Origin of the sequence: Streptomyces rugosispiralis, from assembly GCF_024505145.1 — a bacterium.
Classification (GTDB): domain Bacteria; phylum Actinomycetota; class Actinomycetes; order Streptomycetales; family Streptomycetaceae; genus Streptomyces; species Streptomyces rugosispiralis.
In genome coordinates this window covers 57,672-115,342 of record NZ_JANIAA010000024.1, presented here as the reverse complement: position 1 = coordinate 115,342, position 57,671 = coordinate 57,672, and the positions used below count along the sequence as shown (strand labels likewise).

Sequence of the window (57,671 nt, the reverse complement as noted above, 5' to 3'; positions counted from 1 at the left end):
CCCCGCGGCCGAACTGCCGGAGCCGGTGCGGCGGCGCCTCGCCGAGGCCGCCGAACGCGCCGACCCGGCGGCCGATGTGACGCTCAACGTCGCCTGCCCCGAATGCGGCGAGGCCACCCGGGCCGAGCTGGATATCGCCTCCTACCTCTGGGCCGAACTCGACCACTGGGCACGGGACCTGCTCCTCGATGTCCACCTGCTCGCCACCGCATACGGCTGGAGCGAGCCTCAGATCCTGGCGCTCAGCCCGCTGCGGCGCCGTTACTACCTGGAGCTGTGCGCCGATGGCTGACTACTTCGACCGGCTGCTCGCGCGGCACGCCCCCGTCCTCGCGCCCGTCCCCGTGTCCGGGTCGGCGGCGGGCGGCGGTGCCGGCGACCGCCCGGTCCGGGTACGGCCGCGGCTGCCGGGCCCGTATGAGCGGATCGAGGCGCTGCGGGGGGACTCGCCGCTGCCGGAGGAGACCACGCCCACCCACGTGGCCCCGCCACCGGCGGCCGAGCGCCACCAGCAGGTCGTTCGGCACGAGCGCGAGGTCAGGACGGACCGGCACACCGTCGTACGCGACGAGCCCACACCGTACGAGGATGTGGAGCGGCAGGCCGAACTCCCCTCCCCGGCACCGCTGTTGCTCCCCGGCACACAGATCACCGCCAGACCGAACCCGGCCGCCCCCGACGCACCGGCCGCCCGGTGGGGCACCACGGCGTCCCCGGCACCCGACGCCACACCGGCTGCCGCGCGGCCCTCGCCCGGCTTGCCGTCCGCGGACGTGTGGTCCGCGGTGGCCGCCGCGCCGCCGCCCCGCGCGTCGGACCCCGCACTGGGACGCGAGGCAGCACGGCTCCCCACCGGGCGGCGCCGCGCCCGGTCCGCCCAGCGCACGGTGCACGTCCAGATCGGGCGGCTGGAGGTCACCGCCGCCGCCCCGCCCGGCGCCGACCGCGCCACGGGCGCCCGCGCCGGAACGACGGGACGGCGTGCGCCCGCGCTGAGCCTGGAGGACTACCTGGCACGCGGCGAGAGGAGGGACTGACCCATGAGCAACGGACTCGCCTTCGCGACCGTGACCCAGGCCCTCGCGCTGCTGATCGCGAACAATCTGCGGCCCGAGATCGACATCGCGGTCACGGTGGACACCCGTCGGCCCCCGGCCGAGCCGCCCGCCGAACCGACCATCAACATCTTCCTCTACCAGGTCACCCCGAACGCCTCGATGCGCGCCACCGACCTGCCCACCCGCGCCTCGGACGGCACCCTGCTCAAGCGACCGGCCGCGGCGATGGATCTGCACTACCTGATCAGCGCGTACGGCGAGGAGTCCGAACTGGTCGGGCAGCGCCTGATCGGCACCGTGGTACGCATCCTGCACGAGATACCGATACTGCCGAAGGACGTGATCGAGGAGGCCGCCCGGCGCTCGTACCTGACGGGCAGCGACCTGCTCGAGGCGGTGCAGCGGGTGCGCTTCACCCCGACGCAGATGGACGTGGACGAGACCTCCAAGCTCTGGGGGATGCTCTACCAGACCCCGTATGTGCTGTCGGTCTGCTACCAGGGCTCTTTGGTCCTGATCGAGGGACGCGAGCGCCCGGTCCCGGCGAAGCCGGTGGGACGGCCCACGGTGCGGGTGCTGCCCTTCGGCGCCCCGGGAGCGCCGGAGCCACCGACCCTGCCGGGGGCGGGCGGGGAACCCGCCGAGGCGGAGGCGGAGACATCGGCGGAGGCCGAGCCCCCGCCACCCACCCAGCCCACCAAGAAGCGCCCCGCCGCCGCGAAGACGGCCGCGGCCAAGACCGCCAAAGCGGCCAAGACCGCCAAAGCGGCCGCCACCAAGTCGGCCGCGACCAAGACCACGAAGTCCGCCGCCGCCAAGTCGGCCGCCTCACCCACCCGTACCCGCAAGTCCACGCCACGGCGCCGCGGCGGCCGCTCCGAGGACACGGAGAGCTGAGGCACACGGTGAGGGAGAAGGGGGCGGACGACGGCATGGGCATGGGAAACGGCCGCGCATCGGCGGCGGCCGGGACCAGCGCAGGCGCTGACTCCATGACGGCCGGGTCCATCGCGGCCGAGGACGGGCAGGCCCTGGCCGCCGCCGTCCAGGCCGTACTCGCCCGCGTCGACGCCCACGCCCGCCGCGCCACCACCAACGGCTCCCGCCCAGGTGCCTCCCGGCCCGGCGACACCCGCCACGATGCCGCTGGGCCCGGCGCCGTTCGCCCCGATGCCACGGGCTCTGGCACCGCCCGCACAGGCGCCGTTGGCCCGAGTGCCGTGCGCCCCGGCCCCTCCGGCGCGGCCGCATCCGGTGCCGCCACCACCCCTGGCGAGCCCATCGCTCCGGCCGACGACGGCCAACGCCACGACGGCCATTCGTCCCAAGGACCCACATCCCCAACGACGACCGCGGCCGCCCCCCAACCGGACCCGTCGGCCGAGCCCGAGCCCGAGCCCGAGCCCGAGCCCGCGCCCGCGGCCTCGGGCGGGGTCTCGGCCAGCCCCACCCCGAAGGCGATCCCCGGCCCCGCCACGCTCGACGCGCTCGTGGCCTGTTTCGGCCTCAGCGCCTTTGAGCGCCAGCTCGTTCTGCTGGTGGCGGGCGCCGAGTTGGACTCCACCGCCGCGGCGCGGTGTGCCGCCGCCAGCGGCGACCCGACCCGTGCGTACCCCACCTTCTCGCTCGCCCTCGCCGCGCTCGACGAGCCGCACTGGAGCGCGCTCACCCCCGTGTCCCCGCTCCGCCGCTGGCGGCTCATAGACCTCGACGACGAGACCCGGCTCACCACTTCACGCCTCCGCATCGACGAGCGCATCCTGCACTTCCTGGCCGGATCGCCCTACCTCGACGCCCGGCTGCACGGGCTGCTGCGCCGTGCGCGGCCGCCGCGAGCCCTGCCCCCCTCGTACGACCGGGCGGCGGACCGGGTGGCCGCGGGCTGGAACGAGTCCCGCCCGGAGGCCCCGCTGCGCGTGGAGCTCGTCGGCGGGGACCTGACCACCCGTACCGACATCGCCGCCGCGGCCGCCCGCCGCACCGGGCTCGCCCTGTACGTCATGGCCTCGGACGACGTCCCCACCGACGCGGCAGAACGCGATCGCCTGGCCCGCCTCTGGCAGCGCGAGGCCGTACTGCTGCCCGCGGCGCTCCTGCTGGAGGTCGGTGAGATGGACCGGGAGCAGACCGCCGCCACCGACGCGTTCATCGACGGCGCCGCCGTGCCCCTCGTCGTCTCCAGCGAGAACCCGCGCCGGACCGGTCGCCCGCGCGGCGAGCGCGTCACCGTGCCCGGGCTGGACGACAGCGAACAACTCGCCCTCTGGGCGGACGCCCTCGCCGGGATCCCGCGGATCGAGGAGGCCCATCTGCGGTCGCTGGTCGCCCAGTTCCAGCTGCCGCCGCACATCATCCGCTCCGCGGCCGCCGCCGTACGCCGTGACCTCCCCGACGCCGATATGGACGTGCTGGACCCCACCGAACTCGCCTGGCGCGCCGGGCTCGTCGAGGCGCGCATCGGCCTGGACGAGCTGGGCCGGCGGATCGAACCCGAGGCCGCCTGGGACGACCTGGTGCTCGCCGACCACCAGGCGCGGATCCTGCGCGAGATCGTCGCCCACGTACGGCAGCGCGCCACCGTCCACCAGGAGTGGGGCTTCGCCGCGACACTCCGCCGCGGCCTGGGCGTCACCGCCCTCTTCGCGGGCGGCTCCGGCACCGGCAAGACCCTCGCCGCCGAGGTGATGGCCAAGGAGCTGGGCCTGGACCTCTTCGTCATCGACCTCTCCCAGGTGGTCAGCAAATACATCGGCGAGACCGAGAAGAACCTGCGCAAGGTCTTCGACGCCGCCGAGCGCGGTGGCGCGCTGCTGCTCTTCGATGAGGCGGACGCGCTGTTCGGCAAGCGCAGCGAGGTCAAGGACAGCCACGACCGGTACGCCAATCTGGAGGTCAGCTATCTGCTGATGCGGATGGAGGCGTACCGGGGCCTGGCCATCCTCACCACCAATATGAAGAAGGCCCTCGACCCGGCCTTCATGCGCCGGATCCGCTTCGTCGTGGACTTCCCCTTCCCCGGCGAGAGCGAGCGCGCCGAGATCTGGCGCCGGGTGCTCCCCGCCCGTGCGCCGATGAAGGACATCGACCCCGGTCGTCTCGCCCAACTCACCGTGGCGGGCGGCTCGATCCGCAACATCGCGCTCTCCGGCGCCTTCCTCGCCGCCGAGGAGGGCGACCGCCTCCAGATGCGCCACATGCTGGCGGCGGCGCGCACCGAATACCAGAAGCTGGACCGTTCGCTCACACCCTCGGAGGTCACCGGATGGGTCTGAACGACCGGATGGGCCTGAACGACCGGATGGGTCCGAACGAACGGACGGGCCCGAACGAGCGGCCGAGCGCGATCCAGGTGGACATCGGCGAGCTGACGCTGACCGGCTTCGGCGCCGGGCTCGACCCGGACCGGGTCTCGGCGGCGTTCCAGGCCGAGCTGTCCCGGCTGGTACGGGAGCGCGGCGTACCGCTGGCGGCGACCGGGGAGGGCGCGGCGATCGAGGCCCTGTCCGGCCTGCCCCCGCTCCCCGCCACCACCTCCCCGGCCCGGCTGGGCGAGGCCCTGGCCCGGGCCGTGCACGCGGGCCTGTCCGGAAGGGGGCGGGAGGTGGCATGAGCAACGCACCGTCCACCACCCAGGACGACCGCGCGTCCCAGTCCGCCAAGCGCCGCAAGCGCAAGGAGCGCACCGCCAAGTCCCGCGCCCCCGAGCCCAAGGACATCGTCAGCGGCGCCGGACAGCCCCTCGACCCGAGCGTACGGCGCGACCTCGAAGAGCGACTCGGCCACGACCTCGGCCAGGTCCGCCTGCACACCGACCGCGACGCGGGCCATCTCACCGAACTGCTGGGCGCGGACGCGGTGGCGGTCGGCCAGGACATCTTCTTCCGCGAGAACACCTACCGCCCCGGCACGACGGAGGGCCAACGCCTCCTCGCCCACGAACTGCTCCACACCGTCCAGAACCCGCACGGCCTCGGCACCCTGCGTGCGGGCCGCGACCTGGGCGCGGTGAGCCTGCCGCAGCAGGCCGTCGAACGCGAGGCGGAGGGCGCGGCCCAGGAACTCGTACGTGGCGGGCAACCGGAGACGCACGTGGAACCGGAGCGGTCCGCGACCCCGGGCTGGCTCCGCTACGCCACGGTCGACGCCGATCGCAACCGCGTGGAGAAGCTCGACCCGGCGACCCTGGTCGACCGCCTCGCCAACAGCGTCGTCCGCTCCCTCCGCGGCGACCCGGAGGACCGCTCGAAGCGCACCCGTATGCAACTGGCGCGGATGCCGGACGAGGTGCGGGACGCCGTCCTCGACCGCCTCGAGACCAGGCTCCTCAGCTCGGAGCACGAGCGGGTGCTGGACTTCGTCGACGAGGTCGAGGCGGACGACAACCTGGAGCGGGAGTCGCTGGCCGCCCCGGACGTCGAGCCGGACCCGGTCGAGGAGCTGCTGCTCGAGCGCGAGACGCGGCGGCGGAGGGCGGAGGAGCGCCACGAGGAGGAGCAGCGGCCGGGGCCCGCACCGGGTCCGGAGAAGGATGGGCCCGCGGGGGAGGGCGTGCCGGGCAGTACGCCGCAGAACCGCGGGGGCACGTCCGAGAAGGAGGGCCAGGGCGGGAGCCAGGAGCAGAAGCGGGGCGCCAACGCGGGACGTGAGGGCGGAAGTTCCGCGTCGGGCGGGAAGTCCGGCGGTTCGGCCTCGGCGGATGCCTCTCAGTCCCGACAACCGTCCGGGGGAGGGCAGCAGGTCGGCGAGAAGAAGGCCGAGAGCTCCGAGAAGGGCAAGGGAGGCAAGGAGGACAGGGAAGGAAAGGACGGGGCGGGGAAGGAAGGGCGGGAGCAGCAGGGCGTCGCGACGCCGAGCAAGGAGGAGTCGGCGGCCAGGAACCGTCCGGGCGCGGTCGATTCGCTCGTGGCGGGTCAGCAGCTGAAGCAGCAGGACAAGCGGGCCACGGACAAGCCCACCGGTTCGCCGATGACGTCCGGCAAGGACACCCCGTCGCCCGGCGCGTTCTCCACGCTCGACGGCGTACGCGCCCAGGATCTCGACGGCCCGGAGGAGCGGGCCGAGGAGGATCCGTTCGGCTCCGGCAGTGAGTCGGAGGTCGAGGTCGGTGGCGAGGAGAAGAGCGCCTGGGACACCAAGCTCCAGCCGGAGGACTTCCTGCCCGCGCGGGACCTCGACGTGTCCGGCGTACCGACCGCGGACCAGCTCGACCCCGCCTCGTCCGCCGACGCCCCCGTCCCGTCCTTCCCCGCCCCTCCGCTGACCAAGGCCGACAAGGTACAGGCAGAACGGGACGCGGAGGACGCCGAGGACGCGGCGGAGGACGCCGAACCCGAGGAGGACGCCGCGGACTCGGCCGCCGACGCCGAGCCGTCGGCGGAGGCGGACGAGGACGTGGCGGCGGCGGGTGCCGGGCTCGGTGGTCTCGCCCTGGAGCAGGCCGCCGAGAGCCGGCCGGGACCGGCCGCGACACGCGACCCGAAGAGCGGCGCCGACCCCAAGGACGGGCCCGTCGTCGCTCAGACGACGGTGCAGGAGGCCGCGGGCAGGTCCGAGCACGGCAGCGAAGCCACGGAACAGGCCGCGAAGGAGGAGAAGGGCACACCCGCGGCGGGTGACGCGGCGGGCGGTGCGCAGGAGAAAGCGCATCAGCAGGCGGTGGGCGGTCAGGCGGCTCAGGAGCCCGCTGCCAAGGCGGAGCAGAAGCAGGCGGACGCGGCGCCGGCGGCCAAGAGCGAACCCGCCGCGGACGCCAAGTCCCCCTCACCCGCGCGGGACACCCAGGTCACGGGCGGGTCCAACGCGGATACGCCCGGCGGGGCGAGCAGTGGGGCGCGGAGCGGGCAGGGCGCACCGGCGGAGCGTACGGAGGCCCCGGCGGCGGAGTCGGCGCCGCCCGCACCGGAACCGAAGAAGTCCGCCGGGCCCGAGCAGCCCTCCGCGCCTGCGCCCTCGCCGCCGAAGGAGACGCCGGCGCCCAAGTCCGCGTCAGGAGCGAAGCCCACAGCGCCCAAGTCGGCACCGGCCCCCAAGGCACCGCGCGGCGGTGGTGGCGGGGCGGGTGGAGGCGGTGGCGGCGGCAAGGCATCCGCCCCCGCCAAGGGCAAGAAGAAGGACTCCGGACCGGCCCCGAACCTCTCCCAGGTGTCCCCGGAAGCGGGCCTGTCCACCGCCTCCAGGCTCAAGCCCCATGTGGCGCTGCAGGCCATGACCGGCGTAGGCGGCTCGGTGAACCGCACCGTGGGCGACGAACACAAGGCGCTCGCCGCCGCCCCGCCCTCGATGCAGCGCCCGGCGGGTGCCCCGCAGACCCTCCAGGGCAAGCCGAGGACCGACGCCCCGGCCCAGTACTCGCAGGATCCGGCGCAGAAGTCCGAGGCACCGGATAAGGAAGACGCCAAGGTCACGGGCGCCAAGGAGCCCGAGGGGCAGATCGAGGCGGAGAAGGCGGAGGAGCCCGGCGGCTGGGACACCTTCAAGATGGCCCTGGGCTTCGGCGTCGGCAAGCTCCTGAGCTGGGCCGGTTTCAAGGTGGACGCACAGGAGCTGGCCGCCAAGTTCGCCGGGCTGCCGACCAAGGACGAGGCGCTCAAACAGGCCCAGGCGGGCAACGCGCCGGGCGTACAGATGCAGGGCGCGGCCGATCAGACGGCCGGTGAGCAGGGCTCGGCCGTCGACGCCAAGGGCCAGGAAACCGTCGCCACGGGTCGAGACGACGCGGGCCGGGGGATGGGTGAGGACCAGGTCTACCCCGACGCTCCCAAGGAGCAGCTGGAGGCCAAGGTCCCCGGCCAGCAGGGTGGCGGGGGCGGCGGTGCGCCCAAGGGCGGTGCGACGACGGGCGCCGTTCCGCCCGAAGCGGCTTCGGAGGTGGCGGAGCACGAACGCGGACCGCAGTTCCAGGCCGCCTTCTCCGACGGCCAGAAGACCATGTCCGAGGGGCGGCAGACCAAGGACCGCGACTTCAGGAACGGTCAGCAGCGGCACAAGCAGCAGGTCGACGCGGAGACCGCGACCAACACCAAGAGTCAGGCGAGCGAGCGTCAGAAGGCGATGACGGAGGTCACCGCCAAGCGTGCGGACTGGCGTACGGAGCAGGACAAGGAGCTCCAGTCGCTCGGCGACAAGAAGACCGAGCGGCACGAGAAGATCCGCAAGGACGTCAAGGACAAGGAAGAGAAGACCGACAAGGACGTCGACAAGGAGAAGGACGACAGCGACAAGAAGATCCAGGACAAGGGCGACCAAGCCGAGCGGGATGCCGAGAAGAAGCGCGACGCGAGTGCCAATGAGTCGGGCAACTGGGTCACCAAGGCTTTCGACTGGATCAAAGACAAAGTCATCGAGATCAAGAACGCCATCGTCCGTGTCATCCGGGAGGCGCGTGACGCGGTCGTCGGTTTCATCAAGAACTTCAAGGAGACCGTCGAGCGCTGGATCAACGACGCCCGTAAGGCCATCGTTGACGCGATCAAGAACTTCGTCAACGACCTGATCGAGTTCGCCAAGGCGATGGTGCGGGCCGTCATCGACCTGGCGAAGCGCATCCGGAACTTCATCACGGGCCTGATCAACGCCGCGATCGCCCTGGTCAACAAGCTCGCCACCATGCTCAAGCGGGCCATCACCGACCTGCTGAACGCCCTCGGCAAGCTACTGAGCAGCATCTTGGACGTCCTGAAGAAGATGCTGCTGGACGTGGTCAAGGCCGTCGTGGACGCGGTCAAGGCGGTCCTGGACTTCGCCGCCAAGCTTTTGGGTGCGCTCGGCGACTTCATGCTCATCGCGGTCGACTTCCTCACCGACCCCGGCGGCTGGCTGAGCGGTGCGAAGAACTCGGCGGTGGACGGTGCGAAGAACCACCTGTTCCGCGAGGTGAAGTCGGCCGTCAAGGAGTGGTTCCAGTCCAAGATCCAGGAGATCATCGGGGTCCCCAAGGCCATCCTGGAGAAGCTGTTCAAGGGCGGCTTCACGCTGGAGCAGATCGTCAAGGAGACGTGGGACGCGATCGTCCCGCAACTCCCCTTCATCATCGGCGAGATCGTCATCACGAAGGTCATCGCCAAGCTGATCCCCGGGGCGGGCTGGGTGATGGCCGTCATCGACGCCATCCGCACGGCCATCGGCTCGCTCGGCGCGATCCTGCGCGCGATGGGCGCGGTCCTCGACTGGCTGAAGCTCGTCCGCATGGGAGGCGCGGGCCTCCTCTTCGCGAAGGCGGTCGCTGCGGGCATCGTGGCGCTCCTCGAACTGGCCTACCAGGCGCTGTTGTCGGGGATCGGCAAGTACGTCGCGAAGGTGGGCCGGCGCTTCAAGGCCATCGCGGCGAAGCTGGGCCGGGGCAAGGGCGGCAAGGGCGGAGCGGGCGGCAAGCGCGGCGGCGGCGCGGACGGGGAGGGCGCGGACGGTCGGGGCGGCAAGCCGGGCACCGAAGAGAAGCCGCAGGCGCCGACCGCACCGAAAACGACGACGCACCCGACGCCAACGGCCACGAAGCCGAAACCGGGTGCCGAACCGACGCCCAAGAAGCCCACAACGCAGCCGCACCCACAAACCAAACCCACCAGCCCCGAAACCCCCGGCAGGCCGAAGCCCACACGCGACGCCAAGACCCCAGCCCCCACGACGAAGGACAAGAACGGCAAGACCAAGCCCGAGGAAGACCGCCCGGACACCCGCCCAACCCCGACGGTAAAGCCCAAGCCCAAACCCGACAAGGACGACCCGAAGAAACCCAAGCCCGACAAGGACGGCGACAAGCCCACCAGGCCGAAGGAAGTCCACGGCAAGAAGCCCAAGCCGGATAGGAAGGACGACAAGCGGGGCAGGCCGAAGGGTCCCAAGGACAAGGAAGAAAGAAAGAATGATGAGGATTCGCAGGACTCAAAGAATGATCGCCTGCGTAAGATTGTTGCTCGAATCCGTCCCCCCGAAGAACGGCTGCTGCGGAACGGCGTAGACCAAGACAATCACCTGGGGGCGCTGGAGGCTATACGTCAGTGGTATCGCCTCACGGAGATCACTCGTAGTCACCCTCCGAACTTCGAGATCATTGCCAGGATCAATCCGACACGGAATGTGATCAGCGGTTGGCAAGGGCCGGAAGAAGGCTACGACGCCGACGGCTTTGATAGAGGTGACAAGACGGTCCCGAAAGATTGGCTTAAGAAGAGTCATCGGGATCCGAAGCTCCCTCCGGTGAATTCGCCGAAGTTCGGGGACGATAAGCTCGCCTCCAGTTTTACTTCCCAGTTCCTGAACCAAAAGTTCGCACTGGCCGAACAGGATCGAAACACCAGGCGCTCACCTGAACCGCTTGGTTTCCGGTATCTCAGTAAACTGACCAACCTGACGGACAGCGAACGCTGGGACCGCACTCACCTTCTGCCTTATGAACTTGGCGGCAACGTAAAGAACCAGAACCTCGTTCCAGCTCGCCACTACCAGAACATGAAGCTGAGGGTGACTGAAGGGCCGGCGGGACGCTGGATCGCCAAAGGCGGTCAGAGAATCGCCTGGTATCAGGTAGGTATCTCGTACCATCCGCGGCAGATAGATGCCAATGGTGATGCTGTGGAGGGTTTTCCCAACAGGCTGAACACAGCCTGGGGCAAGTATAAGCTCAAGCCGGATGCGACTGGCGAGAACCCGCTTCACTGGGACCGTCAACCCGCGTTGTCCCAGGTCTCGATATCCGATATGGAAAGACCTCCCACCGGCTCTGCTGGTCCCGTGTGCAAGGTCAATGACGAGCAGGACACGTACCGTCTCAAGCTAGCCCTCGGGGCGAACGATAGGCATATGCGAGTGATTCTTCTGCTACGAGCGCAGAAGCGATTCCAAAACGAAAACGAGATGATAGACCGCATCAAGGCGTACCAGCCGCGATTCAAATTGGACAAGGTGGAGCGTCACCTCGCGAGACTGAGGGGCCAGCGCCGGCTGAGGTTCAAAAGGTAGTGCGCCACCAGTCCCACCCCAGACCGAAGGTGAGCCAAAGATGAGCCCTCTTACGCGAAGCGAACAATCGCAGGTCGAATCGATCAGGGAGCTGACTCGGAGTGCGCTCTTCGAATCGGAATACGAAGAGGAGGACATGACCTTCCCGCTGGGTAGGTTCGACCCCTTGTCGGACACAAATCCGGAATGGGCGGGCGTCGTGCTCAGTGCCGAACTCAAGGAGTGTGCTCTGCGCTTTGCGTCTCTGTCCTGTGACTGGTCGTTCGCGAGCGCCGAGCGCGAGCTTTACGGGGAATTTTTCCTACGGCATGTGTATCTTGCTTTGATCGAGGATCCGCCACTCCCGAATGACCTGGCCCCCGAGAGCGAGCGGGCACTCCTTGCCAACCTACGGATGATCGACTCTGCTCCCAGGCGGGCGACCGGAGAGGCGGCATTCATTCGGATCGAGCCGCACAAGGAAAACTTGGAGATCTGGTATCAGGACAGGTGTCTGTTCGACGAGGAGCATAACACCCAGGGATTCCTCAAAATGGAGCTCAGCTACTGTGAGTATTTGAACACTTTGCGCCTGACCAAGGGCGCTTTTGGCTGGCAGATGCTCTTCGTGGAGTCGTCCATGCGTGGCAACGAGTTTCGTGCCCACGTGGAAAACCTCAAGAATATGCTCGATGTGTTCCCGTCTTCCTTTCCCGAGTATGACTACGCGCCACTGGTAAGCCGCCTGGAGGCCCGCCTGTGACCCGCTACCCCGACATCCCCAAACCCATCCGCTCCGGCATCGTCCTCGTAGACCCCGAGCGGGGGACACCACAACGCATCATCGTGTTGCAGTTCAACCCCGACACCCTGGAGCGGTCGTTGGCCCCCCAATCCGCCGGCGACCAAGCCGACAGCGGCGGAGGCGGCAGCGGAAGCGGAGACAAGAACGAGGCGCTCCGGCTCAAGGGGCCCGCCCAGGAGACGTGGAAGTTCACCGCGGAGATCGACGCGACCGATCAGTTCGAGGTGGCCGCGCCCGACGGGATACACCCGCAGCTCGCGACGCTCGAAATGCTCGTGCAGCCGACCACCGCCAAGTTGCGGGAGGCCATGCGGCTGTCCAAAAAGGGGACCATCGAGATCACCCCCATCGAGATGCCGCTGACCCTCTTCACCTGGGGGAGCAAGCGGGTCATGCCCGTACGGATAACGGAACTCTCGATCAACGAATCGGCGTTCGACGTCAACCTCAACCCCGTCCGCGCATCCCTCAGCATCGGGCTGAAGGTGCTCACCGTGAGCGATCTGCCCGCCGGTCACCGCGGGGCCGAGCTCTATCTCGCGCATCTCGCGCAGAAGGAGCGGCTCGCCGCGGCGGCGCGCGGTGGGGCGCTGAGCGCGTTGGGGTTGAACAGCGGGGACATCGGGCTGGGGAGGGTGTAGAAGCAGATGGCCGGGTCACAGCCGCAGCCGTACGAGAGCGCGCTCGACGCGATTCCGGGGTCGCACCCCTACCCCCGCTCCAGCCGCTACCACGACGCCGAGATCGGCATCCACACCCAACCCGACGGGACTCCCGTGCGGTATGCCAAGCGGCGGCTGTTGCCGCCACTCAGCGCAGACCCCGACGAAACGGGCACCCACACCGTCAGCAGCGGCGAGCGCCCCGACCACCTCGGCCGGCGCTACTTCGGCGACCCCGCCGCCTGGTGGCGGATCGCCGATGCCAACCCCGTCCTCGACCCCCGCGAGCTCACCGCCGAGCCCGGCGAGGAGATAGCGATACCGGACGGGCTCCGGGGCGGAGGCGGTGGGCGTCATGGCTGATGAGCCCGTCGGGCAGGGGCCCATCCACCTCGAATTACGGATGGGGCCCAAGCTCACCCGTCCCGTGCCACCGGAGGTCACCGAGGCGCTGCTGTCCGCCCAGATCACGGCCACCGCCGGCGAACGCGGCGGTTTCCAGATGGCGTTCGACCTCACCAAAAGGGGCGCGATCATCGATCGGCTGCTCCCCGAGGGGTTCTTCGACCCCCGCACCCGCGTCATCGTCACGGCCGCCGTCAAGGGCACCCCGATCGTCCTCCTCGACGGGCTCATCGTCCGCCACGAGGTGGGGGCCAGCAATCAGCCCGGCCAGACCACCCTCACCGTCACCGGCGAGGACCTCACCCTCCTGATGGACCTCGAGGAGCGGACCGACCGTTACCCCAACCTCTCGCCCTGGCAGCGCGTCACCCGCATCCTCACCAAATACACCGACTACGGCATCGAGGCCGACGTCGTCAAAGAGAAGATCCTCCAACCGCCCAACGCACAGCACCGCGTGGACTATCAGACCGGCACCGACCTCCAGTACGTCACCGATCTCGCGCAGGCCAACGGCTACGTCTTCTACCTCATCCCCGGGCCCTTCCCCGAGGTCTCCACCGCCTACTGGGGGCCCGAGAAGCGCATCGGCACGGCCCAGCACGCCCTCACCGTCAACATGGACGTCAACTCCACGGTCGACCAGTTGACGTTCGCCTACGACGGGACCGCCCGCGAGGAGCCCCAGGCCCGCTGGCAGGACCCCACCACCCGCACGTCCACGCTGCTCGCCCAGCCCGACATCAGCCCCCTCCGGCCGCCCCTCGGGAAGCGGGCCACCCCGGCCCTCAAGCGCAAGACGCTCTCCGGCACCGCCAAGAAGGACCGGGCGCAGGCCGAGGCCGAGGCCCTGGCTCGGGCCGCCACCACCGCCGACGCCATCTCCGGTTCCGGCTCGCTCGACGTCAACCGGCACGGGTACATCCTCCAGCCACGTCAGCTCGTCGGCGTCCGGGGCGCCGGGGTCACGTACGACGGCGAGTACTACGTCAAATCCGTCACCCACAACCTCCGGCCCGGCTCGTTCCAGCAGAACTTCACGCTCACCCGCGAAGGGCTCATCGCCCGGAGCGGCACAGTTCGCCCCTGAGCCGTAGAACAAAAGGGAAAGGATCAGGAGCCCTATGGCGGCCACGCCCAACAACCGCTTCCTCGGCAAGTTCCGGGGCCGGGTGCGGGACAACCAGGACCCGCTCGGAATCGGCCGGATCACCGTCGAGGTGCCCGATGTCCTCGGCGACGAGCCGTCGACCTGGGCCATGCCCTGCTTCCCCTTCACCGGGGAGCAGCAGCGGCCCGCCGGGCAGTACGTCGTGCCGTCCGTGGGGGCCGGGGTGTGGGTGGAGTTCGAGCAGGGGGACCCCAGCTTCCCGATCTGGACGGGGTGCTGGTTCGGGGCCAGGGAGCAGCTCCCGGAGGACGCGCGGACCGATCCGGCGACCGCGCACCCCGTGGTGATCCAGACGCCGGGGAAGCACAAGATCGTGATGTCCGACGTTCCGGCCGAGGGCATTTTGCTGCGAGCGCCCGGCGGCGCGTCCATACGGATCGACGCGACCGGAGTGCACATCGACAACGGCCAAGGGGCCTCCGTTTCCCTGGTCGGTGACCAAGTCGACCTGAATCAGGGCCGGTTGACCGTGCCCAAGAAGCGATAGCCGGCAGCGAACGGGGAGGGACAAGCGACGTGTCCGGGAATTCCGGGAACCTCGTCAGCCAGACCGCCGTGATCAGTTGCCCGCACGGCGGACGCGTACGGGCGGCATCCGTTCCGTCGTCCGGTGTGCGGCTCGACGGGCAGCCCGTGCCGACCTCCGACGACGTCTTCACGGTCGTCGGCTGCCCGCACACCGTCGACCGTGTCCCGCTGCCGTGCACCACCGTCCGGTGGACTCCGGACCGCGACACGGTGCTGATCGACGGCGTGCCCGTCCTGCTCGACACCTCCTCGGCACAGTGCTTCAGCGCGGGGCTCGTGCCGCAGGGGCCACCCGTCGTCTCCGCCGCGCGGCAAGGAGTCATGTGCGGATGAGGAAACGGACCGGCAGGACACACACCGTACGGACCGATATCGCCTTCCCGTTCCGGATCGACCGGCGTGGGCGCACCGCGCACGCCGACCACGACGACCACATACGCGATCTCATCGAGCAGTTGCTCTTCACCAGCCCCGGCGAACGCGTGATGCGGCCCGACTTCGGCTGCGGGCTGCTCGACCTCGTCTTCACGCCCAACAGCCCCGAACTGGCCTCCGCCGTCGAGCTGTCCGTCCAGGCGTCGCTGCAGCGCCGGCTCGGCGAGCTGATCGAGGTGGAGTCCCTGGACGTGGTCAGCGAGGAGAACGTCGTACGCGTCCATCTGCGGTATGTGGTGCGCGCCACCGCCGGCCTGCGCGATGAGTGGTTCGAGGGGAGTGGTGCCGCGTGAGTCACCCGGCCACCGCGTCACGGCGCGATCGCATCAGGGCCGCCCACCTCAACGGGGTGGACGCCGTCGAGGTCGGCGACGACGGCGTCGCCCTCACCGTCACCTTCCTCGGCAAGGCCCCGCACGGCCTGTGCCCGGAGAACGTACGCATCGACGGCGGCCGCCGGATCACCGGCATCGAGGTCATGGAGATCTCCGTCGAGCGCGAGGAGGACCCCGAGCTCGACGACAAGCTGTACGTCACCGTGGACCGGGCCGGGGACACCTCCGGCTACCGGCTCTCCCTCGTGGACACCGATCCCTACGGGCGGCCGGGCACCGAGCCCTTCCCCGGCTTCGACCAGCGGTATTTCTCCGCCGAGTTCACCTTCCGGCCCGACTGTCCCAGCCCGTTCGACTGCAAGGACGAGACCCCGGACCTCCCCGCCACCCTCCGGCCCGCGCACGCGCACGCCCACACGCACGCCCCCGTCATCGACTACACCGCCCGCGACTACGACACGCTCCGCCAGGTCGTCCTGGACCGGCTCCGCCTCACCACCCCCGACTGGGTCGAGCGCAACGCCGCCGACCTCGGCACCACCCTGGTCGAACTGCTCGCCTACACCGCCGACCAGATCAGCTACCAGCAGGACGCGGTGGCCACCGAGGCGTATCTCGACACCGCCCGCCGCCGGGTGTCCGTCCGCCGCCACGTACGGCTCATCGACTATCCGATGCACGACGGGTGCAACGCCCGCGCCTTCGTCACCGTCGAGACGGCCGAGCCGCTGACGCTGGCCCCGGGGGAGTTCCGCTTCGCCGCCGTCGACATCCGTACGCTCGGCCCGCTGGACCGGCCGGACATCGGGGCCGTGCTGGACGACCGGGAGCTGGCCGTGCTCGATGAGCGCGGATCGGTGGAGGTGTTCGAGCCCGTCGTCGCCGATCAACCCCTCCACCTGCGGCCGGAGCACCACCGCATCCGCCTGTGGACCTGGGGCGGCGAGGTGTGCTCGCTGCCCGTGGGCGCCACCTCCGCGACCCTGCGCGACGCGTGGGCCGACGAGGGGTGCCGGGCCCGTGTGATCGATCTGCGCCCCGGCGATCTGCTGCTCTTCGAGGAGGTGCGGGGGCCGCGCTCCGGGACGCCCGGCGACGCCGACCCGTCGCACCGGCAGGCCGTGCGCCTCACCTCCGTCACCCCCGCCGTCGACCGGCTCGCCGAGCAGCCGGTGCTGGAGGTCACCTGGGCGCGGGAGGACGCGCTGGCCTTCCCGCTGTGCCTGGCCACCCGGGGCGGTCCGGACTGCGCGCCCGTCGAGGACGTCAGCGTGGCGCGCGGCAATGTGGTGCTGGTCGACCACGGCCGCTCGCTGACCTTCCGCTGCGGCACACCGGAGACCCTCACCGTGCCGCCCGTACCCGCCGTCGCCGGGTCCTGTGAACCGCCCGCCTTCGGCTGCTTCGACAAGGACGCGGGGAACGCGCCCGCGCGGCTCATCGACTCCCTGCTGGACCGGGCCCGCCACGGGCGGCAACTGACCCCCGGCGACGTACGGGAACTGTTCACCACCGTCGGGCCGGAGGCCACCGGCCGGGCCGGGATCGGTCTGGAGTCGGCCGGGCAGCGGCGCGAGAAGGTCGTGCCCGGCACCGCGTACGCCCAGGCCGAGGCCCTGCGGACGCTTCTCGCCCAGTCCGTCTACCCGGGGATCGTGCCGCGCTTCCGGCCCGTACTCCACCAGGCGCCCGTCACCCAGGCCGTGCCCTTCCCCGACCCGCGCCATATCGCGGCCGGGCAGGCCGGGCACCTGGCCGCCGTCCCGGGGCGGGTGCGGCGGCGGCTGACGGAGCTGTGGCGCGGCGCCCGGGACCGCGACGGGCTCTCGGACGAGGAGATCGCCGAGCTGACCGTCCTGTTCGGGCCGCGCCTCCTGGAGCGCCTCGAACTCGCCCGCCACCCCGTCCGCGCGCTGCGCGAGCTGCTGCACCGCTGCGACCGGCTGCTCGACGCCAAGCTGGGGCGCCTGGCCGTACTGACCGCCAGGGCGCGGGCGGGCACCGTCCTGGACGGGCGCATCGCCTGGGAGATCGCCCACAGTTGGGGCCGGGCGTACGCCTCCGGGCTGCGCCCCGAGGATCCGGTGCTGCACGGTCCGGCCGCCGCGCTCGTCCAGGACCCACGGGCCGCGCTCCCCGCCGTGCGCATCGAGGACGGCGACGAGACGTGGACACCGCGCCGCGATCTGCTCAGCTCCCGCCCCCGGGACCGCCACTTCGTCGGCGAGCTGGAGGACGACGGCCGTATCGCGCTGCGCTTCGGCGACGGCCGGTACGGCGCCGTCCCGAAGCCCGGGGCGCGCCTCGCGGTCCACTACCGGACCGGCGGTGGCACGGCGGGCAATGTCGGCCCCGAGGCGATCAACCACCTGGTGCTGTGCCGGGATCCGGAAAGCCCGGGAAAGACTGCCACCGGGCAGCCCCTGCCCGTGGCCAGGGTGCGCAATCCGCTGCCCGCCGTCGGTGGCACCGAGCCCGAACCGGTCGAACAGGTCCGCCAGCTCGCCCCGCTGGACCTGAAGCGCACCCGGCAGCGGGCCATCACCGCCGAGGACTACGCGGCGCTCGCCTCCGAACTGCCCGGGGTGCGACGCGCGGCGGCGGAGATCCGCTGGACCGGCAGTGTGCGGGAGGCGCATATCGCCATCGACGCGTACGGGACCGGGACGCCGTCCCCCGCCCTCCTCGACGCGGTCGCGCACGTCCTGGAGGGCTACCGCCGGATCGGACACGACCTGGTGGTCGGCCCGGCCCGCGCCGTGCCGCTGGACATCGCGATCGAGGTGTGCGCCGCGCCCGGACATCAGCACGGGCGGATCCTCGCCGAGCTCTATCGGGCGCTGGGCGGCCGCCGGTGCTCCGGTGGACGGCTCGGCTTCTTCCACCCCGACGCGCTGACCTTCGGCGAACCGGTGCGGCTCAGCCGCCTGGTGGCCGTGGCGGCCGCGGTGCCGGGGGTGCTGAGCGTCGAGGTCACCCGGCTGCGACGGCTGTGGCACGAGGGGCTGGAGGGACCGAAGGAACCCGATGACGGCACCTCGTACGAGACGTCACACGGCGAGGCGCTGGCGGAGGGCATCCTGCGCATCGGCCCCCTGGAGATCGCCCAGTGCGACAACGACCCCGGCCGGCCCGAGAACGGCCGCCTGGTCATCGAGCTGAAGGGGGCCCGATGAGCGACCACCCCGACCACATCAACTCCGGTGGCTGTGGCTGTGGCTGCGGTTGCGGCGGCCACGACGAGCGCCTGGCCGCCCCCGGCACCCCGCACAACCCGCCCGGCCGCACCGCCCTGGACTATCGCGTCGGCGACCACGGCTCGTTCCTGGCCGCCATGCTCGACCGGCTCGCCTCGCCCGCCTACCCGGCGCTGCGCGGTCTGACCGTACGCACCCCGGACGACCCGGCCATCGGGCTGCTGGACGCCTGGGCGGTCCTGGGCGACCTGCTGACCTTCCACTCCGAGCGGATCGCCGACGAGGGCTATCTGCGCACCGCCCACGACCCCCGTTCGCTCGCCCTCCTGGGGCGGCTGGTGGGGCATGTGCCACGGCCGGGCGTGGCCGCCGACACCCACCTCGCGTACACCCTGGACCGGGATCCGCGCGCCGAGGACGTCGTGGTGACGATTCCGCGCGGGGCCATCAGCCATAGCGTCCCGGCGGCCTCCGACGAGGAGTCGCGGACCTTCGAGACGGGCGAGGACCTGGCGGCCCGCTGGGCGTGGAACGAACTGGCGGTGCGCCGCCGCAGGCCCGCCCTGATCGGCCCCGACGACCTGCGGCGCCGCTCGGAACTGCTGGTGTCCGGCACCTCGCTCGGGCTGACCGTGGGCGACAGGCTGCTCTTCGTCTTCGGCGGGACGGCGGAGTCCGGGGGCGGTGGCCGGCGTTCGCTGCTGCCGGTGGCGCGGTTGACCGTCGACCGCGACGAGGACGTGACGGCGATCGGGCTGCCGCAGTCCGCCCCGCCGTCGCTCAAGGAACTGGTGGACGAGGTACGGCGGTGGATCACCGACCCGGAGGCGGACGAGGACCCGGACGGCCGGGGGGATGCCGAGCCCACGCCGGACCATCCCGATCCGCGTCCCGTCAGCCGTCTGATCGAGGAGTTCGACGCGCAGGTCCTGGCGCCGCTGCGGGGCGACCTCGACGGGATCACCACGCCCGGCCAGCTCGCCCGGCGGCTCGCCGAACCGCATGACCGGCTGGCGGAGGCGCAGGTGCTGGCCGCCCCGTACGAGGAGGTCGCCGCCTGGTTCGAGCGGCTGGCGGCGGTGATCGGTGAACTGCGGGAGCGGGCGGGGGAGTTGGACGCCGCAGGGCCCGGCGAGGTGCGGCTGCGGTCCCAGCTCGCCGAGGACCGTCCCGCGGCCGACAGCGCCACCGAAACCCATGACCCCGCCTCCGAAACCCATGCCCCCGCCACCGGAAGCCATGACCCCGCCTCCGGGACCCGCGGCCCCGCCCAAGGCACCGCCGCCGTGCGCGCTCTCGGCGCCGTCCTGCCCGCCCTGCGCACCCGCGTCGTACGGCCCCCGTCCGGCGCCCGCGCCACGGCGGCGCACGATCCGCGGCGGCTCTTCGGGCCCGGCTCCGACCTGGCCGCCGGGCTGCTCTCCGCCCTCGACCCGAGGGTGGAGAGCGGGATGTACGCGGCGTGGCGCCGCGCCACTCCGGCCGCCACCGCCCCGCCCGGGACCGTACCGCTCCTGCGCGACCTGCTGGCGATGCGGGTGACGGCCGCGCCCTTCGGCGCGATGGCGCCGCTCAAGCCGGTGCAGGACGACCGGGGCCGGGTCATCCGGCAGACCGACTGGCCGCTGACCGGGGGTGAGCTGACCGCCGTACGGATCGTGTACGACACGGCGGCCAAGGCGCCGGTGAAGGCGGAGTTCCAGCACATCGAGACCGGGACGTCCTGGCAGCGCGGCGAGAACCTGCCGCAGACCGCCGAGTTCGAACTCGGCCCCGGACGGGTGCGGCTGTCCACCCGCGTCGGCCAGGACCACGACCTGGGCTGGCTCCGGGGCCGTCCCACCGACTCGCAGGAGCCCGGTGTCACCGCCACCCTGCTGCCCGGACTGCCCGCGCTCACCCTGTTCGTGTCCCGGCCCGCCGAGGACGGGCGGGTGCATGTGGTCGTGGACGACGGAGAGCCCCAGCAGTGGATGCTCAGCCGTGGCGAACCCCCGAAACAGATCACCTACGGCGCCTATGAACTGACGCTGCGCTTCACGCCCGGCAGCGAGCCCCCGGCCGTCGAGATCGGCATCGCCACCGTGCCGGAGCCCACCAACCGCTATGTGCTGCCACTGGATTCGGTGCAGAACTCCGTCACGGTCGGCAGCTGGGTGGCCATCGAGCGCCCTCGCAAGGGGTCCGGCGAGCCGGACGGCATCCCGGGCGACAAGAAGCTCGCCTTCGTCACCACCCGCGTCGTCGCCGTGCGCACCGCCGCGTACACCAACTACGGCATCACCGGCCGCGGCACCCAGCTGACCCTCGCCGACCCGTGGCTCGACGAACACGACGTGCTGCTCTCCGCGATCCGCGACACCACCGTGCACGCGGGCGGTGAGCCGCTGCGCCCGGCGGACGAGCCGCTGGGCGAGGATGTGCACGGCAACGAGATCGAGCTGGCCGAGCTGTACGACGGGCTGCGGCCCGGCCGCCGGATCGTCGTCTCCGGTGAGCGCACCGACATCCCGGGTCCGGCCGGTCCTGGCGCCCCGACCGGGGTCCGGGGCACGGAACTGGCGGTGATCGCCGCCGTGGACCAGCGCGTCGACCCCGACCTGCCCGGCGACCATGTGCACACCACTCTCACCCTCACCGCCGATCTGGCCTACCGCTACCGCCGCGAGACGGTCCGGATCCAGGGCAACGTCGTGCCCGCCACGCACGGCGAGAGCCGTGACGAGCCCATCGGCAGCGGCGACCCGGCCCTCGCCAACCAGACGTTCACCCTGTGGCAGTCGCCGCTCACCTGGCTCCCCGCGGACAATCCCCTGGGCGCCACCCCGGCCCTCGAGATCCGCGTCGACGGGCTGCTGTGGCACCGGGTGGACAGCCTCGCCGGACGCGGACCGCGCGAGCGCGTCTACGTCACCGGGACCACCGCCGACGGACGGACCACGGTGACCTTCGGCGACGGGGCACACGGCGCCCGGCTGCCCGGCGGCCACGAGAACGTGCGGGCCCGCTACCGCTTCGGCACCGGCGAGGCCGCCAACGTGCCCGCGGACCGCGTCACCCAGGCCCTGACCAGGCCCCTCGGTGTCACCGCCGTCACCAATCCGCAGCCCGCCACCGGCGGCGCGGACGGCGACGGCCCGGGTCTGACCCGCCGCACCATCCCGCTCGCGGTCTCCGCGCTCGACCGGCTGGTCTCCCTCCGGGACTACGAGGACTTCGCCCGGTCCCGCGCGGGCATCGGCCGGGCCGCCGCCCGCGAACTCTTCGACGGGCGGCGCAGGGTGCTCCAGGTGACCGTGGCCGGGGTGGACGACGCGCCGATCGGCGAGGACGCGGAGGTGCTGCGCGCCCTGCGCGCCTCGCTGGCCGCCTACGGGGACACCCGGCTGCCGGTCCGGGTGGATGTGCGGGAGCTGGTGCTGCTGGTGCTGGTGGCACGGGTGAAGGTGGCGCCGGACCACTCCTGGGAGCTGGTCGAACCCCGGCTGCGCCAGGCCCTGCTGCGCGAACTGGGCTATCCGGGGCGCGAGTTGGGGCAGCCCGCCGCGCTCTCCGAGGTGCTGGCCACCGCCCAGTCGGTGCCCGGAGTGGACTATGTGGACGTGGATGCCTTCACCGGCGTCCCCGCCGCCGGCACCCCGCGGGACCTGGCCGATCTGGCCGACCTGGCCGCCCGGCCGGCCGAGCCCGGCGCCGTGGTCCCCGCCCGGCTCGCCGAGTACGCCGAGGACACGTACCGGGTCACCGCCGCCGACGGCGAGACGCTCACCGGCATCGCCGGACGCCACGGCATCCCGCTCGCCGAACTGCTGCGCCTCAACCCCGACATCACCGACACCCGCCGCCTCGCCAAGGGTCGCTCGGTGTCCGTCTTCCGCGGCATCCGCCCGGCGCGGCTCGCCATGTTCTCACCCGATGTCCCGGACACGCTGATCCTTACGGAGGTCACCTCATGAGCAGGGAGCCGGACGGGCTCGCCGAGCTGCTTCCGCAGTGGCATCGTCTCAGGGACGCCGAGGCGGGCGAGCCCCTGCGCGCCCTGCTCGCGGTGATCGCCGAGCAGGTCGATCGGGTACGCGACGGGGTGGCGGGCCAGTACGACGACTGGTTCGTGGAGACCGCCACCGCGTGGGTGCTGCCGTACCTGGGCGATCTGGTGGGCTACCGCCCGCTGCCCGGCTACGAGCGGGTGCCGGCCGCCGGACTGCGCGGCGGCGGGCCGCCGGACGCGTCCCTGGCGCGGCTTGCCGAGGCGCTGGCACCGCGCCGGGACGTGGCCGCCACCGTGGCCCACCGGCGGCGCAAGGGCACCCTCGCGCTGCTGGAGGAGCTCTCCGCGTCGGTGGCCGGATGGCCCGCCCGCGCCGTCGAATTCTCCCGGCTCACCGCGCACCAGCAACCGGTCAAGCTCTACGGCGGGACCGGTGGCGCGGCGGCGGACCTGCGCAGGGCCTCCCGGGGCCGGCTCGCCGATCTGCGGGACGGGGCGGCGCTGGACCTGGCGGGCGGCCCGTTCGGCACGCTGGCGCGCTCGGTGGACGTACGGCGCGCGGGCTCCCGCCGCGGACCGGGCGGCCACACCCCGGCCGGGGTCGGGCTGTTCGTATGGCGGCTGAAGCCGTACCACGTGACCAGGGCGCCCGCGTACTGCATCGACCGGGCCCGCAACCTCTACACCTTCTCGATCCTCGGCAATGACACCCCACTGGTGACCCGCCCCGAACCCGAGCCGTCGGCCGCGCGCCCCCTACCTTCGGCGGGGGGACCCCCGGCCGCCGTCGACAATGTGCCCGCGTACATCCGCCGCCGTCGGCTCGCCAGTCATCTCCTCGACTACTACGGGCCCGGCAAGAGCTTCACCATCCGGCGGGACGGCCACGACGAGCCCGTGCCGCCGTCGGACATCGTGGTGGCCGATCTGACGGACTGGCGCTACCGCGCCAAGCGCGGCCAGGTGGTCATCGACCCCGAACTCGGCCGGATCGCCTTCGGCTCGCGCACCGCGCCGCGCCACGGCGTCTGGGTCACCTACCACTACGCGTACCCCGAGGACATGGGCGGCGGGGAGTACGACCGGGACGACCGCGAGACCTCCCCGGCCGCGGAGGTCTACCGGGTCGGGCCGGGGTGCGCGTACCAGCGGATCATGGACGCGTACCGGCGGTGGCAGCACGACCGGCGGGGCGGGCGATGCGGCCCCGAGGGCATCATCGAGATCACCCACAGCGGCGCCTACCAGGAGCAGCTGGACTTCGACCTGGACCCGGGCGACCGGCTCGAACTGCGCGCCGCCGAGGGCACCCGGCCGGTGATCCGGCTGCTCGACTGGTACAGCAACCGCCCCGACGCGCTCAACATCCGGGCGCGGGAGGAGCACGGGAACACCGCTGGCGAGGCGCCGCGCATCGTGCTGGACGGGCTGCTGATCGCCGGGCGCGGCCTCAACGTCACCGGGCCGGTCGGCGCCGTGGTGCTGCGCCACTGCACCCTCGTCCCCGGCTGGTCCCTGGAGCCGGAGTGCGAGCCGCGCTCGCCCGACGAGCCCAGCCTGGTCCTGGAGCGCACCACCGCGTGCGTCCAGATCGAGCGGAGCGTCCTCGGCACCATCGAGGTGATCGGCGAGGAGGTGCGCACCGACCCGCTCGCCCTCCACATCCGCGACTCCATCCTGGACGCCACCGGACACGACCGCCCGGCGCTGTCCGCCCCGGACCGCCGCCATGCCCACGCCGTACTGCACGCCCACCGCACCACCGTCATCGGCGAAGTGCACACCCACGCCGTGCGGATCGGCGAGAACAGCCTGTTCACCGGGCGGATGCACGTGGCCCGGCGGGGTGTCGGATGTCTGCGGTTCAGCTATGTGCCGCCGGGCTCGCGCACCCCGCGCCGCCACCGTTGCCAGCCGGATCTGGTGGGGGCCGAGGAGGCGTGGCGGGTGCGGCCGCTGTTCGGCGGCGAGCGCTACGGCACACCGGTGTACGGGCAGTTGGCGGCCGGATGCGCGGAGGAGATCCGCCGGGGCGCCGAGGATGGCGCCGAGATGGGCGCCTTCCACGACCTGTACCGGCCGCAGCGCGAGGACAGCCTGCGGGCGCGGCTCGCGGAGTACACGCCGGCGGGCACGGACGCGGGAGTCATCGCCGTGACATGAGCCGACGCCCCTGCCGACAGCCACGCCGAAGCCCGCCCGCCGGTCCGGGCCGCGCCCGCCAGACTTCCGAACCTTCCGAGGGGGACCCCTGCCATGCACGCCGATCTCTCCCGACTCACCTTCCGGCCCGACCGGCGCTACTCCGCCGTCGTCGCCCAGCAGGGCCGGGTACAGCTCGACGCCGACGCCAACGAGCAGACCGCGATCCAGCTCCACCACGCCCGTACGCTCGCCGCCGACCTGATAGGACAGCACGGCGGCCCGTCCGGGGACGCCGGTTTCCGCATCCGGTTCAAGGGCGGCAGCCGCGATCTGGACGACCTGATCATCGAGGGCGGCCGCTACTACGTGGACGGCATCCTGTGTGACGCGACCCGGCCGCTGCCCGGTGTGGCGGTCGACGACGAGGCGGCGGACGGGGCCTCCGGCCAGGAGGGCGAGGCCGACGCGCCCGCGTCCGACGAGCCGCCCGCCACCTGGACCTACTGGGACCAGCCGGACGCCTACCGGGACCCGGAGCGGCCGGGCGACCGGCTGCCGGAGCAGCGTCCGTTCCTGGTCGCCCTGAAGGTGTGGGAGCGGTCGGTGACCGCAGCCGAGGACCCGGCGCTGCGCGAGGTGGCCCTCGGCTCGGCGATGCCGGACACGGCGGCGCGGGTCAAGGTGGTCTGGCAGGTGCTGCCGGTGGAGGGCGCGGCCCTGGAACTGGAGAACCCGGGAGGGGCGAGCAAGGAGCAGGTCGGCAAGGCGTTCGAGGCGTGGGCGCGCAGGGCCACGGCGCCGGGATCCCGGCTGGCGGCTCGCGCCGAGCGGCCGGAACACGCGGACCAGGACCCCTGCCTGATCCGCCCGGACGCCCGCTACCGGGGGCCGGAGAACCAGCTGTACCGGGTGGAGATCCACGAGGGTGGCACGGCGAAGGAGGCCACCTTCAAATGGTCCCGGGAGAACGGCTCGGTGGTCTTCCCGGTCGATGAACTCGACGGCACCTGGGTGGAGTTGGCGTCCCTGGGCAGCGACGACAAGCTGGACCTCAACGTCGGGGACCTGGTGGAGTTCGTGGACACCGCCTACACCAGCCGGGGCGAACCGCTGCCGCTGCTGCGGGTGGAGGAGGCCGACCTGCCGGGGCGGCGGGTGCGGCTGTCCGGTGAGCCCGAGCCGGGCGTCGGACGCCGCCCCGAGCTGCGGCCGTTCCTGCGCCGCTGGGACCACCGCGAGACCGCCCGGCGCCCCCGCAAGGGCGCGGCGGCGCGGCTGAAGCGCGGTGCGCTCAAGGTCGAGGAGGGCCGCTGGCTGCCGCTGGAGGACGGTGTCGAGGTGTACTTCGCCCCGGACGGCGCCTACCGCTCCGGCGACCACTGGCTGATCCCGGCCCGCACCGCCACGGGCGGCGTCGAGTGGCCGGTGAACGCGGCCCGCAAACCGCTCCTCCAGGCCCCGGCCGGGATCCAGGCGCACTACGCGCCCCTGGCGTGGGTGACCGCCGAGCAGGCGGAGCTGGATCTGCGGATGGTGTTCGGTCCGCTGGCCGTGCCCGCCCCGGCCGCGGACGCGTCGGCGCTCGCGGCGGAGGCGGAGGCGGCGGCCGGGACCAGGGCCGGGGAGGACGCCGAACCCGAAGCGTAGGCCCGGTCCGGGACCGATTGAGTTCCGTGCCCGTGGCATCCGTACATCACGATGCCTCATCCTTAAGGAGCACATCACCATGGCCACGCCGCTCACCGCCGACCGTCTGCTCAAGGCGCTTCGCGACGAGGGACTGGAAGTCCATGAGTACCGCGACTGGCGGACTCACAACCGCAACAGCAAGGGCCCCTGGGGGCCGGTCAACGGGGTGATGATCCATCACACCGTCACCAAGGGCACCGACTCCTCCGTGGAGCTGTGCTACGAGGGGCACTCCGCACTGCCGGGGCCGCTGTGCCACGGCGTCATCGACAAGTCCGGCGCGGTCCACCTGGTCGGCAACGGCCGGGCCAACCACGCGGGCCTGGGCGACAGCGATGTGCTCAGAGCCGTTGTCGACGAATCCGCGCTGCCGCCCGACAACGAGGCCGACACCGACGGCAACCGCCACTTCTACGGCTTCGAGTGCATCAACCTCGGCGACGGTGAGGACCCTTGGCCGGAGGCGCAGAAGCTGGCGATCGAGAAGGTGTCCGCGGCCATCTGCCGCGCCCACGGCTGGACCCAGCGCTCGGTGATCGGGCATCTGGAGTGGCAGCCGGGCAAGGTCGACCCGCGCGGCTTCACGATGGACTCCATGCGCGCCCGCGTCGCCAAGCGGCTCGGCGCCAAGCCGGACGGCCCGGCCCCCAAACCACCGGCGTCCCACGAGCCGTTTCCCGGCGCCGACTTCTTCCGGAACGGCCGCGAAAGCAAGATCATCACGGCGATGGGGAAGCGGCTGGTGGCCGAGGGCTGCGGGCGCTACGAGGAGGGTCCGGGCCCGGAGTGGACCGAGGCGGACCGCAAGTCCTACGCGGCCTGGCAGCGCAAGCTGGGCTACTCCAGCGATGACGCGGACGGCACCCCCGGCAAGACCAGCTGGGACAAGCTGCGCGTGCCGAACGTCTAGGGGTCGCACCAGTTCCCCCGGGCCGCCCCGGGGGCTTCCCCGCCCGGGGGGCGGGGCGCGGAGAGATCAGCCGCCCTCGCTCCCGCCCCCGGGGCAGCCCGCGTCCAGCAGCGGGTCGATGCCCGCCCGGAGGAACCGCAGCAGGGTGTCGTCCGGCGTGGCGGCCAGCGCGGGTGTGCGGATGGCGAGGCGGAGCAGGGTGATGCCCATCAGCCACGCCGCCAGCAACTCGGCCCGCAGCTCGGCGTCCTCGCCCTCCAGGCGCCGCGCGAACCCCTCCGAGAACACCTCCGTGATCTCCTTGCGGAGCTGCCCGACGGTCTCCTCGCGGCTGGAGGAGCGCAGCTTGGTCAGCAGTGGATGCGGGGCCTCCTCCTCGGTGGGCCCGGTGGAGACCACGTCGCAGATCCACGCCGACACCTCGTCCAGCGGCAGATGGCGCAGCGGCTCGAACATTCCGGTGCTGGTCGAAACCGCGTCGAACAGCGCCTCCTTTGAGCCGAAATAGCGGTAGACCAGGGCGGCGTCCACCCCCGCGTCCTTGGCGATGTCGCGCACGCTGCAGCCGTCGTAGCCGTACCTGGCGAACCGCAGCGCGGCGGCTCCCAGGAGGGCGCTGCGCGTGCCCGCCGCGTCGTATCTGCGGGCACGGCGGGGGTGGTCGTCGCACCCTCGTGAGTCGCTTGCCCGGTTCACCTGTCGTACCTCCGCCTGGACCGTGCCGTACATGCTGCCGGTTCAGCCTCGCATGTCCAGAAGTCATCCACTGTTGTCATCGCTTGTTGACCACGTTGTGGGTCGGCGCGTTATGTTTTGTCAACGCGTGGTGACTTTGGTCGCCGCCTCGCGCGGTCCCGGCCGGACGACGGTGTCCGGCCTGCTCGTATCCCGACCGGGCGGCCCCTGTGCCGCCCTTGCCACGCGCCCGCATCTGACCCCCAGCAGAAGTGGTGATCCCCTGTGCAGATACGACGCGTCGCGGTGGTGGGCACCGGCTACGTCGGACTGACCACCGGCGCCTGTCTGGCCACCCTCGGCCATCGAGTGGTGTGCGCGGACACCGACCACCAGAAGGTCGAACGGCTCCGGCGCGGACAGGTCGACATCCTCGAGCCCCGGCTGCCCGAACTCGTCCGGGAGGGACTGGACTCCGGGCGGCTCGCGTTCATCCGCGACACCCGGGCCGCGGTCGCCGACGCCGATGTGGTGTTCCTGTGTCTGCCGACCCCGATGGGCGTCGGCGGCGCCGCCGACCTGGCCGCCGTCGAGGCCGTGGCGGACCAGATCCGTGACGCGCTGCCGCGCGGCAGCGTGGTGGTCAACAAGTCCACCGTGCCCGTGGGCACCGCCGAGCGCGTGGCCGCGCTGCTGGACCGCCCCGACGTGGCCGTGGTGAGCAACCCGGAGTTCCTCCGCGAGGGTTACGCGGTGCGCGACTTCCTCCATCCCGACCGCATCGTGGTCGGCGCCGCGGACCGGGACGCGGCGCGGCGGGTGGCGGACCTGTACGCCGGGCTGGACGCCCCGCTGGTGCTCACCGACGCCGCGGGCGCCGAACTCGCCAAGTACGCGGCCAACTTCTTCCTGGCCATGAAGCTCTCCTTCGCCAACAACCTCGCCACGCTCTGCGAGCACTTCGGCGCCGATGTGGACGAGGTGCTCACGGGCATCGGCCACGACCCCCGCATCGGCTCGGCCTTCCTCAAGCCGGGCCCCGGCTGGGGCGGCTCCTGCCTGCCCAAGGACACCCACGCCCTGCTGACGATCTGCCAGGAGTCGGGCGTGGACTTCCCGCTGCTGGGCGCCACCATCGAGACCAACGTCGAACACCAGCGGCGGCTCGTCGAGCGCGTGGTGGCCGGCTGCACCCCGGGCGACGGCTCGCTGCGGGGCGTACGGCTGGCCGTGCTGGGCCTGGCCTTCAAGGCGGGCACCTCCGATCTGCGCGACTCACCGGCCCTGGCCATCGCCCGGCTGCTCAAGGAGCGGGGCGCCGAACTCCACGCCTACGACCCCGCGCTCAGCGAGACCCGCCCCGACCTCAGCGATCTGCTCACCCTCGCGGACACCCCCGAGGAGGCCCTCCGGGGCGCACGCGCTTGTCTCGTCCTCACCGAGTGGCCGGAGTTCCGCGCCCTCGACTGGGAGCGCGCCGCCGGACTGCTCGCGGCCCCGGTCGTCTACGACTTCCGCAACCTCCTGGACCCGGACCGGCTGCGCCGCGCCGGACTCACCTGCGAGGGCATCGGCCGCACGCCCGCGATGGCGCGCTGACCGCCCCACCTCGCTCGCCTTATCTCTCCCGTACGAGACCCTTCCCACAGAAAGGCCCCTGCGTTGCGGGTCATGTTCACCACGCTCGGCAGCCCCTCCCACGGCCGGGCCCAGCTTCCGCTGGCCCGGTCCCTCGCGGCCGCCGGCCATGAGGTGCTGGTGGTCACCACCCCGGCCCTCACCCCCGTCTTCGAACGGGAGGAGGTGCGGGTGACCAACGCCATCGGCGACTTCAGCCCGTCCTCCTTCCTCGGCCCCGTACTGGCCGAGGAGAACCCGCAGACCCGTCCGTCGGGCCTGGCGGGCGAGGAACTGACGGCACATATGCTGCGCCTCATGACCAAGGCCGTGTCCGGTCCGATGGCCAGGATGCTGCTGGACACCGTGCTCCCCGTGGCACACGACTTCCGCCCCGACCTCATCCTGCGCGACGGCATGGACCTCGGCTCCTGCGTCATCGCCGAAATCCTCGGCATACCCCAGCTGTCCACCCCCTCCGGGGCCGCCAACATCTTCGACCCGGTCGAGACCCTGCCGGGCCTCAACGCCCTGCGGAAGCAGCACGGGCTGGCCGCCCTCGAGGACCCGCTGTCACTCATCCCGCACGGGCGCATCGACTACGTGCCACCAGCCTTCTCCTTCGCCCGCCATCTGCCGGCCTCCTGGTCCTACCGGCAGACGGTGGACGTGGAGCGGGGCGCGGCGCTGCCCCGCTGGATCGCCGAACTGCCCACCGACCGGCCCCTGATGTTCGCCGCCATCGGCACCGCGATCCCCACGCTCCGCGACAGCGGCGAAGCGGACGCCCACGAGTCGCCCCTGCCGATGCCGGATCCGGTGGACACCCTGCGAGCCATGATCAAGGCCGTGTCGCGGCTGGAGGAGTGCACCGTCGTCCTCTCCACCTCCGGCATCCCCGTGGACACCGACGGGGTGCCACCGCATGTGCACATCACCGATCGGGTGCCACAGCCCCTGTTGCTGGAGTCCGTGGACCTCTTCCTCACCCACGGCGGCTTCAACAGCGTCCGCGAATCGATGCGCACGGCGACACCGATGGCGGTGCTGCCCCAGTTCGGCGACCAGCCCGGCAACGCACAGCGGGTCGAGGAACTCGGCCTCGGCCGCCACATCACCGACCCCACACCGGACGGCATCACCGCCGTCTGCCGTGCGGTGCTGGCCGACGACGGCTGCCGCGCCAGGGCCCGCCGGGCGCGGCTGGAGATGCTGGCGCTGCCGGAGATCGACAGCGCCGTCCCCGACCTGGAGAAGCTCGCCGGATAACACCCCGACGCCGGAGCCCGGGTCCCCGGCGCCGGGCTCCGGACCCCGCTCTTCCCCGCGGGTTTCCAGCCCCCGCTACGTCCCCCACGCGCGGCAGAGAAGGTTCGCAGGTACGTATGTCGTCCTCATCCACCACCACCGAACCCACCGAGCCCACCGAGCCCCAGACCCCCGCCCGGCTGACCCACCGCCAGGTCGTCACCGTGCTGTCCGGGCTGGTGCTCGGCATGTTCCTCGCCGCGCTGGACCAGACCGTGGTCTCCTCGGCGCTGCGCACCATCGCCGACGATCTGCACGGACTCACCGCCCAGGCGTGGGTGACCACCGCCTATCTCGTCACCGGCACCATCGTCACCCCGCTGTACGGAAAGCTCTCCGACATCTACGGCCGCCGGCCGGTCTATCTGTCGGCGATCGTGCTGTTCACCTTCGGGTCGCTGCTGTGCGGATTCGCCACGTCCATCCACCAGCTCGCGGCCTTCCGGGCGGTGCAGGGCCTCGGCGGTGGCGGGCTGATGTCCCTCGCCATGACGATCATCGCCGACATCACCTCGCCACGGGAGCGCGGCCGCTACCAGGGCTACATCACGGCGGTGTTCGCCGGGTCCAGTGTCATCGGCCCCCTGGTGGGCGGGGTGTTCGCCGGGCGCGCCACGCTGCTGGGGATCGACGGATGGCGCTGGATCTTCCTGGTCAACGTGCCGCTGGCGGCCCTCGCCATCGTGGTGATCCTGCGCGTGCTGCACATACCCCACCAGCCCGTACGGCACCGGCTGGACTACGGCGGGGCGCTCACCCTGACGGTCGGCATCGTGCCGCTGCTCGTCGTGGCCGAACAGGGGCGGAGCTGGGGCTGGGCCTCGCCCCGGGCGCTGGCGATGTACGCGGTGGGAGTGGTCGGGCTGATCTCCTTCGTCCTGCTGGAGCGGCGGATGGGGGACGCCGCGCTGCTGCCGGTCAGGCTGTTCCGCATCCGCGCGTTCCGGCTGGGCACCGTGCTGCACTTCACCGTGGGCATCACCATGTTCGGCGCCATGACGACCCTTCCGCTGTATCTGCAGCTGGCGAAGGGCATGAGCCCGATGGGGGCGGGCCTGGCCACGCTGCCCACCATGGCGGCGAATGTCACGGTGACCCTGGTGGTGGGCCGGCTGATGTCACGGACGGGCCGGTTCAAAATCCATCTGGCGGCGGGCGTCGGCTCCCTCACCGTCGCCATGCTGGTGTTCGCCACGCTGCGGGACGACAGCCCGCTGTGGTACGTGGCCATCGGCATGGTGTTCATGGGGGCGGGCCTCGGCGCGGCGATGCAGACCATCACCACGCTCGCCCAGTCCGAGGTGCCGGGGCGGGACATGGGGGCGGCCACCGCGTCGGTGAACTTCTTCCGGTCCAACGGCGGTACGGTGGGCGCCGCCGCCTTCCTGTCCATCCTCTTCTCCCTGGCCGGTACGCGGATCAGCGACCGCCTTGCGGTGGCCTCCGAGGACGCCTCGTTCCGCGGGCTGGCCGGGGAACCGGCGAACGCGGAGGCGCTGAAGGGCGTCGTACGGCCCGACGGCGGGGTGAACCTGGAGGACTCGGCCTTCCTCCACCACCTCGACCCGGCCGTGGCGCAGCCGTTCCTGGAGGGCTATGTCAGCGCCATGCGCGTGGTCTTCCTCACCGGGGCCGCGGTGGGCCTGATCGCCTTCGTGATCGCCGCCTGGCGAGTCCCGAACACCCAGCTCTCCGCCGACTGACACGGTCGGCGGGGAGCGGGCGGGGACACCGGGCCACGGCGCGGAGGACCACCGCACGGCCCGTGTCTACCAGGGGGCCGGAGTGCCGTCCCAGGAGAAGAACCCGCCGGTGGGCCCGGTGTCCGGGAGGAGGGCGAGCCGGCCCGCGCCCGCCGCCCCCTCGGCCGGATCCCCGTCGCTCCCGGCGGCGCGGGCGTTCAGATCGGTCCTGCGCAGCCCCGGGGCCAGGGCGTTGACCTTGAAGCCCTCGGAGGCCAGGGCCTGCGCGGTGTAGAGGGTCAGGGCGTTCAGGGCCGTCTTGGAGGAGCGATAGGCCGCGCCCGACCCGGCGGACACGGCGAACTGGTGCTCCGGGTCCGCGCTCCAGGTCAGCGAGCCGGTGCCGCTGGAGACATTGACGATCCGGGGCGCGTCCGAGCGGCGCAGGGCCGGGAGGAAGGCGTTGGTGACGGCGAGCACACCGAAGACGTTGGTCTCATAGGTCCGGCGGAAGTCCTCGAGATCCGCCTCGGGCGCCGTGGAGCCGCCCACCATGATGCCCGCGTTGTTGACCAGGATGTCCAGCCGGTCCAGCCGGGCCGCGGCCGTGGCGATGCTGTCCGCGTCGGTCACGTCGAGCACCATCGGCCGGGCGTCGCCGCCGATCTCCTCGACGGCCCGCCGCCCCCGCTCGGCGTCGCGCGAGCCCACGTACACGGTGAGCCCCTCGGCGGCGAGCTGGCGTGCGATTTCCTTGCCGATGCCCTTGTTGGCACCGGTGACCAGTGCTGTGCGATCGTTCATGGCACCAATGGTTCCCCGGCCACGTTCACCCTGCCAGGGACAACCTGTCCCAGGCAGTACCGGTCAGCCGAAGGAGGCAGCATGGCGAGGCACGAGCTGGCCCGCTTCCTGCGGGACCGCCGTGAGGGGCTGCGTCCCCAGGACATCGGCCTGCCCGCCGACCCCCACCGCCGTACGCCCGGGCTGCGGCGCGAGGAGGTGGCGGAGCTGGCCCATATGTCGGCCGACTACTACACCCGGCTGGAGCAGGCCCGTGGCCCCCGGCCCTCGGCGCGCATCCTGGACGGGCTGGCGGCGGCGCTGCGGCTCGCGCCCGCCGAGCGCAGCCATCTGTTCCGGCTCGCGGGGACGAGCGCACCCCCGGGCACCCGGGCGGTGCGGCGGGTGCGCCCGCATGTGGCCCAGATGCTGCGGCGGCTGCCCGACACCGCGGCGATCGTCACCGACGCCGCCTACGACGTGGTCGCCTGGAACCCGCTGGCGCAGGCCCTGCTCGGCGACGACCTCGGGGCGCACGGCAACCTCGCCCGCCGCCGTTTCCTCGGCCGGGGCCACGCGTACGAGAGCTCCAGCGCCGAGGAGTTCGGGCACATCGTGGTCGCCCGGCTGCGCCGGGCCGCCGACCGCTACCCCCGCGACCCGGCGCTCACCGCGCTGCTGGGCGAACTGCGCACCGGCAGCGAGGAGTTCCGGCAGATCTGGGAGGAGCGTCCGGTCCACGCCCCCGGTCACCGGACCAAGACCGTCGACCACCCCACGGCCGGGCCACTCCGGCTGAACTGCGACGTCCTGCTCGTCCCCGAGGACGACCAGGAGGTGGTCCTGATCACGGCCGACCCCGGATCCCCCTCCGCCCGTACGATCCGCGGGCTCGCGGGTGCGGTGGCACCGTGATGGCGTGGCGTGCGGTCACCCGTGTTCCCGGTCGCTCCTAGGGCCTGTCCGGGGTTGTGATCCAGATCACAACCCCGGACAGGCCCTAGCTCCAGCTCGGCGAGGGCTCGTTCCGCTCCCCGTACGGCACCGGCCGGCCGGTGAGCTCGTCCAGGAGCACACGGTCGCCGACCGGCCGCTTCAGCTTCACCGTCACGTCCTCGGTCAACAGCTCGGCGGTACAGGGACCGTCCTCGGCCCCCACGACGGAGCCGGACAGCACCACGCTGCCGCCCGTCTCCAGGACGTCCACCGCCGGGCCGTCGTCGCAGGATCCGTGGCCGGCCCGCACGGTGATGGACCGGCCGTCCCCGGCCACCTCGACCAGCTTCAGTGGCGCGGGCCCATGAGGAGACCCAGCGCGGGTGGGCTCGATCGGCGGCTGGGGGAGCCTCGACGGGCCGAGCGCGGCCCGTTTGAGCGGGGTGGCATAGCCCTCCAGGGAGAACAGCCAGGCCGGTACGGTCGCCGGGCCGCGGCTGGTGGCCATGGTCATCTCGCCCATCCTCGCGCCGGTCACGGTGAGGTGCGGGCCGTCGTTGCGGCCGCGGGCCACGTTCTCGTACGCCGTTCGCGCGCCCATCAGCGGGAGCGTCAGCGAGCCCCCGCTCCGCCACCGCACCTGCCCGCCCTCGCGCGGGGTGGCGGGGAGTCCGCCACGCAGAACGAAGTTCTGCGTGGCGTAGGCGCGCCGGTCGGCTCGGGTGCGGAAGCCGTTCGCGGGGAGCTGGACCGCGTCCCCCATCGGGAAGTAGCCCCTGCGCCACGCCTCGGCGGCCCGGGAGCCGTCCCAGGCGTCGGCCACCAGCCGCGCCCGGGATTCCGGCTCCGTGTGCTCGGCCGCCCCGCCCTTCACCGTGCCGCCGCCACAGCCGGTGAGGGCACCGGCCGTGGCGGCGAACAGGATGAGCGTGATGGACGCGTTGAGCGTGCGTGTGCGACGCGTGTGCATGATTCCCCCAGGAACAGACGGCGACGGTGAAGCTGCGAGGTGTGTGTGGGGGGAGTCCGTACCGCCTCTGTGACGCGCCGGCGCCGGACCGGGTTCCGCGCCGTCGGTGTGTATCGCGCCGTCCGTGCCGTCAGTTACGTGAATTGCCGAACAACAGGCGGTACACGACGAGGAGAACGAAGGCGCCACCGATCGCCGCGCCCCAGGTGGCGGGGTCGAAGAAATCCTTCTGGACCGGGCGGTCGAAGAACTTCGCGGAGATCCAGCCGCCCACGAACGCTCCCGCGATGCCGGTGACCGTGGTGCCGACCAGCCCGCCCGGGTCACGCCCGGGGAGGAGGATCTTGGCGATGACTCCGGCCAGCAGGCCGAGGATGATCCAGCTCACGATACCCACGTTGTTCGTCCCCTTCGTCGTGCTGTTGTGCTGTCGTGCCGTGCCGGGGTGAGTGAGCCCGGTCGATGACGTGTTCAGTCGATTGCGCAGGTGTACGGGCGTCAACGAAGACGCCGTCCGCTCGGCGGTGGTTGCGAGCGGCTTGATCTTCCTGATGCCCGGGGAGTGGTGCGCCATGCCTGAACCGGATGTGAGGGCTGTGGGGGGATTCGGTCAGCCGTAGGACAGATTGGAGCAGGGGTCGTCGTCGGCGGAGCGGGCGTCGTCGGCCACGTGGGAGGACGGCGTGGAGGGTGCGGAGGGTGCAGAGGGCGTGGAGGCGTCGGGGGTGGGCTCGGTGAGGTAGGTACGTCCCAGGGTGAGGCTGATGCCCGGGGTGGTGGCGGGGCGCAGTCCGGCGCCGGGGAAGAGCCGGGCCACCGTCTGGGCCCGGTCCCGCTCACCGGGGCCGTAGCCGACCACGGTGGTGGCGTGGTCCTGGCTGTCGGCGTTCGTGGCGCCGGTCACGGTGAAACCATGCGTCCTGAGCGTGTCCGCGGCGCGTGCGGCGAGGCCCGAGGTGGTGGTGCCGTTGTAGACGGCGACGCTGATGCCCGCGCCCGACACGGTGGACGTGGCACTCGGCGTGGCGGGGGCCCGGGGCTCGTCCTTCTTCCCTCCGGCCGCCTTCCCGTCGATGGTGCGGTCGGCCCTGATGTCCGCCCACAGCTCGTCGGCGTCGGGCTGGACGATGGCGACACGTTCGCCCTGGTAGCGCCAGGGGATGGTGACGAACTTGGTGTTGTGCAGATCGATGTTCTTCATAGACATGGCGAAGGACATCAGCTTCTTCGCGGAGCCGAGCCCCGGGTCCACGGTCATGGACTTGGTGGCCGCGTCCGCCAGCGGATAGAGCGTGGTCGGGTCGATTCCCCGGCTCTTCACCTTCTTGAGCAGGGCGGAGATGAACGCCTGCTGCCGCCGGATGCGCCCGATGTCGGAGCCGTCTCCGATCCCGTGGCGGATGCGCACGTAGTCCAGCGCCTTCTGGCCGGAGACCGTCTGGACCCCCTTGCTGAAGATGCGCTTGCCACGGGTGGGCCGGCTGGGGCTCAGATCGCGTTCGTAGACGTCCTGGGGCACGCACACCTGGACCCCGCCGACCGCGGAGGTCATCCGGGAGAAGCCCTCGAAGTCGATGACGACGGTGTGGTCCATGCGCAGCCCGGTCAGCTTCTCGACCGTGTTCTGGGTGCAGGCCGGATTGCCCTGGACGGTCTCGCCCACGGAGAACGCCGAGTTGAACATGGCGTTCCGCTGTGTCCTGGTCCACTTGCCGTCCGGCAGCCGGCACGGCGGGATGTCGACCAGGGTGTCGCGGGGTATCGACACCCCGACCGCGTGCTTGCCATCGGCGTAGACGTGCAGCAGCAGGGCGGTGTCCGAGCGGCCCACGTCTCCGGTGCCGCCGCCCAGCTTGCCGTTGTCGCCCGACCGGGAGTCCGAGCCGATGACCAGCACGTTCTGACCGGCGGCGTTCCCCTCCGGCCGGTTGTCGGAGAGGCCGTCCGCCCCGAAGGTGGTGATGTTCCCGTTCAGCTTGAAGTAGAGCCAGCCCACTCCGCCGCCGAGCAGCACGAGGAACGACGCCACGATCACCAGGGCGATCCGCAGCGGGCGGCGCCCCTTGCGCTGCCGCCCCGCGTCCGTCCCTTCCGCGGTGGCGCTCCCCGTCGTCTCCCCGTCTCTGCCTGTCATGCGCGTCCTTCGTCCGGCGGCTGTTCGGAAGAGAAGACGAACGATGCTGGCCCGAGGTTCTATCGATGCGCAAGGGCATGTTTCATGGCGTGTGGTACGACACGTCCCCGCGGTGCCGGAGGTACGGGGCGGTCAGCGGGCCAGGGAGACGGCGAACGGCCGGAATCCATGGCGGCGCAGCACATGGGGAACCAGCAGCACCAGGGCTTCGGTGGCACGGGCGGTGGTGATGTCGCCGAGGTCCTCGATCCACTCGGGCTTCCAGCCGAGGCCGGCGAGGAGGTCCGCGGTGCCGGCCTTGGCCTCCGCGTCGTCTCCGGAGAGATAGGCGGTGGGCGGGGTGGACAGCTCGGCCGGGGCCGTCATGACCGGGAAGAGCATGGTGTTGAGGGTCTTGATCACCCGGGTCGCGGGCAGGGCCCGCTGGAGCAGCTCGGCCAGGCTGCCGCCGGGGTAGCACAGGTCCGAGGGGAGCCCGTCGGGCGTGTGCCGGGTGGCGTTGGAGACATCGACGAGGATCTTGCCCGCCAGCTCGGTGCGCAGGGCGGAGAGGCGTTCCAGGGCGGTGTCGCCCGGGGTGGCGTTGATGACGATGTCGGTGGTGGCGGCGGTGGTGCGCTGGTCGGCGTGGCGCATCTCCGGGGCGGCGCCGGTCCGGTCGGCCGGGGTCTCCCGGGGCGGCTGCCGGTGGCCGAGGGTGATCTGGTGGCCGGCGGCGGCGAGTGCGCGGGCGAGGCCGCTGCCGACGCGTCCGGAGCCGAGGATGCCGATGCTGGTCATGTGGATGAACTCCTTGCCGGGGTGGGCGGTCAGCCGATGGGGGACAGGACGGAGACGGCCTCGGCGTGGATGCCGGGAGCGGTGGCCAGGAAGTCACCGCCGGTCAGGTCCCAGGGATTGCCCCGGGTGTCGGTGACGGTGCCACCGGCCTCGGCGACCAGCAGGGCGCCCGCCACCAGACCCGAGCGCACATTGGAGAACTGCCAGAACGCGTCCATGCGCCCGGCGGCCACATGGATCAGCTGGAGGGTGGCGGGCACGGAGACCCGGACGACGAGGCCGTGGATCAGCATCCGGGTGACCGACGCGCCGATCCGGTGGAAGGTGCGCTCGTCCTCGCCCGGCCGGGCCTGGCCCGTGCTCACCAGGGCCGCGCCCAGGTCCGACTTGGCCGACACCCGCAGGGGCGCGCCGTTCAGCCGGGCGCCGTGACCGGCCACCGCGGTGTACCAGTCGCCGGTCAGCGGCAGGTGGACGACGGTGAGCACCGGGTGGTTGTCGCGGACCAGGGTGGCGGTCACGGCCCAGTCGGACATGCCGTGCACATGGTTGATGTTGCCCTCGGCCGGGTCGACGATCCACCACTCGCCCGGCGGCAGCGCGCCGCCCTCCAGTTCGTCCTCGGCCCAGCGCGCACCCGGCCTGGCGGCCATCAGCGGCTCCCTCAGAACGTCGAGCACCGCGTCGTCGTTGGCGTGGATCTCCGCCACGATCTCGTCGAGTTCCACCCCGCGGGCATGTGGGGTGTGGCGCTCCCGCAGCACGTCACCGGCGGTGCGGACGGCGGCGGTGACCCGGGTGAGCAACGCGGCGTCGAGGCCGGCTTCGGAGGTGGTGGTGCCGGTGGAAGTGGACATGAGTGCTCCCGTGAACGGTGAGAGGGGGGAGGCTTGGCGTGTGCTTCGCCGTCTGTGTCTCGACCGTAGGCACCCTCGTCGATGACGGCAATTGCACATATGGCACTGCTGGGTTTACCCGTGTGCAACGGAAGTCGGCGGGCCGACGAGCGACGCTCGGGCCGAAGCGTTCGCTTCGGCCCGAGCGGATCGCCGCGTCGCGGGTGCGGTCAGCCGATGGCGGGGACGGGTTCGCGGGGCGATCCCGCCGGCTCCTTGGGAGCGAGGCCGTCGGTGGCCGTGTCATCGGGGTTGAAGGGCAGGTCACCACGGAGCACCGCCCGGGTCCGGGCCTCGTCCAGCTGCCCCTCCCAGCGGGCCACGGCCAACGTGGCGACACCATTGCCCACCAGGCTGGTCAGGGCCCGCGCCTCGGACATGAAGCGGTCGATGCCGAAGATCAGCGCGAGGGCCGCCACCGGGACGTGGGGGACGGCGCTGAGCGTGGCGGCCAGGGCGACGAAGCCCGAACCGGTCACCCCCGCCGCGCCCTTGGAGGTGAGCAGCATGACGGCGAGCATGGTCAGCTGCTGGGTGAGGCTGAGGTCCACCCCCACCGCCTGGGCGAGGAAAACCGACCCCATGGTGAGGTAGATGGCCGTTCCGTCGAGGTTGAAGGAGTACCCGGCGGGCAGCGTGATGCCCACGACCGGCTTCGAGGCGCCCGCGTGCTCCAGCTTGGCCATCATGCGCGGCAGCACCGGTTCGGTGGACGAGGTGCCGAGCACGATCAGCAGCTCCTCCTTGATGTAGCGGAGGAACGGCAGCAGGCGCAGACCGCCCAGGCGCATCACCGAGCCGAGGACCACCAGGACGAAGAAGAGGGCGGTCAGCCAGAACGAGCCGACCAGCAGGGCCAGATGGCGCAGGGTGCCCAGGCCGTAGTTGCCGATGGTGAAGGCCATCGAGCCGAAGGCGCCGACCGGGGCCAGCCGCATGATCCAGCGGATGAGCCGGAACAGCACCGTGGAGAGCTTCTCGACACCCGCGGCGATACCCGCCCCGGCCTCGCCACTGGCCTGCAGACCGAAGCCGAACAGAACCGCCACGAACAGCACCGGCAGGATCTCCTCGCCGGTCAGCGCGGAGACGAGGGTGTCCGGGATGGTGCTGAGGACGAAGTCCGCGAAGCTCTCATGGGCCTGGGTCGCCTCCGCCGGGAGGCTGTCGGTGCTGAGGGTGGAGACATCGACGTGCAGTCCGCTGCCGGGCCGTACGACATTGACCACGACCAGCCCGATGACCAGGGCGATGGTGGTCAGGATCTCGAAGTAGACCAGGGCCTTGAGGCTCACCCGGCCGACCGTTCTGCGGTCGCTCATGGCGGCGATGCCGTGGACGACCGTACAGAAGATGATCGGCGCGATCATCATCCGCACCAGCGCCACGAAACCGTCTCCCAGCGGTTTCAGCTCCGCCCCGAAGGAGGGCCACAGCGAACCGACCACGACCCCGGCGAGGACCGCGAGCAGGCACTGGACATAGAGGCGGGACAGCAGCAGGCGGATGCGGCCTGGCCGGTCGGGGGCGGCGACGGTGCCCGGCGCTGCGACGTTGCGGCTCATACGGGGCGTCCTTCCGGGACGGGAACGAGAAGTTCGGCTCGGGCGATGCGCCGGGCGGCGCGGTGCAGGAGCACCGTGGGGGACGCGCCGTCCGGTGCGGGGACGGCTCGGGCGGTGATGACGCCCGCGGGGGTGCCCAGCCGCAGCGTGCCGTCGGCGGTCTGCCGCGTGACGCGGTGGGCGAGGGTGCCGGGGGTCGCGGCGGCCGTCGCCAGGGCGACGGCGGAGGTGAGGCCGATCGCCGGATGCGGGGCGTGCATGGAGACCATGCGTACGGCCACGTCGTACTGGTCCTGAGTGACCAGGTGACCGTGAGTGGTGCGATATGTTACGGGGCCGCCGACGACACCGACCTTGGGCACCGCGTGGCTGACCGGCGCGTCCTCGCGGACCAGCCCCATCGCGAGCGCCGCCTTGCGGCGCAGCACGGTGAGCGCGGGCACCACGGTGGCGAACGCGGTCAGGGACTCGGAGCCGTCGAGGCCGAACGCCTTGGCGTCGAAGAGCGCGGCGGGCGCGCCCGCGTCCACGAGGGAGGCTTCGACGGGGCCGTCCGGCCCGGTCAGGGTGTCCAGGGGGCGGCCGGTGGGCAGGGGGCGGCCGGTGGTCGACCCCGCGGGGTCCTGGAACCCCAGCAGGACCGGCACCCCGAGCGCGTCGGTGCCGGGCACCACGGCGGTGCCCTCGTCGGGCGCGATCAGGCCGGGGGTGGGGATGGTGCCGGTGAGGCGGGCCCCGGTGTTCACGTTGAGCATGCGGACGGTGGTGGTGTCCGAGGTGATCGGCACCAGGCCGCGGTGGACGGCGTACAGCGCGACCGCGGTGGCACAGTTGCCGCAGTTGCTGGTCCACTCCACCCGCTCGTCGCCGATGCCCACCTGCGCGAAGGCGTAGGAGACATCCACGCCCGCCACGTCCGACAGCTGGACGATCGCGGCCTTGGAGGTGGTGGACGAGGCGCCGCCCACCCCGTCGATCTGGCGGGGGTCGGCCGCGTTGAAGGCGGCGAGCAGCAGGGTGTCGGCATCCACTCCGGTGGCCACCACCTCGTGGTGGTCGAAGATCCAGCACTTGCTGGTACCCCCGCGGATCATCTCGCCCTGCAGACGCAACACAACGGACTCCCCATGGCCGTGGAATCGACACCCCGCCGACGGCTCCTCCGTGGGCGGTGGCATCTACGGTGTGTTACCGCAGCGTGAAGTACAATCTCGGAAATCTGCAGGGGTATTAAGCAGAACTGAAGGCTTGAGGTGATGCCGTGCTGGACGTCCGGCGCATTCTGCTCTTCGCCGAGGTGGCCAGGCGCGGCTCGGTGACGGCCACCGCCCGCGCCCTGAACTACACGCCATCAGCGGTGTCCCAGCAGGTCAGCCGATTGGAGACGGAGGCCGGGCAGCCGCTGCTCGAGCGCCATGCACGGGGTGTCACCCTCACCGACGCCGGGCGCGCCCTGGCCGACCGGGGGGAGCGCATCGCCCGCGAGCTGAAGGCCGCGGAGAGTGAGCTCGCCGACTTCGCGGGGCTCCGCGCGGGCACCCTGCGCATCGGCACCTTCCCCACCGTCGGCGCCTCGCTGCTGCCGCCCGCCGTCATCGCCTTCCGCGACACCCACCCGGACGTACGGCTGACCGTGCGCAGCGCCCGTATCGCCGGCCTGTGGTCGATGCTGGAGAACCGGGAGATCGAGATGTCGCTGATGTGGGACTACGACTGGTGCCGCATCGACCGCGAGGACGTGGACATCACCCCGCTCCTCGACGATCCGCCCGCACTCCTCGTCGGCGACCGCCACCCGCTGGCCACCCGTACCGACGCCACGCTCGCCGATCTCGCCGACGATTCGTGGATCACCCGTGCCGACCGCCATCCGGTGGCGGAGGCGCTGGTGCGCAGCTGCCGGGCGGTCGGCTTCGAGCCGCAGATCGCCTACGAGGCGCATGACTACCAGGAGGCGCAGGCCATGGTGGCCGCCGGTCTGGGCGTGGCGCTGGCCCCGACCCTGGCCCTGGAGGGCATCCGTCCGGGCGTCAGTGTGCTGCCCCTGCGGCCGCCCGCGCCGGTGCGCCGGATCCTGCTCGTGCGCATGGCCGACCATGCCCTCACCCCCGCCGCCGGGGCGTTCCTCGGCTCGCTGCGGGAGAGTGCCGCGGCCCGGCGGACCGACGCGATGGACGCGGGCGGGCGAGCGGTGGTGCCGGACCCCCGCTCCGGCGCATGACGGGCTCTCCCATGCGGGGCTCTCCCATGCGGGGCTCTCCCATGCGGGGCTCTCTCATGACGGACTCTCCCATGAGGGACCCTCACAGCGAGGAGATCACCCGCCTGCGGTCCTCCATGGCCCGGCGGGCGAGCCGGGAGGTGGGGGCGAGGCGGTCGTACTCATGGATGGCCCCGCTGTGCAGATGCAACTCGGTGGGGATGTCGGCGTCGGCGAGCCGCTGGGCGTAGGTGACGGCCTCGGCGCGGAAGATGTCGAGCTCTCCGACCTCGACATAGGCCGGTGCCAGACCCTCCACGGTGGCCACGCGCGCGGGCGCCACCTGCGGCGGGACGTCGTCGGTGCCGAACGCCGCGCCCAGCAGGGCGTGCCAGCCGGTCCAGTTGTCGTCCCAGGTCCAGGCCACATACGGGGTCAGCCGGGGATCCGGGGTGAGAGTGCGGTCGTCCAGCATGGGATACAGCAGGGCCTGGTGGGCGAGCGGAACGCCCCGGTCGCGGGCGAGGATCGCCACTCCGGCGGCGAGCCCGCCCCCGGCGCTGTCGCCCATGACGGCGATACGGCGGGAATCGACCCTCAACTCGGGCGCCTGGTCGCCCAGCCAGCTCAGCGCGGCGAACACATCCTCCACGGGGCCGGCGCCGGTGCCCGCGTCGGGGGCCAGGCGGTAGTCCACGGACAGGAACGGCACCCCGGTGGTCTGGACATACCCGGCGACCACGGAGTCATAGAGGTCGACACTGCCGGAGATCATCCCTCCGCCATGGACGTAGACGACCGCGGAACCCGGCGCGGATTCGGCCCTCTCGTACCAGCGGACGAGGATCTCCGCCCCGTCCGCGGAGCGCACCTTGTGCGAGGACGCCTTCACCAGCGGATAGCCGGAGGGGTACGCCGGGAGGAGTGAGGCCATCCACCGCATCGAGGCCGTGCCCCGGGCGCGCAGCGTCCGCCAGTCGTCGCGCTCGGGCGGGGGAGTGGGGTCGCTCTGTTCGGCGAGGGCCTGGAGAACCGCGGCGAGCTCAGGGTCGAGGGTGAAGGCCATGATCGACTCCGTTCGAGGACGGCGGGGCCGCTGCCCCAACTGTCCTCACAGACTGCCGAGTTGCGCTCGAGGCCCGGTACAGAGGCCGGGTGAACGGGACGAAGGCCCCTCAGAGACGAAGACCCCTCAGAGCCCCCTCAGAGCCCCCTCAGAGACGAAGCCCCCAAGGGGCGAGGACCTCCAGGGACAAAGGCGCCCCGGGGAACGATGAGGACTCAGGGAACGAAGACGCCTTCAGGGGCGGGCGTCCGTTCCCTGTGGTGCGCCCGCCCCTGACCCTCGGCTCTCCCGATCATCGCCTTCCCCACCTTCGCTTCCGTACTCCCGGGAAACGTGGGCTTGAGCGAAGGTGCCGGATCCTTGACCGTCTCATCCGGACCGCAGCGAATCCCTCGGCTTCCTGGCCGCCTCGGTCTCGGAGGCGTACTTGCCGGGGTCGGCCGCGCCGAGCTCCTCGTACAGCGCCACCGCCTGCTCGGCCGGGGCCAGGGCCTCCGCACGGCGCGAGGTTGTACGGCTGGCCGATGGGCGCGAGGTTGGTCGCGATGTACCGCGACAGCTCGGCGGCCCGCTCCTGCCCCGGGTCGAGCGCGAGGGCCCGGTCGAACTCATGGGCCGCGGTGTCCCGGTGGCCGCTCCGCTCCGGCAACCCCGGGGCGTAGGAGCGGAAGAGGAACTCGCCCACCGCCGTCCGGTAGTGGGCCCACTCCGCCGCGCGCCCGCCCAGGCGCGACCACACCACGCCCCACCAGTCGGCGTCGGAGTGCACCAGGAGCCGGGGCTCCACCCCCGGACCGGCCGCGGACCCGGTGCTGCCGGGTGGCCCGGCGGGCCCGTTCTCGCCGCCGTGCCTGCCTCCGGTGCCGCCCCTGCCGCCGAACCCGGCGGCGCCGGGCGCTCCGCCCGCCCCGTCGAGCCACAGGCCCGTGTACGCGACCGTCTCGACCACGATCTCCGCGGCCGGGCCGCCGACGCCCCCGGTGCCACCCGGCCCACCGGAACCGCCGTCCATACCGTTGTAGCCGACACCGGACGGGCCGGTGGCGCCGTACGAACCCGCGGCCCCGGGGGCGCCGCCGCTGTCCAGCGCGCCGCCGTTGCCGCGGTAGGTCTCGGCGACCACCACGAGGGGGTGGCCCGGGAGTCCGGTGAGGACGTACTGACCCAGTCAACCGTGATGTCCCCACCCGCGGGCATCGTCCTCGTGGAACTCCCCTTTGTGCGCCGCCTGACCCGGAGTCATTCTTCGGCCGCGCCGGGTTCCTGTGATGTGTGTATCCGCTACATCACCCGATCGAAGTCCATCGTTCGCAGGTGTGGATTTCCTTCCCGAGCACCGGTGCCCCGGCCGGAACGAGTCCGGCCGGGGCACCGCGCTGTCACCTCACGGCTCGTGGATCAGTCCCGCTGAGCGTCCTTGGGAAGCTGGCGCCACTTCACCTCGGTGGTGGTGTCGTACGTCCAGTCGAGCATCTTCTTGGCGTCCGGGTAACGGTCCGCGTCGTTGAGGATGACTCCCACGACCGTCTTGTCGCCGCGCTTGGCGGCGAACACCAGGCAGGGACCGGCAGGGGTGGTGGTCCCGGTCTTGACGCCGATCGCGCCCTGGTACGAACCCAGCAACTGGTTGGTGTTGTCCCAGGAGTAGTACCGGGTGCGGCCGTTGGCCGCCGGTGCCTCCTGCTTGGTGGACACCGACTTGACAACCGTGTCGAACGTCGCGTTGTCCATGGCACGCCGGGTCAGCTGCGCCAGGTCGTGGGGCGTCGAATAGTTGTCGGCGTCGGCCGAGACACCGTCGAAGGAGTCGTACCTGGTGTTGGTCAGCCCCAAGTCCTGCGCCTTCTCGTTCATCTTGGAGATGAACGACTTGGTCCGCTCGTCGGTGGTGTCGCCGGTGCCGAACGTGTCGGCCAGCGCCATCGCCGCGTCGCAGCCCGACGGCAGCATCAACCCGTACAGCAACTGGTTGACGGTGAGCTTGTCACCGGTCTGCAGGTCCGCCGTGCTGGCACCGGACTTGGTCACATAGTCGCGGTACTCCTGCTTGATGGTGACCTGCTTGTCGAGGTCCAGACCCCGGGTCTCGAGCACCACGAGGGCAGTCATGATCTTCGTGGTGCTCGCCATCGGACGCTTGGTGTCGGCGTCCTTGGCCATCAGCTCCTTGTTGGAACCGGTGTCGAGCAGGTACGCGCCCTTGGCGCTGACCTCCGGTGGCGGTTCGGCCGAAGCCTGGGCCATCGCCACCGGGACCGCGATCGCTACGGCCACCGTGGACGCGACCGCCGCGACTCTCCAGCGGCGGGTCACGGTTCCACGACGTTTATGCATTCGCCCTCCGTTTCGCTTGTTGAGGTGTGTTTCGGGCGAGCGCATCGTCTCACCAGGCGAAAATTGGCCATGCTTCGGGGTGGCGGACACGCGGTGTCTTTGGGGAAACAACTAGTGTCCGGACCAGCGCTGTTGGCCCGATGGCGGATCCGGGAGCGGACCCGATGGCGGATCCGGGAGCGGATCCGGGACGGCCACCTGCGGCCCGGCGCCACGCCGTCGCACGGCCCGTCGGCATACCGCGAAACCGGCGGTGGCCACCAGGAGATAGGCGGGGACGAGCAGCACCGCGTCCGGTGTCGTCTGCTCGATGTGCCAGCCCGCGCCGCGCCGGTCGCCCTCCAGCACGATCCGGTTGACGGTCAGAAAGGTCAGATGGGTGCCGACGGCGGCCCACAGCGGGGCCCGGACCAGGGTCGTCCGGGCCGCGACGAGCGTCAGTCCGAAGACGGTCAGGAGGATCAGATAGTCGGCGGGGTGCTGCCCGTCCGGCGCGATCCCGATCGGTTCCGGATCGCGGCCGGCCAGACGCGCGGCCGCGGCCCCGACCACGGTCGATGCCCCCGGCACCAGCAGAAACACCGCCGTTGTGCCGAGGGCCGACCCGGTACCGCCGAACCGGGTGCGCAGCGCGGCCCAGGCATGGCCACGCAGGGTCGTCTCCTCCGGCAGGGCTTCGAGGAGGAAGGCGACCACCCCGTTGGTGAGGACGAAACCGGCGAGGGTGGCGGGCTCGGGACGCGACCAGCGCAGCATGCCCGCGGCGGTACCCGCACCGAGGACGAGGGCGGCCGCGGCCCCCGTCACCCCCGCCCCGGTCAGCAGCGCCCGCAGGCTCGGGCCCGCCCCGCCGAACCCGAGCCATCCGGGGGACCGGCGTTCCCGGCGTACGAGGAGCAGCACAAGCGGTACGGCCAGCGCGGTGACCAGCGCGCCCGGGAGCAGCCGGGCCGCGAAACCGGTGAGGCCGAGGGCGTCGGCGGCGGCCGGGCCCAGGGCCGTGCCGACGCCGAGCGCCGTGGCCATCACCAGCCCACCGGTCAGCGCCCGGACCAGGACGGCGGCGGTCGAGGGGGCGGGCGTACCGGGGTGCGGCTCGGTCATGGAGAGGTGTCCTCAAGGCGGGGCGGTGACTTCCGCCATCCTCACGTCCCGCTTCGCCACGGGGCTCGTAGCCGCTGATGAAACGCCCGTACATCCTTCGGCGTACCGCGCGTGCGTGCAGTGGACCCATCGGCTGGGCGGCCGCCCTCCCGGTGACCGTCCGCCCGGCGCCGGGCCGCCGCTCAGCGGGGGTGGGCGGTCGCGCAGCGTACGCAGGTGGTCGCCGTGGGGCGCGCCTCCAGCCGTTCCGCGGGGATCGGCTCGCCGCACACCGCGCACCGCCCGTAGTCGCCGCCTTCCAGCCGTTCCAGCGCCTCGTCCAGCGCGGTCAGATGATCGCGGGCCTGGGCCAGCAGGGCGGCGACATGGGCCCGCTCGAAGGCGGTGCTCGACCCTTCCGGGTCGTGCTCGTCGTCCACCGCCACCAGGGCGTTCGACGCGACGATCGCGTCGAATTCCCGGTTCAGGGCAGCGATCCGCGCGTTGGTCTCGGTGTGCTCGGCGGCCAGCCGTTCGCGGATGGTCTCGCGCTCGGCCGCGGGGAAAGCGGCACCACCGGATGAATCGCTCATGCCCGGCATAACCGCGGCGCGCCCGGTCCGCATTCCGGTTGCCGGGTCTCCCCGGAGGTCTTGACGTCTCCCGGGCCCGATGCAATGGATGGGAGCGCTCCCAAATCGACCGTGCGGCCACCGTGCGGACGCCATCGCGCGCTCACTCCTTGGAGTCATGATGAGACGGAAGAGATCCTTGGCCGCCTTACTGGCCCTGTTGGTCAGCCTCTTCGGGATCGCTGGTCTCGGCCGGACCGCCCATGCCGACCCGGCCCGCCCGCAGACCCCCCTCGCCACGGGCCTGCACATCAGCGACGGCCGCCTGCTGGAGGGCAACGGCAACGACTTCGTCATGCGCGGTGTCAACCACGCCCACACCTGGTATCCGGGCGAGACGCGGTCGCTGGCCGACATCAAGGCCCTGGGCGCCAACACCGTCCGCGTCGTCCTCTCCAACGGCCACCGCTGGACCAGGAACAGCCCCGAGGACGTGGCCTCCATCATCGCCCAGTGCAAGGCCAACCGGCTCATCTGCGTCCTGGAGGTGCACGACACCACCGGCTACGGCGAGGATGCCGCGGCCGCCACGCTCGACCAGGCGGCCGACTACTGGATCGGCCTCAAGGGCGTGCTCACCGGCCAGGAGAACTACGTCATCATCAACATCGGCAATGAACCGTGGGGCAACACCGAGCCGGCCGGGTGGACCGCCCCCACCGTCGCCGCCGTGCAGAAGCTGCGCAACGCCGGGTTCCAGCACACCATCATGGTGGACGCGCCCAACTGGGGGCAGGACCTGCAGAACGTGATGCGCACCAACGCGCGGACGGTCTACGACGCCGACTCCACCGGCAATCTGATCTTCTCGATCCACATGTACAGCGTCTATGACACGGCGCAGGAGATCACCGACTATCTGAACGCCTTCGTGAGCGCCAGGCTGCCCATCCTCATCGGTGAGTTCGGCGGGCCGGCCGACCAGTGGGGCGATCCGGACGAGAACACCATGATGGCCACCGCCCAGCGGCTGAGGCTGGGCTATCTGGCCTGGTCCTGGAGTGGCAACACCGATCCCGTCCTGGACCTGGCCACCGACTTCGACCCGGCCAGGCTCACCGACTGGGGCAAGCGCGTCTTCAGCGGCCCCGACGGCATCGCCGAGACCTCCCGCGAGGCCACCATCTACGGCGGCGGCTCCGGCACCGGCTGCTCGGTCGGCTACCGGGTGGCGGGCGAATGGGGCGGTGGCTTCCAGGGTGAGATCACCATCCGCAACACCGGCACCGCCGCCATCACCGGCTGGACCCTGGGGTTCGCCTTCGCCAACGGCCAGACCATCACCAACATGTGGGGTGGCACACCGCGGCAGAGCGGTGCCGCGGTGACCGTCACCCCCGCCTCGTACACCGCCACCATCCCCGCCCGAGCCTCGGTCACCATCGGCTTCACCGCCGGTAAGGGCGCCACCAACGCCGCGCCGACCGCCTTCACCCTCAACGGCGGCGCCTGCGCCACCGGCTAGCACCGGGAATGCGGGGCGATCGTGAAATGTTAAACTAACTACGCACCCCGTGCCCGGCGCCGGCCAGATCCCCCCGTGCTGGCCGGCGCCGTCCCCATCGGTGGGGCGATCGGTGCGAGGGCTCAGTGCAGGGACTCCACCGCGTCCCGGCTGAACGGGGTGAGCTCGCTCACCCGGCCGTTCAGGACCTTGTCGGCCCACTCGGGGTCGGCGAGCAGTGCGCGGCCGACCGCGACGAGGTCGAATTCGTCCCGCTCCAGAGGCTCCAGAAGCCGGTCGATGGACTCCACGGCCGCGTTCGCGCCGGAGAGGGAGCCGGGGTGGAAGACGCTGTCCAGGCCGATCGAGCCGACGGTGATGACCGGCTTGCCGGTGACCTTCTTCGTCCATCCGGCGATGTTCAGATCCGATCCCGTGTCGGGGAACTCCGGCTGCCAGTAGCGCCGCCCGGAGGCGTGGAACGCGTCGACCCCGGCCTCCGCCAGCGGTGTCAGCACGGCCTCCAGCTCCTTGGGGTTCTCGGCGAGCCGGACGTCGTAGTTGTCGGACTTCCACTGGGAGAACCGGAGGACGACGGGGAAGTCGGGCGCGACCCGCTCGCGGATGGCGGCCACGAGGTCGGCGGCGAACGTGGTCCGGGAGGCCGGATCGCCGCCGTAGCGGTCGGTGCGCCGGTTGGTGCGCTCCCAGAGGAACTGGTCGATGAGATAGCCGTGTGCGCCGTGCAGTTCAACGCCGTCGAAGCCGATCTCCTCGGCCGCCCGCGCGGCCTTCGCGAAGGCGTCGATGACGTCGTCGATGTCGGCGAGGGTCATCGTCTCGCCCGCTCCGGGGGTGCCGTCCAGCGCGATCCCGGACGGGCCCAGGGACGGGGCGTCGGGGAACGGCGGCGCGCCCGCGGTGCGCCGTATGCCCACGTGCCAGAGCTGGGGCATGATCGCGCCACCGTGGGTGTGCACGGCGTCGACGACCCTTTGCCACCCGGCCAGTTGCTCCTCGCCGTGGAACCGGGGGACACCGTCGAGGTAGCCGGCGGACCGGTGGTCGACGGTGGTGCCCTCGGTGATGATCAGGCCGGTCCCGGCCGCCGCCCGGCGCGCGTAGTACGCGGCGACGTCCTCACCGGGGATGCCGCCGGGAGAATGTCCACGGGTCATGGGTGCCATGGCGATCCGGTTCGGCAGCTTGGCCGAACCCAGTGTGAACGGGCGGGACAGTGCCGTGGTCAGGCTGGTGTTCACCGTGTCGCTCTCCAGACGTGTCGTTCGGCGGAGGCTTCCCCCGGAGCCTCAAAAGTGTGAATCTGAAAGGTACAGTTTTCGCGGCGTAAACTGCAACTGTATCGATTGCTTTTTAGGTGAGGGCGGAACGGCACCGTCGAGTAGGCTGTGCCCGATCTGTGGGCGGAGGTGGAGAAGGTGTTGGACATCCGGTTCTCCCGTGCGCTCCAGGTGATGCTGTTCCTCGCCGTGGCCGCCGAGAACGGGTCCGGGCCGCTGAGCTCCGCCGATCTGGCCCACCGGCTGAACGCCAACCCGAGCCTGGTCCGGAAACTCCTCGTCCCGCTGACCGAGGAGGGGCTGGTCGTCTGCGTGAAGGGCCGTTCCGGTGGGGCGCGGCTGGGGCGGCCCGCCGACGGGATCACCCTGGCCGAGATCTACCGCTGTGCCGTCGGCGACAAGCCCCTGTTCGCCCCCTCGCCTGGGGTGGAGCCCGTGTGCTCGGTGACCGCGCACGGCGGTGAGTACTTCGCCGCGCTCACCGCCGAGGCCGAGGAAGCGGTCCTCGCGTCACTGGGCGACCGCACGCTCGCGGACAGCGTGGGCGAACTGCGCCGCCTCTGCGCCGGACACGCTCCGGAGGGCTGATCCGAGCCCGGCTCGGTGGTCATCCGCCGCATGGCCAGGAGCGCTGAGTACGCCATCTCATGAGGTGCCGGAACCACCGGACCCCGAGCCACCCTACTGGGCCGGGAGGTCATCGCCCCCGTTCGGCTCGGACGTGGCCGCGCGGCGCAGGTGCTCGGCGAGGGCCGCGGTGGCGGCGGAGGCGGCCCGGCCCGTTGTGCCCCAGGCCAGCAGGTGGTGGCGACGCGCCCAGGGATCGCGGAGGCCGCATACGTCGAGTGGGTGGTGCGGGGCGATGGCGCGGCGTGGTACGACGGCGAGTCCGATACCGGCGGCCGCGAGGGAGACCAGGGTGTTGAGGTGGGCGACTGTGGTGCGGTAGCGCACCGCGGGAGCGTGCGGGCCGAGGTTCTTCTCGATCGAGCGTCGCAGCGAGGAACCGGCGTCGAGCCCCACGAGCGGATGCTCGGCCACCTCGCGGTAGGTCACCTCGGTGCGCCCCGCGAGGATCCCGCCGCACTGGCCTATCACCACCAGCGAGTCGTCGCCCAGGGGTTCCATGGCGAGTCCGCAGTCGCGGGCCTCCCGGTCGAGGACGACGCCCAGGTCCGCCTCGCCGTCGGCGAGCATCCGCACGGTCCGTGGGGTGCGGCTCTCGGACACCTCGACGTCGACGTCCGGGTGCGCGCGGAGGAACGAGACCAGGGCCCGTGGCACCAGGCGGTGCATCGCGGAGCCGCCGCCCAGCAGGGTCAGCGGGGCGGTCGGCGGCCGGGCGTAGCTCGCCACGGCGCTTTCCAGGCGCGCCGTCCGGTCGAGCACGTCCCGTGCGTGGCGGGCCAGTGTCGTGCCCGCCGGGGTGGGGCGCACGCCCCGCCGGCCGCGGATCAGCAGGTCCACGCCCGCGTGGTGCTCGAGCGAGCGCACCCGCGCGCTGGCCGACGGAAGGCTCAGATGCATCCGGCGAGCGCCCGCCGTGATCGAGCCCTCCGCCACGATGTGAAGGAAGAGCCGCAGGTCGTCCAGGTCGTACCGCACCCTGATGAGACTAAGGCAGAGCCTTGGGCCGGCTACGCGGATCACGCATTGTGGGCCCATGGGCCATGGGGCGATGCTCGGCTGATGTCCGAGACAGTGCTTGTTCTGCTGGCGGGTGTGGCCGCCGGGGCGTTGAACGCCATCGGGGGCGGGGGCACGTTCGTGGCGCTCCCCGCCCTGGTGGCGGCCGGTCTGTCCCCCGTGACCGCGAACGCGTCCTCGACCGTGGCCCTCGTCCCCGGGAGCGTGGCGAGCGCGTGGGTGTACCGGCGCGATCTCGCCCCGGTCGGGGAGACGTCCACGCGGGCCCTGACGGCGGTCAGTGTGATCGGTGGCGGGCTCGGTGCCGGTCTGCTGCTGACGCTGCCCGCGGTGTCGTTCGACGCGGCGGTGCCCTGGCTGCTCGCCTTCGCCACGGTGGTCCTCGCCTTCGGGCGCCGCGTCTCCCGTGCGGTGAGCGAGGCGAGGGGCCATGCGGTCGGCATGGGTCCCCGGGCCGTCCTGGTCGCCCAGTTCCTGCTCGCCGTGTACGGCGGGTACTTCGGCGGTGCCGTAGGCATCATGATGCTGGCCGTGTGGAGCATCGGCCTCGGCCTCGACACCTCGACCGGCAATCCGATGCGGGTCGCCCAGATCACGGCCGTCTACCTCAGCGCGACCGGGCTGTTCCTCATCGCCTCGGACGCGCTGAGCGCACCGCGGCAGCTCGCCGCCATGCTGGTCGGGGCGGTGGCCGGTGGTGTGGCCGGAGCGCGGATCGCCCGCCGTCTGCCCGCGTGGCTGCTGCGGGGCGTCATTCTGACCACCGCCGTGACCATGACCGTCCTGTATTTCCTGCGCGGCTGAGGACCCGGCCGACGGTACTACGACAGCGTGTCGGCCACCACGGACGCCGCGTCCGCGATCAGCTTGTTGTCGAACGGGGTGTCCTTGTCACCGCGGTACGACATGATCGCCATGACGAGAGGAGCGCCGTCCGGCCGCCACACCACGGCGATGTCGTTGCGGGCGCCGTAGTAGCTGCCGCTTCCGGTCTTGTCGCCGACCTGCCAGCCCTTGGGCATTCCGGCCCTGATGAGCTCGTCCCCGGTGGTGTTGGTCCGCAGCCACTTGGCGAGCTGGGCGCGCTCTCTGTCGCCGAGGACATCGCCGAGGACGAACGCGCGCAGGTCCTTGGCCATCGCCCGCGGGGTGGTGGTGTCATGTGTCTCGCCCGGCACCCACCGGCTCAACTCCGGCTCGACGCGCTCCATTTGGATGACGTCATCGCCCAGCTTCTCGAGGATGGCATCGAGCCCCTTCGGCCCGCCGAGCTGGTCGAAGAGCAGATTGGCCGCGGTGTTGTCGCTGTACCGGACGGCCGCGTCGCACAGGGCGTCCAGGCTCATCCCGGTGTCCACGTGCTTCTCGGTCACGGGGGAGTTGTCGACCAGATCGTCCTTGGAGTACCGGATCACCCGGTCCATCCCGCTGAGCTTGTACTTCCGCAGCACGGCCCCGGCCTCCAGGGCCTTGAACGTGGAGGCGAACGCGAACCGTTCGCCATCCCGGTACGCCACCTCGTGTCCGGTGCCGGTGTCGATCGCGTAGACCCCCAGGTGCGCGTCGTAGGAGCGCTCCAGCTTCTTGAACTCGCCGGTGACCGCCTTCGCGTCCGCGCCCCCGCTCGCCGTACCCGCCCTCTCGGCCGAGATGGACGAGGAGCTGGACGGCCCCGACGCGTCCGGGGAATCCCCTTCGCCGCAGGCCGTCAGCGGGACGAGGAGCGCGAGCGTGGCGAGCGCGCTGACAGCGGTGTGCCGGGCACGGGTGAATCGCATGGTCCGAACCTCCGGTTGGGTCCCCGTCACGCGGGGCGCACACGGAATGGGATGACCGGGCCCCGCTTCGGGGCTGGTCATGGGCGTTGGGATCACCATCGCCGTCGGGTGGCTATGCGGTCCAATACGCACATGCGCTTCTTCATGCTGATCTGGCATAGAGTGCGGCTGTGGATCTGGTGGGAGTGTGCCGGGCGTTCGTCAGCGTGAGCGAGCGGGGGAGTTTCACCGTCGGGGCGGCCGCCGCCCGGATGTCCCAGTCGGTGGCCAGCCGTCGTGTGGCCGCGCTGGAGGAGCGCTTCGGGGAGCAGCTCTTCGAGCGCACCTCGCGGCGGGCCGTGCTCACCCCGTTCGGGCGGGAGATGCTGCCGGTGGCCAGACAGCTCGTACAGGCGGCCGATGTGCTGCTGCACGAGGCGGAGGCGGCCAAGCGCAAGCCGTGGCGGCTCGCGGTGCCCGGCATCTGCTCCACGGCCGGGCTCGCCCGCCTCGTCGCCGAGGCGCGAGGGCATGGGGTCACCCTCGAACTCCGCGTGGCGGCGCCCGCGCGGCGCCTGGAGCTCATCCACGCACAGCAGGTGCGGGCGGCCCTGCTCGCGGTGCCCGCGGACGACGCCACGTGGTCGGTGCCGCTCGGGCTCGCCGGAGTGCGGGATCCCGGTGTGCGGCGGGTCTATCTCGAGACGCTGCGGGTCGGCCGGACCGCGGCGGGCCCGGCCCGCCGGATATGGATCCAGCCGGAGGACGATGTGCCGCACATCCGCGACCCGCTCACCCGGCTGCGTGACGCGGTCGGTCTGCGGCCCGCACAGCTCGTGGCCGCTACCGATCTGACGACCGCCGCCGCCGAAGTCCTCTGCACCCGTGACCTGTTGCTGTGCTCTCCCGCGCAGGCCGAGGAACTCGCCCTGAAGTGGCGGCCCATCGGTGAGATCGCGCTCAGCCGGGGGTTCGCCCTCGCCGCCGCGGCGGACGGCAATCCCCAGCACCTCGAAGGGCGTCTGGGCGGCGCCATCGCCCACTGCCTCGGCGCGGGTGCCTGGGCGGACACCGGGGAAGTGGGCAATCGGGCGGGTACCGCGAAAGCGGCGGGCACCGTGGAAGGGGCCGAGGCATGAGCACCGAGGCGCTGCTGAGCGATCTGCGCGGGCAGTTGCGCGACGGCGGACTGCACGGCTGTCTGCTTGTACGGGACCTCCACACGGGGGACGAGCTGGGGATCGACCCGGACATCCAGCTGCCCTCCGCCTCCCTGGTCAAGGTCCCGCTCGCACTGGCCACGGTGGAGCGCGTCCGGCGTGGCGAGCTCGACGGAGCCACCATGCTCGATGTGCCACCCGGGCGGATCACCACGCCCGGCCCCACTGGGCTGAGCCGGTTCCGCCACCCCGTCCGGATCGCGGTCGACGATCTGCTCTATCTGAGCACCTGTGTGAGCGACGGAACGGCGGCCGACGCGCTGTTCGGCCTCACCCCGCCCGCCCAGGTGGCGGAGATCCTCCATGAGCTGGGCCTGCGTGGCATCACCGTCCGGCACGGTATGCGCGAACTGAGCGAAACCCCCGAGGAGCGCTTCGACGCGGCACAGGTGCATCTCGCCCACGCCCTCGCCATCGACGCCGGCACCAGCGGCCGCGGCCATCGGGTGCCACAACTCGACACCACCCGCGCCAACACCGGCAGCGCACGCGCCTGGGTGGAACTGCTCCAGGCCCTGTGGACACCGTCGAAAATCGACCCCGAAGTGGCGCTGCGGGTACGCGATCTCATGGCCCACAACGTGCTGCGGCACCGACTCGCCCCGGACTTCAGCTCCGACGCCACCACCTGGTCCTCCAAGACCGGCACCCTCCTCAACCTCCGCCATGAGATCGGGATCGTCGAGCACTCCGACGGCCAGGTGTTCGCCGTAGCCGTGCTCACCGAGTCACTGGTGCCCGCCAGTACCCAGCCCGGCGCCGAGGCCCTGATGGCGCAGGTGGCCCGCACCCTGCGGGACCACCTCCGGCAGCTCTAGGCCGGGGGCGGCGACCGGGCCGGGGGCGGCGACCGGGCCGGAGGCGACGGCCGGGCCGGGGCGGCCGGTCACCGGCCATGGCCGACCACGGTCAGAGGGTGCGGCCGAAGAGGTCGAGCAGGGCCTCCCAGTGGCGTTCGGCGGCCTCGGCGTTGTAGGCGACGGTGTCGGCCTGGGTGTAGCCGTGCTGAGCGCCCGCGTAGACCTCGGCGCGGTGGCGGACACCGGCCTCCTCGAGGGCCTTGTCCAGGCGCTCGATCTGCTCGGGGGGAAGGGAGTGGTCCTGGTCCGCGTGTCCGAAGTACAGCTCGGCGGTGATCCGCCCGGCCATCGTGTGCGGGCTGTCCGGCGCGTCCGTGGCCAAATTGCCACCGTGGAAACCGGCCGCCGCTGCGACGCGATCGGGGTACGTCCCGGCGGTCCGCAGGGCCAGCCCGGCGCCCATGCAGTAGCCGGTGAGGCCCACGGGCCCGTCGGTGGCCTGTGGGCAGGCGGCCAGCCAGTCGAGATAGGTGCCGGCGTCGCGCACCGCACGCTCGGGAGTGAGCTCCCGCGCGATCGGGACGATGTGCTCGAAGATCTCCGGACGCGCCGCCGGGTCGACGAAGTCGGGCAGCTCCACCACGGGAGCGCGCCCGTGACGGTAGAACACGTTGGGCACCAGCACGGTGTAGCCGGCCGCGGCCAGCCGGTCGGCCATCCCCCGCAGATGGGGCCGGAGCCCGAACGCGTCCATGTACAGCAGAACGGCCGGGTGGCGGTCGGTGTCGTCGGGATGGGCCAGATAGGCATCGGCGATGCCGTCCTGGGTGGGGATGTCCACGGCTGTGCCGCGCACTGCGGTCATGTGGGGGTTCCTTTCCTCGATGCGTACCGGGCGGCGCGCGAGCATCGCCGAGCAAGCTCTCCGGCCTCTCCGGCCCATCGTGCCACTCGGTGCCGGCGCGTCGGACGCCACGTCGCCGATGTGGCTCCTACGCCGATGTGGCTCCTAGGGCCTGTCCGGAGTTGTGATCTGGATCAGCGAGCCCAGATCACAACTCCGGACAGGCCCTAGAGGCATCCCTCGGGCAGGGCGGCGCCACCGGCGCAGAGGTGTCCGATCGCCGCGGCGATCGAATAGCAGTCGAAGAGCGCCGAATGCTCCTTGCCGGCCGCCGGTTTGGGCAGGCCGAGCACTTCCCAGAGCCGACCGGAATTGGCCGAGGCCGTCGTCGGCGCGATGGTGTTCAGCCATGGCCGGATATTCAGGAAGGGGGTGGTGAGAAAGCCGTTCTTGATCTGCTCGCCACGGGCCCGGGCCCACCCCACGTTCTCCCCGAGGACGACCATGTCATTGCCGTAGGAGAGAACGGACTGCCCCCGGCAGAACGCCAGGAAGTCGCCGATCGCGTCGGCGGGGGCGACTCCCTCGCGGTCCACGGTCTCCTGGTCGACCCCCGTGAGGCCGGTGAAGAACGGGGACAGCCGCGGATTGACCACCGGTCTGACCAGCGCTTCGTATTCCTCGACAACGGAGTGGGCGCCGGCGGCGGAGTCGGTGCTGATGCGCAGCG

The 57,671-nt window shown here is 71.8% G+C and carries 47 protein-coding genes (2 of these 47 cut by a window edge); 28 read left to right on the top strand and 19 right to left on the bottom strand.

The annotated features are described in order from the left end of the window. The 18 genes from NP777_RS48830 to NP777_RS29475 all read left to right on the top strand — a co-directional run. Positions 1–292, top strand: partial view of a T4 family baseplate hub assembly chaperone gene (locus tag NP777_RS48830; RefSeq protein ID WP_449343553.1) — the end only. The gene continues 743 nt to the left of window position 1, outside the view; 292 of the gene's 1,035 nt are visible here — the last part of the coding sequence; its start codon lies off the left edge, out of view; the stop codon is at positions 290–292. After that, positions 285–1,037, top strand: coding sequence for a hypothetical protein (locus NP777_RS29555; protein WP_256653218.1), 753 nt, complete (start codon positions 285–287; stop codon positions 1,035–1,037). The genes NP777_RS48830 and NP777_RS29555 overlap by 8 nt, the downstream gene beginning before the upstream one ends. 3 nt (positions 1,038–1,040) lie before the next feature. Next, a complete protein-coding gene (locus NP777_RS29550; RefSeq protein ID WP_256653217.1) occupies positions 1,041–1,955 on the top strand; it encodes a DUF4255 domain-containing protein in 915 nt (304 codons plus the stop codon). 8 nt (positions 1,956–1,963) lie between these two features. Further along, complete coding sequence (locus NP777_RS29545; protein WP_256653216.1) at positions 1,964–4,330, top strand: ATP-binding protein; 2,367 nt, start codon at positions 1,964–1,966, stop codon at positions 4,328–4,330. Further along, positions 4,321–4,668: a hypothetical protein gene (locus tag NP777_RS29540; RefSeq protein WP_256653215.1), complete on the top strand. Its 348-nt coding sequence runs from the start codon at positions 4,321–4,323 to the stop codon at positions 4,666–4,668. Before NP777_RS29545 ends, NP777_RS29540 begins: the two co-directional genes overlap by 10 nt. After that, entirely contained in the window at positions 4,665–11,015 is a 6,351-nt protein-coding gene (locus NP777_RS29535; RefSeq protein ID WP_256653214.1) for an eCIS core domain-containing protein, read from the top strand. Before NP777_RS29540 ends, NP777_RS29535 begins: the two co-directional genes overlap by 4 nt. 136 nt (positions 11,016–11,151) lie before the next feature. After that, entirely contained in the window at positions 11,152–11,757 is a 606-nt protein-coding gene (locus NP777_RS29530; RefSeq protein ID WP_256653213.1) for a hypothetical protein, read from the top strand. Beyond that, entirely contained in the window at positions 11,754–12,440 is a 687-nt protein-coding gene (locus NP777_RS29525) for a hypothetical protein (RefSeq protein ID WP_256653212.1), read from the top strand. Before NP777_RS29530 ends, NP777_RS29525 begins: the two co-directional genes overlap by 4 nt. Positions 12,441–12,446: 6 nt before the next feature. Next, positions 12,447–12,824, top strand: a complete 378-nt coding sequence (locus NP777_RS29520) for a LysM peptidoglycan-binding domain-containing protein (protein ID WP_256653211.1) — start codon at positions 12,447–12,449, stop codon at positions 12,822–12,824. Continuing rightward, positions 12,817–13,956 carry a hypothetical protein gene (locus NP777_RS29515; protein ID WP_256653210.1) on the top strand — a complete coding sequence of 380 codons (1,140 nt, stop codon included), beginning with the start codon at positions 12,817–12,819 and terminating at the stop codon, positions 13,954–13,956. Before NP777_RS29520 ends, NP777_RS29515 begins: the two co-directional genes overlap by 8 nt. Before the next feature lie 34 nt (positions 13,957–13,990). Next, positions 13,991–14,524, top strand: coding sequence for a phage baseplate assembly protein V (locus NP777_RS29510; RefSeq protein WP_256653209.1), 534 nt, complete (start codon positions 13,991–13,993; stop codon positions 14,522–14,524). Between the two features lie 29 nt (positions 14,525–14,553). Beyond that, on the top strand, positions 14,554–14,898 hold the full coding sequence (locus NP777_RS29505) for a DUF4280 domain-containing protein (protein WP_256653208.1): 345 nt from the start codon (positions 14,554–14,556) through the stop codon (positions 14,896–14,898). Further along, positions 14,895–15,293, top strand: coding sequence for a GPW/gp25 family protein (locus NP777_RS29500; RefSeq protein ID WP_256653207.1), 399 nt, complete (start codon positions 14,895–14,897; stop codon positions 15,291–15,293). The genes NP777_RS29505 and NP777_RS29500 overlap by 4 nt, the downstream gene beginning before the upstream one ends. Continuing rightward, entirely contained in the window at positions 15,290–18,511 is a 3,222-nt protein-coding gene (locus NP777_RS29495) for a putative baseplate assembly protein (protein ID WP_256653206.1), read from the top strand. Before NP777_RS29500 ends, NP777_RS29495 begins: the two co-directional genes overlap by 4 nt. Further along, entirely contained in the window at positions 18,508–22,488 is a 3,981-nt protein-coding gene (locus NP777_RS29490; RefSeq protein WP_256653205.1) for a putative baseplate assembly protein, read from the top strand. Before NP777_RS29495 ends, NP777_RS29490 begins: the two co-directional genes overlap by 4 nt. Next, positions 22,485–24,686: a hypothetical protein gene (locus tag NP777_RS29485; protein ID WP_256653204.1), complete on the top strand. Its 2,202-nt coding sequence runs from the start codon at positions 22,485–22,487 to the stop codon at positions 24,684–24,686. Before NP777_RS29490 ends, NP777_RS29485 begins: the two co-directional genes overlap by 4 nt. 93 nt (positions 24,687–24,779) lie before the next feature. Beyond that, complete coding sequence (locus NP777_RS29480; protein WP_256653203.1) at positions 24,780–26,315, top strand: DUF6519 domain-containing protein; 1,536 nt, start codon at positions 24,780–24,782, stop codon at positions 26,313–26,315. Positions 26,316–26,394: 79 nt separating this feature from the next. Beyond that, on the top strand, positions 26,395–27,267 hold the full coding sequence (locus NP777_RS29475; protein ID WP_256653202.1) for a peptidoglycan-binding protein: 873 nt from the start codon (positions 26,395–26,397) through the stop codon (positions 27,265–27,267). A gap of 66 nt (positions 27,268–27,333) precedes the next feature. Here the strand turns inward: NP777_RS29475 and NP777_RS29470 are convergent, their stop codons facing one another. Next, entirely contained in the window at positions 27,334–27,963 is a 630-nt protein-coding gene (locus NP777_RS29470; RefSeq protein WP_256653201.1) for a TetR/AcrR family transcriptional regulator, read from the bottom strand. Positions 27,964–28,227: 264 nt separating this feature from the next. On the opposite strand from NP777_RS29470, the gene NP777_RS29465 reads away from it, so the two are divergent. The 3 genes from NP777_RS29465 (at position 28,228) to NP777_RS29455 (ending at position 32,570) form a co-directional block, all read left to right on the top strand. Beyond that, positions 28,228–29,541 carry a UDP-glucose dehydrogenase family protein gene (locus NP777_RS29465; protein ID WP_256653200.1) on the top strand — a complete coding sequence of 438 codons (1,314 nt, stop codon included), beginning with the start codon at positions 28,228–28,230 and terminating at the stop codon, positions 29,539–29,541. Positions 29,542–29,613: 72 nt separating this feature from the next. Then, positions 29,614–30,828, top strand: a complete 1,215-nt coding sequence (locus tag NP777_RS29460; RefSeq protein WP_256653199.1) for a glycosyltransferase — start codon at positions 29,614–29,616, stop codon at positions 30,826–30,828. A gap of 116 nt (positions 30,829–30,944) precedes the next feature. Beyond that, positions 30,945–32,570, top strand: coding sequence for an MDR family MFS transporter (locus NP777_RS29455; protein ID WP_256653198.1), 1,626 nt, complete (start codon positions 30,945–30,947; stop codon positions 32,568–32,570). A 66-nt stretch (positions 32,571–32,636) separates the two neighbouring features. On the opposite strand, the gene NP777_RS29450 is transcribed toward NP777_RS29455, so the two are convergent. Then, the gene (locus NP777_RS29450; protein WP_256653197.1) at positions 32,637–33,353 is read right to left on the bottom strand and encodes an SDR family oxidoreductase; all 717 of its coding nucleotides are present in this window, start codon (positions 33,351–33,353) and stop codon (positions 32,637–32,639) included. An 81-nt stretch (positions 33,354–33,434) separates the two neighbouring features. Between NP777_RS29450 and NP777_RS29445 the strand changes: the two genes are divergently transcribed. Further along, positions 33,435–34,247, top strand: a complete 813-nt coding sequence (locus NP777_RS29445; protein ID WP_256653196.1) for a helix-turn-helix transcriptional regulator — start codon at positions 33,435–33,437, stop codon at positions 34,245–34,247. A gap of 85 nt (positions 34,248–34,332) precedes the next feature. On the opposite strand, the gene NP777_RS29440 is transcribed toward NP777_RS29445, so the two are convergent. From NP777_RS29440 to NP777_RS29410, 7 genes are all read right to left on the bottom strand, one after another. Continuing rightward, on the bottom strand, positions 34,333–35,238 hold the full coding sequence (locus tag NP777_RS29440) for a hypothetical protein (RefSeq protein WP_256653195.1): 906 nt from the start codon (positions 35,236–35,238) through the stop codon (positions 34,333–34,335). 130 nt (positions 35,239–35,368) lie between these two features. Then, the gene (locus tag NP777_RS29435) at positions 35,369–35,635 is read right to left on the bottom strand and encodes a GlsB/YeaQ/YmgE family stress response membrane protein (protein WP_256653242.1); all 267 of its coding nucleotides are present in this window, start codon (positions 35,633–35,635) and stop codon (positions 35,369–35,371) included. 213 nt (positions 35,636–35,848) lie between these two features. Next, positions 35,849–37,372, bottom strand: coding sequence for an LCP family protein (locus NP777_RS29430; protein WP_256653194.1), 1,524 nt, complete (start codon positions 37,370–37,372; stop codon positions 35,849–35,851). A gap of 132 nt (positions 37,373–37,504) precedes the next feature. Beyond that, the gene (locus NP777_RS29425; protein ID WP_256653193.1) at positions 37,505–38,152 is read right to left on the bottom strand and encodes an NADPH-dependent F420 reductase; all 648 of its coding nucleotides are present in this window, start codon (positions 38,150–38,152) and stop codon (positions 37,505–37,507) included. 29 nt (positions 38,153–38,181) lie between these two features. Next, positions 38,182–39,009, bottom strand: a complete 828-nt coding sequence (locus NP777_RS29420) for an inositol monophosphatase family protein (RefSeq protein ID WP_256653192.1) — start codon at positions 39,007–39,009, stop codon at positions 38,182–38,184. Between the two features lie 209 nt (positions 39,010–39,218). Then, on the bottom strand, positions 39,219–40,613 hold the full coding sequence (gene dctA, locus NP777_RS29415) for a C4-dicarboxylate transporter DctA (protein WP_256653191.1): 1,395 nt from the start codon (positions 40,611–40,613) through the stop codon (positions 39,219–39,221). Further along, entirely contained in the window at positions 40,610–41,728 is a 1,119-nt protein-coding gene (locus NP777_RS29410) for a PrpF domain-containing protein (RefSeq protein ID WP_256653190.1), read from the bottom strand. The genes dctA and NP777_RS29410 overlap by 4 nt, the downstream gene beginning before the upstream one ends. Positions 41,729–41,874: 146 nt before the next feature. Here NP777_RS29410 and NP777_RS29405 point away from each other — a divergent pair, with 146 nt between their 5' ends. Continuing rightward, positions 41,875–42,834 carry a LysR family transcriptional regulator gene (locus NP777_RS29405; RefSeq protein WP_256653189.1) on the top strand — a complete coding sequence of 320 codons (960 nt, stop codon included), beginning with the start codon at positions 41,875–41,877 and terminating at the stop codon, positions 42,832–42,834. 82 nt (positions 42,835–42,916) lie between these two features. Here NP777_RS29405 and NP777_RS29400 read toward each other — a convergent pair whose 3' ends face one another. The 5 genes from NP777_RS29400 to NP777_RS29380 all read right to left on the bottom strand — a co-directional run bounded on the left by NP777_RS29400 (position 42,917) and on the right by NP777_RS29380 (position 47,889). Next, the gene (locus tag NP777_RS29400) at positions 42,917–43,879 is read right to left on the bottom strand and encodes an alpha/beta hydrolase fold domain-containing protein (RefSeq protein WP_256653188.1); all 963 of its coding nucleotides are present in this window, start codon (positions 43,877–43,879) and stop codon (positions 42,917–42,919) included. A gap of 292 nt (positions 43,880–44,171) precedes the next feature. Beyond that, entirely contained in the window at positions 44,172–45,002 is an 831-nt protein-coding gene (locus NP777_RS29395) for a hypothetical protein (protein ID WP_256653187.1), read from the bottom strand. Between the two features lie 275 nt (positions 45,003–45,277). After that, on the bottom strand, positions 45,278–46,213 hold the full coding sequence (locus NP777_RS29390) for a D-alanyl-D-alanine carboxypeptidase family protein (RefSeq protein ID WP_256653186.1): 936 nt from the start codon (positions 46,211–46,213) through the stop codon (positions 45,278–45,280). A 111-nt stretch (positions 46,214–46,324) separates the two neighbouring features. Then, the gene (locus tag NP777_RS29385) at positions 46,325–47,317 is read right to left on the bottom strand and encodes a hypothetical protein (RefSeq protein WP_256653185.1); all 993 of its coding nucleotides are present in this window, start codon (positions 47,315–47,317) and stop codon (positions 46,325–46,327) included. 182 nt (positions 47,318–47,499) lie between these two features. After that, the gene (locus NP777_RS29380) at positions 47,500–47,889 is read right to left on the bottom strand and encodes a TraR/DksA family transcriptional regulator (RefSeq protein ID WP_256653184.1); all 390 of its coding nucleotides are present in this window, start codon (positions 47,887–47,889) and stop codon (positions 47,500–47,502) included. A gap of 160 nt (positions 47,890–48,049) precedes the next feature. Here NP777_RS29380 and NP777_RS29375 point away from each other — a divergent pair, with 160 nt between their 5' ends. Continuing rightward, positions 48,050–49,393 (top strand): cellulase family glycosylhydrolase, encoded by a 1,344-nt coding sequence (locus NP777_RS29375; RefSeq protein WP_256653183.1) that lies wholly within the window; start codon positions 48,050–48,052, stop codon positions 49,391–49,393. Between the two features lie 122 nt (positions 49,394–49,515). Here NP777_RS29375 and NP777_RS29370 read toward each other — a convergent pair whose 3' ends face one another. Then, positions 49,516–50,634, bottom strand: a complete 1,119-nt coding sequence (locus NP777_RS29370; protein ID WP_256653182.1) for an NADH:flavin oxidoreductase — start codon at positions 50,632–50,634, stop codon at positions 49,516–49,518. Positions 50,635–50,781: 147 nt separating this feature from the next. Between NP777_RS29370 and NP777_RS29365 the strand changes: the two genes are divergently transcribed. Next, the gene (locus tag NP777_RS29365; RefSeq protein ID WP_256653181.1) at positions 50,782–51,261 is read left to right on the top strand and encodes an RrF2 family transcriptional regulator; all 480 of its coding nucleotides are present in this window, start codon (positions 50,782–50,784) and stop codon (positions 51,259–51,261) included. Between the two features lie 93 nt (positions 51,262–51,354). On the opposite strand, the gene NP777_RS29360 is transcribed toward NP777_RS29365, so the two are convergent. Continuing rightward, positions 51,355–52,278, bottom strand: a complete 924-nt coding sequence (locus NP777_RS29360; protein ID WP_256653180.1) for a LysR family transcriptional regulator — start codon at positions 52,276–52,278, stop codon at positions 51,355–51,357. Between the two features lie 84 nt (positions 52,279–52,362). Between NP777_RS29360 and NP777_RS29355 the strand changes: the two genes are divergently transcribed. Further along, positions 52,363–53,124, top strand: coding sequence for a sulfite exporter TauE/SafE family protein (locus tag NP777_RS29355; RefSeq protein WP_256653179.1), 762 nt, complete (start codon positions 52,363–52,365; stop codon positions 53,122–53,124). 17 nt (positions 53,125–53,141) lie between these two features. On the opposite strand, the gene bla is transcribed toward NP777_RS29355, so the two are convergent. After that, on the bottom strand, positions 53,142–54,098 hold the full coding sequence (gene bla, locus NP777_RS29350; protein WP_256653178.1) for a class A beta-lactamase: 957 nt from the start codon (positions 54,096–54,098) through the stop codon (positions 53,142–53,144). Positions 54,099–54,268: 170 nt separating this feature from the next. Between bla and NP777_RS29345 the strand changes: the two genes are divergently transcribed. Together NP777_RS29345 and NP777_RS29340 are read left to right on the top strand one after the other, a co-directional pair. Then, a complete protein-coding gene (locus NP777_RS29345; protein WP_256653177.1) occupies positions 54,269–55,216 on the top strand; it encodes a LysR family transcriptional regulator in 948 nt (315 codons plus the stop codon). Further along, a complete protein-coding gene (locus tag NP777_RS29340; protein WP_256653176.1) occupies positions 55,213–56,115 on the top strand; it encodes a serine hydrolase in 903 nt (300 codons plus the stop codon). The genes NP777_RS29345 and NP777_RS29340 overlap by 4 nt, the downstream gene beginning before the upstream one ends. A gap of 91 nt (positions 56,116–56,206) precedes the next feature. Here NP777_RS29340 and NP777_RS29335 read toward each other — a convergent pair whose 3' ends face one another. Together NP777_RS29335 and NP777_RS29330 are read right to left on the bottom strand one after the other, a co-directional pair. Beyond that, positions 56,207–56,962: a dienelactone hydrolase family protein gene (locus NP777_RS29335; RefSeq protein WP_256653175.1), complete on the bottom strand. Its 756-nt coding sequence runs from the start codon at positions 56,960–56,962 to the stop codon at positions 56,207–56,209. Between the two features lie 206 nt (positions 56,963–57,168). Beyond that, a protein-coding gene (locus tag NP777_RS29330) for a 3'-5' exonuclease (protein ID WP_256653174.1) crosses the window boundary here: on the bottom strand, positions 57,169–57,671 show its 3' portion. Its footprint extends 106 nt past the window's final position; only the last 503 of its 609 coding nucleotides appear in the window; its start codon lies beyond the right edge, outside the window; the stop codon is at positions 57,169–57,171.

Excerpts from the sequence above, each read along its gene's own strand:
- NP777_RS29555 (WP_256653218.1), top strand. The coding sequence starts at position 285 with ATGGCTGACTACTTCGACCGGCTGCTCGCGCGGCACGCCCCCGTCCTC.
- NP777_RS29550 (WP_256653217.1), top strand. The coding sequence starts at position 1,041 with ATGAGCAACGGACTCGCCTTCGCGACCGTGACCCAGGCCCTCGCGCTG.
- NP777_RS29540 (WP_256653215.1), top strand. The coding sequence starts at position 4,321 with ATGGGTCTGAACGACCGGATGGGCCTGAACGACCGGATGGGTCCGAAC.
- NP777_RS29535 (WP_256653214.1), top strand. The coding sequence starts at position 4,665 with ATGAGCAACGCACCGTCCACCACCCAGGACGACCGCGCGTCCCAGTCC.
- NP777_RS29530 (WP_256653213.1), top strand. The coding sequence starts at position 11,152 with ATGACCTTCCCGCTGGGTAGGTTCGACCCCTTGTCGGACACAAATCCG.
- NP777_RS29520 (WP_256653211.1), top strand. The coding sequence starts at position 12,447 with ATGGCCGGGTCACAGCCGCAGCCGTACGAGAGCGCGCTCGACGCGATT.
- NP777_RS29515 (WP_256653210.1), top strand. The coding sequence starts at position 12,817 with ATGGCTGATGAGCCCGTCGGGCAGGGGCCCATCCACCTCGAATTACGG.
- NP777_RS29510 (WP_256653209.1), top strand. The coding sequence starts at position 13,991 with ATGGCGGCCACGCCCAACAACCGCTTCCTCGGCAAGTTCCGGGGCCGG.
- NP777_RS29500 (WP_256653207.1), top strand. The coding sequence starts at position 14,895 with ATGAGGAAACGGACCGGCAGGACACACACCGTACGGACCGATATCGCC.
- NP777_RS29490 (WP_256653205.1), top strand. The coding sequence starts at position 18,508 with ATGAGCGACCACCCCGACCACATCAACTCCGGTGGCTGTGGCTGTGGC.
- NP777_RS29485 (WP_256653204.1), top strand. The coding sequence starts at position 22,485 with ATGAGCAGGGAGCCGGACGGGCTCGCCGAGCTGCTTCCGCAGTGGCAT.
- NP777_RS29480 (WP_256653203.1), top strand. The coding sequence starts at position 24,780 with ATGCACGCCGATCTCTCCCGACTCACCTTCCGGCCCGACCGGCGCTAC.
- NP777_RS29475 (WP_256653202.1), top strand. The coding sequence starts at position 26,395 with ATGGCCACGCCGCTCACCGCCGACCGTCTGCTCAAGGCGCTTCGCGAC.
- NP777_RS29460 (WP_256653199.1), top strand. The coding sequence starts at position 29,614 with ATGTTCACCACGCTCGGCAGCCCCTCCCACGGCCGGGCCCAGCTTCCG.
- NP777_RS29455 (WP_256653198.1), top strand. The coding sequence starts at position 30,945 with ATGTCGTCCTCATCCACCACCACCGAACCCACCGAGCCCACCGAGCCC.
- NP777_RS29450 (WP_256653197.1), bottom strand. The coding sequence starts at position 33,353 with ATGAACGATCGCACAGCACTGGTCACCGGTGCCAACAAGGGCATCGGC.
- NP777_RS29445 (WP_256653196.1), top strand. The coding sequence starts at position 33,435 with ATGGCGAGGCACGAGCTGGCCCGCTTCCTGCGGGACCGCCGTGAGGGG.
- NP777_RS29440 (WP_256653195.1), bottom strand. The coding sequence starts at position 35,238 with ATGCACACGCGTCGCACACGCACGCTCAACGCGTCCATCACGCTCATC.
- NP777_RS29430 (WP_256653194.1), bottom strand. The coding sequence starts at position 37,372 with ATGACAGGCAGAGACGGGGAGACGACGGGGAGCGCCACCGCGGAAGGG.
- NP777_RS29425 (WP_256653193.1), bottom strand. The coding sequence starts at position 38,152 with ATGACCAGCATCGGCATCCTCGGCTCCGGACGCGTCGGCAGCGGCCTC.
- NP777_RS29420 (WP_256653192.1), bottom strand. The coding sequence starts at position 39,009 with ATGTCCACTTCCACCGGCACCACCACCTCCGAAGCCGGCCTCGACGCC.
- dctA (WP_256653191.1), bottom strand. The coding sequence starts at position 40,613 with ATGAGCCGCAACGTCGCAGCGCCGGGCACCGTCGCCGCCCCCGACCGG.
- NP777_RS29400 (WP_256653188.1), bottom strand. The coding sequence starts at position 43,879 with ATGGCCTTCACCCTCGACCCTGAGCTCGCCGCGGTTCTCCAGGCCCTC.
- NP777_RS29390 (WP_256653186.1), bottom strand. The coding sequence starts at position 46,213 with ATGCATAAACGTCGTGGAACCGTGACCCGCCGCTGGAGAGTCGCGGCG.
- NP777_RS29385 (WP_256653185.1), bottom strand. The coding sequence starts at position 47,317 with ATGACCGAGCCGCACCCCGGTACGCCCGCCCCCTCGACCGCCGCCGTC.
- NP777_RS29380 (WP_256653184.1), bottom strand. The coding sequence starts at position 47,889 with ATGAGCGATTCATCCGGTGGTGCCGCTTTCCCCGCGGCCGAGCGCGAG.
- NP777_RS29375 (WP_256653183.1), top strand. The coding sequence starts at position 48,050 with ATGAGACGGAAGAGATCCTTGGCCGCCTTACTGGCCCTGTTGGTCAGC.
- NP777_RS29355 (WP_256653179.1), top strand. The coding sequence starts at position 52,363 with ATGTCCGAGACAGTGCTTGTTCTGCTGGCGGGTGTGGCCGCCGGGGCG.
- bla (WP_256653178.1), bottom strand. The coding sequence starts at position 54,098 with ATGCGATTCACCCGTGCCCGGCACACCGCTGTCAGCGCGCTCGCCACG.
- NP777_RS29340 (WP_256653176.1), top strand. The coding sequence starts at position 55,213 with ATGAGCACCGAGGCGCTGCTGAGCGATCTGCGCGGGCAGTTGCGCGAC.
- NP777_RS29335 (WP_256653175.1), bottom strand. The coding sequence starts at position 56,962 with ATGACCGCAGTGCGCGGCACAGCCGTGGACATCCCCACCCAGGACGGC.